Source organism: Lentimicrobiaceae bacterium, from assembly GCA_023227965.1.
In the GTDB taxonomy this organism is placed as follows: domain Bacteria; phylum Bacteroidota; class Bacteroidia; order Bacteroidales; family JALOCA01; genus JALOCA01.
Map to the genome: position 1 here is coordinate 1 of JALOCA010000031.1, position 41,501 is coordinate 41,501.

Annotated in this window: 34 protein-coding genes and 1 pseudogene; 11 read left to right on the forward strand and 24 right to left on the reverse strand. The window is 36.8% G+C overall.

All coding sequences use genetic code 11. The features are described 5' to 3' along the window. Positions 1-296, reverse strand: a pseudogene (locus M0R21_10245) (DUF3267 domain-containing protein). Positions 297-1,222: 926 nt separating this feature from the next. On the opposite strand from M0R21_10245, the gene M0R21_10250 reads away from it, so the two are divergent. Continuing rightward, on the forward strand, positions 1,223-2,311 hold the full coding sequence (locus M0R21_10250; protein ID MCK9618201.1) for a nitronate monooxygenase family protein: 1,089 nt from the start codon (positions 1,223-1,225) through the stop codon (positions 2,309-2,311). Between the two features lie 106 nt (positions 2,312-2,417). On the opposite strand, the gene M0R21_10255 is transcribed toward M0R21_10250, so the two are convergent. The 8 genes from M0R21_10255 to M0R21_10290 form a co-directional block, all read right to left on the reverse strand. Further along, entirely contained in the window at positions 2,418-2,867 is a 450-nt protein-coding gene (locus tag M0R21_10255) for a CoA-binding protein (protein ID MCK9618202.1), read from the reverse strand. Between the two features lie 52 nt (positions 2,868-2,919). Further along, on the reverse strand, positions 2,920-5,448 hold the full coding sequence (locus M0R21_10260) for a TonB-dependent receptor (protein MCK9618203.1): 2,529 nt from the start codon (positions 5,446-5,448) through the stop codon (positions 2,920-2,922). A gap of 3 nt (positions 5,449-5,451) precedes the next feature. Further along, a complete protein-coding gene (locus tag M0R21_10265; GenBank protein ID MCK9618204.1) occupies positions 5,452-6,174 on the reverse strand; it encodes a carboxypeptidase-like regulatory domain-containing protein in 723 nt (240 codons plus the stop codon). An 86-nt stretch (positions 6,175-6,260) separates the two neighbouring features. Further along, positions 6,261-7,556 (reverse strand): methionine adenosyltransferase, encoded by a 1,296-nt coding sequence (metK, locus tag M0R21_10270; GenBank protein ID MCK9618205.1) that lies wholly within the window; start codon positions 7,554-7,556, stop codon positions 6,261-6,263. Between the two features lie 208 nt (positions 7,557-7,764). Then, positions 7,765-9,162: a C1 family peptidase gene (locus M0R21_10275; GenBank protein ID MCK9618206.1), complete on the reverse strand. Its 1,398-nt coding sequence runs from the start codon at positions 9,160-9,162 to the stop codon at positions 7,765-7,767. A 15-nt stretch (positions 9,163-9,177) separates the two neighbouring features. Then, positions 9,178-10,074: a diacylglycerol kinase family lipid kinase gene (locus M0R21_10280; GenBank protein ID MCK9618207.1), complete on the reverse strand. Its 897-nt coding sequence runs from the start codon at positions 10,072-10,074 to the stop codon at positions 9,178-9,180. Continuing rightward, entirely contained in the window at positions 10,071-12,008 is a 1,938-nt protein-coding gene (locus tag M0R21_10285) for a sulfatase-like hydrolase/transferase (GenBank protein MCK9618208.1), read from the reverse strand. The genes M0R21_10280 and M0R21_10285 overlap by 4 nt, the downstream gene beginning before the upstream one ends. A gap of 123 nt (positions 12,009-12,131) precedes the next feature. After that, entirely contained in the window at positions 12,132-12,812 is a 681-nt protein-coding gene (locus M0R21_10290; GenBank protein ID MCK9618209.1) for a DUF5011 domain-containing protein, read from the reverse strand. 142 nt (positions 12,813-12,954) lie between these two features. Here M0R21_10290 and M0R21_10295 point away from each other — a divergent pair, with 142 nt between their 5' ends. Further along, entirely contained in the window at positions 12,955-13,281 is a 327-nt protein-coding gene (locus M0R21_10295; GenBank protein ID MCK9618210.1) for a hypothetical protein, read from the forward strand. A 31-nt stretch (positions 13,282-13,312) separates the two neighbouring features. Here M0R21_10295 and M0R21_10300 read toward each other — a convergent pair whose 3' ends face one another. Beyond that, the gene (locus M0R21_10300) at positions 13,313-14,110 is read right to left on the reverse strand and encodes an RNA methyltransferase (GenBank protein MCK9618211.1); all 798 of its coding nucleotides are present in this window, start codon (positions 14,108-14,110) and stop codon (positions 13,313-13,315) included. Positions 14,111-14,262: 152 nt separating this feature from the next. Here M0R21_10300 and rpmH point away from each other — a divergent pair, with 152 nt between their 5' ends. The 3 genes from rpmH to M0R21_10315 all read left to right on the forward strand — a co-directional run bounded on the left by rpmH (position 14,263) and on the right by M0R21_10315 (position 18,565). Next, on the forward strand, positions 14,263-14,409 hold the full coding sequence (rpmH, locus tag M0R21_10305; protein MCK9618212.1) for a 50S ribosomal protein L34: 147 nt from the start codon (positions 14,263-14,265) through the stop codon (positions 14,407-14,409). Between the two features lie 396 nt (positions 14,410-14,805). Next, complete coding sequence (locus M0R21_10310) at positions 14,806-17,241, forward strand: YfhO family protein (protein MCK9618213.1); 2,436 nt, start codon at positions 14,806-14,808, stop codon at positions 17,239-17,241. Between the two features lie 25 nt (positions 17,242-17,266). Next, positions 17,267-18,565, forward strand: coding sequence for a glycosyltransferase family 4 protein (locus tag M0R21_10315; GenBank protein ID MCK9618214.1), 1,299 nt, complete (start codon positions 17,267-17,269; stop codon positions 18,563-18,565). A gap of 1 nt (position 18,566) precedes the next feature. Here the strand turns inward: M0R21_10315 and M0R21_10320 are convergent, their stop codons facing one another. The 12 genes from M0R21_10320 to purB form a co-directional block, all read right to left on the reverse strand. Beyond that, the gene (locus M0R21_10320) at positions 18,567-19,550 is read right to left on the reverse strand and encodes a hypothetical protein (protein ID MCK9618215.1); all 984 of its coding nucleotides are present in this window, start codon (positions 19,548-19,550) and stop codon (positions 18,567-18,569) included. Continuing rightward, a complete protein-coding gene (locus M0R21_10325; protein ID MCK9618216.1) occupies positions 19,531-20,241 on the reverse strand; it encodes a GDSL-type esterase/lipase family protein in 711 nt (236 codons plus the stop codon). Before M0R21_10325 ends, M0R21_10320 begins: the two co-directional genes overlap by 20 nt. A gap of 9 nt (positions 20,242-20,250) precedes the next feature. Then, on the reverse strand, positions 20,251-21,354 hold the full coding sequence (locus M0R21_10330) for a WbqC family protein (GenBank protein MCK9618217.1): 1,104 nt from the start codon (positions 21,352-21,354) through the stop codon (positions 20,251-20,253). Between the two features lie 2 nt (positions 21,355-21,356). Next, positions 21,357-21,986, reverse strand: coding sequence for a PIG-L family deacetylase (locus tag M0R21_10335; GenBank protein MCK9618218.1), 630 nt, complete (start codon positions 21,984-21,986; stop codon positions 21,357-21,359). 257 nt (positions 21,987-22,243) lie between these two features. After that, entirely contained in the window at positions 22,244-23,428 is a 1,185-nt protein-coding gene (locus M0R21_10340; protein MCK9618219.1) for a glycosyltransferase, read from the reverse strand. A 2-nt stretch (positions 23,429-23,430) separates the two neighbouring features. After that, positions 23,431-24,891, reverse strand: coding sequence for a polysaccharide biosynthesis C-terminal domain-containing protein (locus tag M0R21_10345; GenBank protein ID MCK9618220.1), 1,461 nt, complete (start codon positions 24,889-24,891; stop codon positions 23,431-23,433). A gap of 377 nt (positions 24,892-25,268) precedes the next feature. Beyond that, positions 25,269-25,502 carry a hypothetical protein gene (locus M0R21_10350; protein MCK9618221.1) on the reverse strand — a complete coding sequence of 78 codons (234 nt, stop codon included), beginning with the start codon at positions 25,500-25,502 and terminating at the stop codon, positions 25,269-25,271. Between the two features lies 1 nt (position 25,503). Continuing rightward, complete coding sequence (locus M0R21_10355) at positions 25,504-25,899, reverse strand: hypothetical protein (protein MCK9618222.1); 396 nt, start codon at positions 25,897-25,899, stop codon at positions 25,504-25,506. Positions 25,900-25,956: 57 nt separating this feature from the next. Next, on the reverse strand, positions 25,957-26,913 hold the full coding sequence (locus M0R21_10360) for a YihY/virulence factor BrkB family protein (protein MCK9618223.1): 957 nt from the start codon (positions 26,911-26,913) through the stop codon (positions 25,957-25,959). 575 nt (positions 26,914-27,488) lie between these two features. Then, positions 27,489-28,436 (reverse strand): hypothetical protein, encoded by a 948-nt coding sequence (locus tag M0R21_10365; protein ID MCK9618224.1) that lies wholly within the window; start codon positions 28,434-28,436, stop codon positions 27,489-27,491. Between the two features lie 52 nt (positions 28,437-28,488). Then, complete coding sequence (locus tag M0R21_10370) at positions 28,489-30,309, reverse strand: ABC transporter ATP-binding protein/permease (protein ID MCK9618225.1); 1,821 nt, start codon at positions 30,307-30,309, stop codon at positions 28,489-28,491. 7 nt (positions 30,310-30,316) lie between these two features. Then, positions 30,317-31,669, reverse strand: a complete 1,353-nt coding sequence (purB, locus tag M0R21_10375; protein ID MCK9618226.1) for an adenylosuccinate lyase — start codon at positions 31,667-31,669, stop codon at positions 30,317-30,319. Positions 31,670-32,040: 371 nt separating this feature from the next. Between purB and ftcD the strand changes: the two genes are divergently transcribed. The 5 genes from ftcD to M0R21_10400 all read left to right on the forward strand — a co-directional run bounded on the left by ftcD (position 32,041) and on the right by M0R21_10400 (position 38,085). Further along, positions 32,041-33,726 carry a glutamate formimidoyltransferase gene (gene ftcD, locus M0R21_10380; GenBank protein MCK9618227.1) on the forward strand — a complete coding sequence of 562 codons (1,686 nt, stop codon included), beginning with the start codon at positions 32,041-32,043 and terminating at the stop codon, positions 33,724-33,726. 183 nt (positions 33,727-33,909) lie between these two features. After that, a complete protein-coding gene (locus M0R21_10385) occupies positions 33,910-34,536 on the forward strand; it encodes a TetR/AcrR family transcriptional regulator (GenBank protein MCK9618228.1) in 627 nt (208 codons plus the stop codon). Next, on the forward strand, positions 34,490-35,890 hold the full coding sequence (locus M0R21_10390; protein MCK9618229.1) for a TolC family protein: 1,401 nt from the start codon (positions 34,490-34,492) through the stop codon (positions 35,888-35,890). The genes M0R21_10385 and M0R21_10390 overlap by 47 nt, the downstream gene beginning before the upstream one ends. A gap of 32 nt (positions 35,891-35,922) precedes the next feature. Further along, positions 35,923-36,888 (forward strand): biotin/lipoyl-binding protein, encoded by a 966-nt coding sequence (locus M0R21_10395; protein MCK9618230.1) that lies wholly within the window; start codon positions 35,923-35,925, stop codon positions 36,886-36,888. Positions 36,889-36,912: 24 nt separating this feature from the next. Then, entirely contained in the window at positions 36,913-38,085 is a 1,173-nt protein-coding gene (locus M0R21_10400) for an ABC transporter permease (GenBank protein MCK9618231.1), read from the forward strand. A gap of 39 nt (positions 38,086-38,124) precedes the next feature. On the opposite strand, the gene M0R21_10405 is transcribed toward M0R21_10400, so the two are convergent. Beyond that, positions 38,125-38,826, reverse strand: coding sequence for an SDR family oxidoreductase (locus tag M0R21_10405; GenBank protein ID MCK9618232.1), 702 nt, complete (start codon positions 38,824-38,826; stop codon positions 38,125-38,127). A gap of 28 nt (positions 38,827-38,854) precedes the next feature. Further along, a complete protein-coding gene (gene hydF / locus M0R21_10410; GenBank protein MCK9618233.1) occupies positions 38,855-40,105 on the reverse strand; it encodes a [FeFe] hydrogenase H-cluster maturation GTPase HydF in 1,251 nt (416 codons plus the stop codon). A 226-nt stretch (positions 40,106-40,331) separates the two neighbouring features. On the opposite strand from hydF, the gene M0R21_10415 reads away from it, so the two are divergent. Then, positions 40,332-41,213, forward strand: coding sequence for a 5'-nucleotidase, lipoprotein e(P4) family (locus M0R21_10415; protein MCK9618234.1), 882 nt, complete (start codon positions 40,332-40,334; stop codon positions 41,211-41,213). Positions 41,214-41,501: the final 288 nt, after the last annotated feature.

Genomic DNA, 41,501 nt, shown 5'->3' on the forward strand with positions numbered 1-41,501 from the left:
GTTCTCCAATATGTTTTGATTTTCTTATTTTTTACAATGGCACCTTTTGGCACCTGCCTTAGTATTAAAAAAACTCCTAAACAATCGGTACAGGCTCCAAATACATTAAACACGATAATATGTTCAATCAGATTATTGCCTCCAAAAATTAAAAGATAAATAAATCCCAATATTGATATAAGAACAAATGGCGCTAATTAAACTCTGATAAAAGTATTTCTTTTCATCTCACCAATGTAGGTGGCAAACGGAGCAAGTCCTTTAGATGTAAAACCAAAATATACATTTTCTGACATTAAGTTCTTTGGAAAAAACAAAGCATGAATAAATTCATGTAAAGGTATGAATATTAATAAGGAAACAAACGTAGTCAATACGTCGAACCTGAAACTAACTCCAATTAGCCACATCGGCAATATCACCAATAATACATTCACAATGGCAAACGGTGTTGCCTGAACTTGAACCGCCCACAAATTGGAAGATTCTTTTAATGGAGTCCAGTTTTCATCAGGTTGAAAGTTTGGGTCGTCCGAAAACTCATTCAGTATAAATTTCATTTTTTTAATTATAAATTTAACATTATTGTTTAAAACATTACACAGCAATTAGTTTAGGCGCAAAGTTATGAAACTTAGTATTACACTATCACATATACAGTACCCAGAAAATCTTAATCAAAATAGTCGAAACAATAACTTTTATTAAAATAATAAGTTGTATGCTGCTAAAACTAAGATATAGAAATGCCACTAAAATTGAAATTCCAATATAATCTCAATAGGGTAAATGTTTTACAAAAGGGGTTGAGAAAATTATTTTTCGAGTTTATCAGCCTGCCAACATCAAAAAGGGAAGATTCAACAAGGTTTTCTTTTTTATTTTTAATATATTACGTCGGCGTTCTCAGGTATCCTCCCCTGATTTTTTGCATCATCCCCTTAAATTTTAACTTTTTACCGGCAATTGCTGCAGATTTGCCATATTATCTGTTGCTCAACAGGAAAAGATATCTTTTATCACTGATAAAATAATTAATTCAATTTCAACGCTGTTTAATTACTTTACCTACCTTTGCCGCAATTATTATATTTACTTTCTAAGTAATCGTAATGAAATCCATGTGTATTGCGTATGCAAATACTGATGAAAATAATCTTTGGGCACGTGGAGTTTTTTCGGGTACACGGAACAGTCATCAGGTCATAAAAATTAACTATTAATGAAAAAATTAAATATAGGCGGGTTAACCATTCAGGTGCCTATTATCCAGGGCGGAATGGGAGTAGGTGTTTCATTATCTGGCTTAGCCGTTGCGGTTGCCAACGAAGGGGGAGTAGGAGTAATTTCAGCTGCCGGTCTTGGTCTTGTACATCATAACCCGGCTCTTGATTATCTTGAAGCCAACATTGAGGGTTTAAAGGAAGAAATAAGAAAAGCCAAAGAAAAAACAAAAGGCATTATCGGAGTGAACATTATGGTAGCTATGTCGAACTTTGCCGACATGGTACGTACTGCCATATCGGAAAAAGCTGATATTATATTCTCGGGTGCAGGGCTGCCTATGGAATTACCGAAGTTTTTAAAGCACGACAGCACGACAAAACTTGTGCCCATAGTATCATCAGGTAGGGCAGCAAGGCTGATTTGCGAAAAATGGAAATCAGCGCACAATTACCTTCCCGATGCTATAGTTGTTGAAGGACCCAAAGCCGGAGGACATCTAGGTTTCAGAAAAGAGCAACTGGAAGACGCAAACTATACGCTTGAAAAACTTATTCCTGAAGTTGTTAATGAAGTTAAATATTTTGAAGATAGGTACCATCAGGAAATACCGGTAATAGCAGCAGGAGGCATTTATACAGGCGAAGATATTTTTAACATCATGCAAATGGGTGCAAAAGGAGTACAAATGGGAAGCAGGTTTGTTACCACCGAGGAATGCGATGCCTCAATGGCTTTTAAACAAGCTTACATTAACGCCGACGAAAATGATATGGAAATCATCCAGAGTCCTGTAGGTATGCCCGGAAGAGCTGTCAGTAACAGCTTTATTGATAAAGTAAAACAGGGATTAAAGATGCCTATAAACTGCCCGTTTCATTGTATTAAAACCTGCGATGTGTCGAGCAGTCCGTACTGTATCATTAAAGCTTTATTTAATGCCTATAAAGGCAATATGGAAAGCGGATATGCTTTTGGCGGAAGCAATGCGTATCTGGCAACAAAAATAACTACCGTTAAAGAAGTTTTTAGGGAGTTGGTTATCGATCTGCAAACCGCCATTAACCGGTCGCAGCAAAAAGCCTGATTTGTACTTTCCTTTCTCCACAGTAAGGCAAAACTGGCAGCAATATGCTTTTTTTCTTTTTAACAGTTTGGTTATGGCAAGAAAAGGACAAAGACGGGGTTTCAGGCTATTTTACATATGAGCCTATAATTCCGGCTAACCAGCGATGAAAATTATGAAATCCATCAGGACATGCATACATTAGCATACACTTTCTCGTTATTAAATTGTCTGTATTATTTTTTGCTATTTTTATGGTTTCAGGAGTATCACAGCTTTGTTGTATCCAGATGTTACGAATTCCTTTTGCTATGGCATCGTTAAGCACCTGCAATGTATCGCGCTTGTGAGTAATAATCAAAAGGTTATTAATCCCGATTGGAAGATCCTGTATCCGTGAATAACAAGGCACCCCTTCAATTGTATCGGCATTGGGATTAATCGGGCAAACTGCAAATCCTTTCGATTGCAATATTCTGAAAACATAATTGCCAAATTTCTTAGAATTTCGCGATACTCCTGCAATAGCCAGGTTTTTATCATTGAGAAAAATATCAATTTCTGCTCTTGTATTCACCTTTTAGTTTTTTATGGGTTAAGGAAAAATTCGGATATTTAATTGAAAACATTTAAAATTCAGCTATGAGCTTAACATTCAATTGCCTTGATGTAAGATAATTGGGTACAGCATATTGCCGATTGGTAACATCGGTTACCCAAAAGTAAGAAACCGTATTGCTCACCTGAAGCAGATTGAATATTTCGGCGGTAATCCAGATATTTTTAAAATAGTTGAGAACATTTTTCGGTGGCAATTTAGTGTCTCTGCCCTTGATAAGTTTTGAAAAACCAATATCTACTCTAAAATAGGGAGGAATGCGAAGGGTATGTTTATATTTGGGCGAGTCGGGAGGTCCAAAAGGAAGCCGGCTGCCATACAAAAAGCTAAGATGCATCTTATAGGTAGGATTATTAGGCAGGTAATCCTGGAAAAACAACCCAAAATTGAAGCGTTGATCGGTAGGTCGGGGGATATAGCCAGGATGATGAATAACACTGTCAACAGCTACATTATTCATGGTATATCCTGATATGATTTTTTCTCCCTTGCTGTTAAAATAGTCGTAATAAAAGTCATCTTTAATATCTTCTTCCGTCTGCATCACTGAAAGGCTTGCCCAGGATTCTATTCCGGGAACAAATTCACCGTTTATTTTCATATCAATTCCAGTTGCATAGCCATGTGCGCTGTTGCTAGCATAGTAGCGGATACGTACATTATCCACTTCGTAAGGTACGAGATTATCAAGATATTTATAATAGATTTCGGTAACAAATTTAAACGGGCGTGACCAGACTTGAAAATTCCAGTCGCTACCGGCAACAAAATGCAGTGACGACTGTGCTTTCAAATCGGTATTCAGGTTTCCTTCCAAATCACGCATTTCGCGGTAAAAAGGTGGCTGATAATACAAGCCTGCTGCAAACCGGAACAAAACATCATTTTTCCAATCAGGTTTGAAAGAAATGTTCATACGGGGGCTTACCAAAAATTGCTGGTTCATATCCCAGTATTGTCCGCGTATGCCGGCTGAAAGTGTAAAATGGTTATCGGTATCGAGCGATCGGGAATGTTGTAAAAAACCGATAATCCGGTTGCTGCTGAGGGTATGCTCGCTTCGTAAAGCGCTCTTTAATACAAGGTCGTGGTTAGCCGGAAATACAGCCCCAAGCGAATCGGAAGGAACCGGCAGCGAATAACCGGCTGAATCTATCATCTGCCATTCGCTCAGTTCGTCGGAAATATATTCGTGCTGGTATTTAAGTCCCCATTGCCATGAATTGTCCGATAAAGTAAATATTCCACGATGCTCCGCATTGATGACGTCGGCAGTAAGATAATTCCGGGCATGATTTAAAAAAGAGCCCACCCCCAAAGATTCTACCACCTGATTGTTACTACCTTTCGACTGGTCGGTTTCAAGTTTTCCTATCCAATATTGGCTTAAAATATCATAGGTCTCACTTTCAAGGGAATGAAATGAGGATGCTATAAATTTGAGTTTCAAATTATTGTTAGGTTTATATGTTAAAGTCAGTGCACCTGTACTGGTATTGAAATGGTCCATTTCCTGTCCTTCAAAATAAACCTTAAACCGGAAGGCTTCATCTTGGGTTCCAAAATTAGTTTCACGATCTTTGGGTTTTAATTTATATTGATTACGGGCATAGTATCCCAGGAAAGAAATTTCAAGTTCCTCGTTCAGGTCGTAGGTGATCAACCCCTGCACATCGGTAAACGAGGGCTTGTAGTCGCCTTTGGTCTCGAGGCTGTTTAACAGGTATTGGTTCGATTTTTGCCTGACTCCCAACAGATAGGTTAAGCGATAATTGTGCGAAGCACCTTCGATGTGCATATTTCCTCCTAATAGGCTTCCCTGTACCGAACCGCTTGTTCTTACAGGTTTTTTATATTGAATATCAAGGACAGAAGCCATTTTGTCACCATATTTTGCATCGAAACCCCCGGCAGAAAAAGAAATAGATGAAACTAAATCAGGGTTAAGAAAACTGAGTCCTTCCTGCTGCCCCGAACGGATGAGAAAAGGTCTGTATATTTCTATATCGTTGACATAGACAAGGTTTTCGTCGAAATTTCCACCCCTTACGCTGTATTGCGAACTGAGTTCGTTGTTTGAAGCTACACCCGGAAGGGTTTTAATCAACGATTCAATACCTCCCCCAAGGCTTGGTACTATGGTAGCTGTTTTGGGATCAACCCGGGTTAAATTGGATGTCCGGCTTATAGAGCTTTCCGTTACTACAAAATCGGGTAATCTGATAGACGAGGTGCTTAATACGGGGTTAATGTTGCGGCGTTCGTTGGGTTGCAACATGAGAGGATACACCCGTTTGTCGTAACCTACAAAGGAAATTATCAGGTTTATAGGCTGTTTTGAAGGAATTGAAAGTTCGAAATAACCATTTTTATTGGTGGTGGTTCCTCCGGGCAAACCTTCAATGGAAACATTAACCAGGTCGAGAGGCTTCTTGTTATTGTCGCTTACAATTCCGTAAACGGTAGCTTTTTCCTGGGCAGAACACCAAACAGCAAATAAACTGAAACAAATTATGAAAAGAGTTTTAAATTTTTGCATTAATTATTTTTTCTTTTTAAATTTTCCATCCTTCCATGCTTTGAAAAATTCAGCCCACGCCATGGGATTGAGCAGGTTGTTGGTGGTTACCCCCCCCTGAGAATATAACTTATCATTCTGACTATTCATATAATACAAATAATTTGTGCCTCCATCGGCAAGGTATGGAGTAGTTTCGTTTAAAATACCATGTTCTTTTCGTTCCATCAGTTCAAGGTTGCGGTAGGCTCTTATCATGTCATCTTCAGGAACGTGCAGTTTTACAAAAGCTTGTTTAAACTGTTCGCGGGTTGGCCAGGGATAAATCACGGTTTCGGGAAGAAGCAGCGTGTCGGTACTCATTATCTGGATAAGTGAATAACGATGGGTAGTGATAGTGTCAGGGATAGTAAAATTTACTTTTTTATACCCTACTGCCGAAAAGATTACCGTTTCTTTTTTCCGGGCAACAAAAGAAAAATATCCGTAATAGTCGGATACTGTGCCTCTCCATGTATTTTTTACGGCTATATTGGTAAAAGAAACGGGTTTCAGATTTTCGCCTTCTTCCGTTACCACTATACCCGAAAACTGGATAAGATCGTTATCTTTTGCTGTCTGGGAAAAGCACAAGTTTTTCACAAACAGAAAAAAGAGTAGAAGCCAAAATCCCGGTTTGTATTTTTTCATCAACAGCAAAAGTAAAAAAATTGTGAAACGATTGCTCTGTTCTCTACGTGTATTCAAAGAAAATTCGTTTTTAAAACGAAAGAGGTGTTGTATTATTTCAAAAATCAATAAAAAAGGCTGCTTTTTCAAACAGCCTTTCATGTTTACAGCCCAAATTCCTTTTTAAATGCGTCTACAAAGTCTAATTTCTCCCAGGCAAAAAATTCTACATTTTTAGTATGCCGCTCATTGCCATTGTCTTTTAAACTGCCGTTTACGGGGTTGTAATACACTTCAACTTCTTTTTCATAATGGTCTCTGCCGAAATGCCCGTAAGAAGCAGTAGGCTTAAAAATCGGGTTTTTCAACCCGAAGCGTTTCACAATAGCATAAGGTGTTAAATCGTAAACCTTCATCACTTTTTCGGCTATTTCGCCATCTGTGATTTTTTTATCGTTATTTCTAACATGGGCTGTTTTATTCGTATTAATGTACAAGCCAACGGGTTTTGCAATTCCAATTGCATAAGCAACCTGTACCAATACCTGTTCGGCAACCCCGGCAGCAACAAGGTTTTTGGCAATATGCCGGGCTGCATAGGCTGCAGAGCGGTCAACTTTTGAAGAATCTTTTCCTGAAAAAGCGCCGCCGCCGTGGGCTCCATGTCCGCCATAGGTATCAACAATTATTTTTCTGCCGGTAAGTCCGGTATCGCCGTGAGGTCCGCCGATGACAAACTTGCCCGTTGGGTTTACATACAATTTATAGTCTCCTTTAAACAAGCGTTTTATTCTTTCAGGGATGATTTTTTTCACCCTCGGTATGAGAATTTTCTCAACATCCCGGCGAATTGTTGCCAGCATTTTTTCTTCCGAATCGAAATCGTCATGCTGGGTGGAAATTACGATGGTATCTATACGCTTTGGTTTTCCATTATCGTCGTATTCAACGGTAATCTGCGACTTGCTGTCGGGACGAAGATATTTTATTTTTTTGCCTTCACGGCGAATGGCTGCCAATTCCTGCAGGAAAATATGGGCAAGTTCGCTGGTGAGGGGCATAAAATTATCCATTTCGGTACAAGCATAGCCAAACATCATTCCCTGGTCACCGGCACCCTGCTCTTCGTCTTTTTTTCTGACTACTCCCTGGTTAATATCGGGCGACTGCTCGTGAATGGTGGAAATTATTCCGCACGATTCTGCTTCGAAACGGTATTCGGCTTTGGTGTATCCTATTTCCTTCAAGGTATCGCGAACAACATTCTGTACATCCACCCAGCCTTTGGTTTTCACTTCCCCGCTGCAAACCACAAGACCTGTGGTACATAAAGTTTCGCAAGCAACTTTCGATTCGGGGTCAAAACGCAAAAATTCGTCTAATAAAGCATCTGAAATTTGATCGGCTACTTTGTCCGGGTGTCCTTCCGAAACCGATTCTGATGTAAATAAATATCCCATTGTTATAAAATTTTATGATTAAACGGTATAATGGGAAAAATGTTGATTGGCGGGGAAAAAAGGAATTGGTTTAGCATTTTTTCCAGTGGTTGCAAGCAATCAAATCTTTCCACTTTTGCTGCAAAGGAATAAAAAAAATCGAAACTGGCAAAATTAATACACATAAATTTACCGCAAACGGTAAAGGTTATACGTAATTTACATTCAATCAGTTTTCAGGCGAAAACATCTGGTCGTAAGGAGGAAGCAGCACCGGTTTCTGTTCAAGCAACTTCAGTGCTTCTGCAGAAATATATTTTTTATTTACTACCAAACGGAACATGTATTCGTCGAACCAGCGATCGGTCATAGTAAGATAGCCCTTGTTTCCGGCTTTATCGCCCCAGCTATTTTCGAGCATCCATTTTGTTGGTTTACCATCTTTATCTACTTCAACACCCACCAATGCCATACCATGTGAAGAACCTGAATCGAAAGACAGAATGCGTTGTTTTTTATCCATACCAAAATTAACACCCAAAAGGCTGTTGTAGTCATAATTATTTACATCAAGAATACCGGCTTCGGAGTTGAGCTGCTTGCCTACATCGCAACCAAAATACACAGCATCATTAGCCAAAATGGAGTTTTTGGCAAAATCCTTAATTACCGATGCAGGGAGATTGATGTATTTCCAGTTGAACCCTTCAATCATATTCCTGTCGTATTCAATTTCATACACTTTATTGTATTCACGGGCAGGATTGTCCATAAACATTACATAGTCAGAAAGATTAATTCCAACCATTTCATTGTAAAACGAGAGGGGTGTATATTGTTTTGTTTCCGAAATTTTGTCATCTTTGCTTTTATAACGCCAGTCGAATTCCGAAGGCGGTTCACCAAATCCGGTTACGAGCATACGGTAAATCTCGCTCAACATTTCGATTTTTTTTGATCTTAAATTTTCGACGTTCTTTTTTTGTTGAGCCATATCCCTAATTATCAATCCATTTTCTCTTAGTTTGCGGGCGAGTAGCACAGAAATAACTGAGGTATTATCCGTGTTGTAAGTTTCGGGCATCACCTCGGCAGGTACAAGTCCGTATTTTTGTACTATTCCGGCAAAAGTTGTCCATTGTCCACCATCTCCAATCGGATTTTTAAAAAGCCATTCCACTGTGCGGTCGTCGAGAGGTTTGTCTCTGGTAGTTATAATGGCTTCAAGAAAAAGGTTGCTTTTTTCAAACTGGTCCCAAAAGAAACAATAATTCTGTGAAAATGCAAAATCACTCAGGTTTAATTTATTTAGTGTTATGGGACGCAAGATGTTAAGTCCTGTAAACAACCAGCAACGACCAGAAGATTTTTGATCGGTAATTCCCGAAACTTTTACTTTATTGGAAAAATAATTATCAAATTTCCCAGTATTTTCCCGATTCAAACTCAATTTGTTGATGTTGTTTGTAGTAACAGCATTCCGGATGGCTTTGTCAGAAGTAGTATTCAGATAGGTAGATTTAATTTTTGAAAGCAACTTTGGTGTAATTGCACCGTCATTTTGCGAATAAGCAGATATTGAATAAATATTTAAAAATAGAATAATAAATTTTATAAAATTTTTCATTAAAATATATTTATATTATGGAACAATAACATTCAGTGAAAGATGATTTATCTTTATGCTAATATTTTTTGATAGCTTAACGGCTTCGCCATCAATGTTTATTACCCTGTTTTTTTTACGTATTACTTTTATTTCTTTGGCTTTATAACATTCCACATAATTACTTTTATCAATTTTCCGCTGAAAGAGAAAATGTGCAAGGATAGGAATTTTCAGAAGAGGAATTTTTTTTACTATGCAAACGTCAATCAAACCATCGGTAATTTCGGCATTAGGGGCTATGCGTGTATTGTATCCAAACTGGTTTGAATTGGCAAAACTGATAAATAATGCCCTTCTTTTCAATGGCTTACCATCAATAAGAAGCTTATAGGATTTGGGTTTGTACCTGGCATACTCGCGCGAAACAATAGAAAAATACGAAAGAAATCCTCTTCTTTTCTTTTTTGCAAACTTTTTTGCTACCAAGGCATCAAATCCTACTCCGGCAATACTGATAAAAATTTCATCATTAAGGTGAACGGTATCTATTGAAATTACCCTTCCTTTGTTAATAACCTCAATAGCTTTTTCAAATACAAAGGGAATATGCAAATGATGGGCAAACCCGTTACCGGAGCCCGAAGGTATTACAGCCAGTACGGTTTTGCTTCCGATTAATGCTTTGGCAATTTCATTAATGGAGCCATCGCCGCCGATGGCTACCACAGCAAAATAGTTTTTCCCTACGGCATCCTTTGCCAAGTCCGTTGCATGTCCCGGCAATTGGGTATAAGCAATGGAATAATCATATACAATGTGATCCAAATGCCGGATAATAATTTCTTCAATAGTATGTTTTTTCCCTTGGTTTACACCTGAAATGGGGTTAATGATAAACAAAATTTTCTTTTTTACAGCAACATCTGTCATGGGGTAAATTCTGTTAATTTATTGTTTATCATTCTATAATTATATTGCTGGATGAGGGCTTTGCAAAGTAGTTCCAGTTTGTTTTTTATTACAGGTAGCGAATTTACAAGGTTTTTTTTACAAAATGGGTCGCCTGGGATATAATACAACCCGGAAGATGCTTTTCCGTTGAATTGCAAAAGATAATTATCACAAATAAGCTGGTAACCGCTACCCGAATAGGTAATATCAAAATGTATGGCTGAGTTATCAAAGGCATTGGTGCCAAAAGCAATATAATTGTCGTTGTAATGTAAAACGGAAAGTATGCTGGGAAGAATATCTATTTGTTGGGCTATATGGTTTGCTTTGCCTTTCAGCGGGCTGTTGTGCATATAAAAAAAGATGGGAATTCTGAAATTACCATGGACTGTTTCGTAGTAAGGAAGGGCAGCTTCCGAAGTATGATCGGCTGTGATTACAAAAAGTGTACTGTCAAACCATCGCATTTTTTGTGCAGTTTTGAAAAATTTCATCAAAGAATAGTCGCTGTAGGCAATAGTTTGCTGGATAGGAAGTTCCCCTTTAGGAAATTTGTTTTCATACTTTTGCGGAATTTTATACGGATGATGTGAGGATAAAGTAAAAACTGAGGATAAAAAAGGTTGTGAAAATCCATTCAGTTTTTTGGCAAAAAATTGCAGGAAGGGCTCGTCCCAGATTCCCCATTTCCCATCGAAATCGGTGTCGTTATTGTATTCATTCCTGCCAAAATACGCATCAAAACCTGCAGTTTTTACATAGGAATCAAAATTCATCGTTCCGTTATTACCCCCATGAAAAAACGAAGAATGGTAACCTTCTTTTTTAAGGTAATTTGCCAAACTAAACATTTTATTGGCGGCAAATGCTGACGTAATATAATCCTTATCCATCAGGGTGGGAAGCCCCGAAAGAATGGCAGGAATGCCTTCTATAGAGCGTTTCCCATTAGCAAACCCTTCAAAAACATAGCTTTCATTAATTAAAGAATCTAAAAATGGAGTAAATCCTTTATATCGTCCATTGTCAATATTTTTATTCAATGCATGGATATGTTCCTGCGAAAAACTTTCCAGGATAATAATAACCACGTTCAGTTTTCTGAATGGAGGTAATGAATCAATAGCCTCGTGATGAAAAGGTGAATAAATGGAAGATGCATCCTTAATGTCTTTAAAATAATGCTCTTCTTTCAGCCCTTTTTGCCCCCATGTTTTAACTATTGTGAACGGAGTATTTACAACAATCTGTATTTTAGGGGAAGAAGTATAATTGCCGGCTGTTATAATGCTGATGGGCTTTAACTGAAAGCCGCCCCTGATGCCAACAAGAGAAAACAAAAGAAAGGCAATAAAAATTAATGTTTGCCCCACATAATAATATAAGGTGTGGTACAGGACTTTATTGTTAATTTTAATTTTATGGCAAAGAAAAACAAGCATAAAAATCAACCCTATCCAAATCAAAAACATATACCAGAAATCATAAATAAACTGGGGTATAAGGACATTCATATTATCTTGATAATTAAGATAGTTAAAAATATCTGCCGTTGTTCGCTTCAGCGTAAATCTATAATAAACCACATCAATACAGTTAGCAGTAAAGGCTATGGCATTGGTGAAATAAAAAATAATATTTACAATTAATTGGTATATAGAGTTATACCTGATTTTAATAGGTAAAGAATTGAAAAACAGGAGCGGAAATGCAATAAGCACCAAGGTGAACAGATCAAAGCGCAAACCATAAAAAGCAAGAGTAATTAGTTCTATAAAATCAATATCCTTAAAAAATTGAATATTAAAAAAATACAAAAGAAGCCTGCTGATAATAAGCAGAATAAAGGAAAAAAACAATTTTAATACGGTGGCTTTATGAATTCCCACACTGAAGAAATATTTTTTTTTCATCCGTATATGGTTCGTAATCAAGAATCCGGTTAATTTTTATTCCGGCACGATGCAAAAGGCAAAAATAAAAAAAAGAGACATCTGTTTTTGATGTCTCCTTTTTTATCTACATATGATTAAAAACTACCTTTTTGTGTAGGTTGCAGTACCATTATCTGTACCGCTACCATCATCATAAGTATAGCTATAAGTGATATTTAACACATTACCATTGTCAGCAGTAGTACCAGTACCTTGTAATGTACCTTCAAATCCAGGGGAACCGGTTACATGTTGGCTGGGAATGCTAATGACACCTTCTTTTGTAAAGGTAAAATATGCAATTTGCGTATTTCCATAGCCACCAAAATTGGCGAGAAGGATTTTTCCTGTATCAATGGAAGAAATAGAAGCCGTTACTGTATAATTGTATGTGCCACTTCCGGGACCTGTAATTACATCAACAACAGCATAACTGGCAACATACGTTTGATTATTAACAATAACATTAACCGTACGTTCAACCACAATATAATTGCCCGCCTCATCTTCAACGCGATAAGTAATTACATAAGTACCTAATTTGGTTACATCAACAGTTCCGGTAATTACTACCTTTGAAGTAATATCTCCATCTTTATTGTCGGTAGCCGTAAATCCGGGTTCTACCCAGTTGCCAACACTATTGATAACAATGTCCATATTGGCTTGACCACCAAGAGTGATGTCTGGAACCGTGTTGTCGTTATCTTCCGAACACGATGTAAAAAAAGTAGTTGCAGCAACAGTAGCAACTAAAACGAAGATTGAAAAAAGCTTTTTCATAATTAAATTTTTAGTGAACAAAAAAAATATTTTTCATATAAAAGAATGCTACAAAACTAAATAAAAAAACAATGGTAACATTAAATAGTTCAAAAAAAACAGTTAATTTTGCAGCTAATTAATCCATTAAATTGTATTTCAAATGAAAAAATTATTCTCATTGCTTATTGTTGCCGGAATGATTGCTTTTGTAGCATGTGGCCCTAGCCAGAAAGAGAAAGACGAAGCTGCCCGTCAGGATTCTATTCGTAAAGCCGACAGCATTGCCAAAGTGGACAGTACCGTGAAAGCTGACAGTATTGCTCAGGCAATTGAAAAAGCCAAACAGGACAGTATTGTTAAGGCAGACAGCATTGCCAAAGCCGAAGCTGCTAAACCTAAAGCTACTACTAAGAAGGCACAAATTAAAAAGGAAGAACCCAAGCCTGTGGATAAGAAAAAACGTCCCGGAGCCACAAAAGTGCAGTAAATCTAAAAAGGGAGCTTGCGAGCCCCCTTTTTTATTGATAAAAATTCCTTTGCCGCAAAGCCTCAAATACGAGTATAGCTGTTGAAACTGATACGTTTAATGAATCTATTTTACCCAACATCGGAATTTTAATTTGATAATCCGTATTTTCTATCCATTGTTTGCTTAGCCCATGCGCCTCGGTACCCATCACAATTGCAGTAGCTCTTGAAAAATCCATTTCATGGTATTGTTTATTTCCGGTAAGCGCTGCTGCAAATGTTGTTATTTTATTTTCCACCAGCCAGGAAATAGCTTCTTCAGTTGTACAAACTGCTACCTGTTGTGTAAAAACGCATCCAATTGATGAACGTATGGTATTCGGACTGTAAATATCGCATAACGGATCACAGATGATAACAGCATCAGCACTAGCGGCATCGGCTGTACGAAGAATGGCTCCCAGATTCCCGGGTTTTTCTACCGATTCAAGCACAATAACTAATGGGTTGTTCGACAGGAATACAGAATGAATTGAAATATCTTTGGGTATAGCTATTGCCATTAAGCCGTCAGATTGCTCCCTGTAAGCTATTTTATTAAAGACGGCCGGAGTAACTTCAATTATTTTTTCTTTAAGATCAGGCAAAAACAGCTCGGGTAGCGCTTCACCAGTTATTTTTTTACACACAAATAAATATTCTACCAAAAATCCCGCATCTAATGCAAGGTGTATTTCTCTGTATCCTTCAATGACTATACGGTTTTGCGCCTTCCTTTCCTTGGTTTTTTGCAGTCTGACAATGTTTTTTACCATGGGATTTTGAGGGCTGAAAATTTTTTCAGGCATATTTTATGTATTTAAAACGACAAAAATACCGTTTTTATCGAGCAATATTAACCTACCGATAGAAAGTAGAAATAGGAAGAGTATGAAAAAAATTCGGATTGATTTGTAAAAATAAAAAATAAAACTAATTTTGCAGTCCCAAAAAATGAACTATGAAGAGGACATTCCAACCATCAAACAGAAAGAGAAGAAACAAACATGGTTTCCGTAAAAGGATGTCAACAACTAACGGTCGCAAAGTACTTGCTGCCCGCAGGGCAAAAGGCAGAAAAAAACTCACGGTTTCCGACGAAAAGTAATTTTGAATCATCGTAAAAGATAATTCTTCTCAAAATATTGCAAAGGAGGTTGTTAAGCCTCCTTTTGCTTTTTGTATTTATTGATGTATCTTCGCAGTCTGAATGTATAACTTACAGATGCAGGTGTTTGAGTTTATTCTATATTGTATTTTATTCATTTTCATACTCAGGATAATATTCCGTATTATTTTCCCTTTAGTATTGCGTAAATATTTTCATCATCTGCAAAACAAATTTTCAATTTTTGGTAATACCCAAGAAGAGGATAACTCCAGACACGAAGGGGATGTTAAAATTGATTATATGCCTGAACAAAAGAAGCCAAAACATACTTCGGATAGTGGAGAATATGTAGATTACGAAGAAATTCAAAAATAAATCCAAAATAGTATATCCATGAAAAATATTTCTTTTAAACAATTCAGCCCGTATCTTATTGCTGTTGTTTTATTTGTAATAATAAGTATGGTTTATTTCAGCCCATTAATCGAAGGGAAAAGATTAATGCAAAGTGATATTACCCATTGGCAGGGTATGTCGAAGGAAATCTCTGATTTCAGAGCAAAAACCGGCGAAGAACCTCTTTGGACCAATTCGATGTTTGGTGGAATGCCTGCTTACCAGATTTCGGTAAAATACAAAGCAAACTTGGTGAAGCATGTAGATAACTTTTTGCAACTGGGATTACCCACACCCGCAAACTATGTATTCTTATATTTTATTGGATTCTATTTGTTATTGCTGGTTTTAGGCGTTAGCCCCTGGATAAGTCTTGCGGGTTCAATAGCCTTTGCCTTTTCATCTTACTTTTTTATCATTTTCGAAGCTGGACATAACAGTAAAGCCCATGCAATTGCTTATATGGCTCCTGTTTTAGCAGGAATAATATTATCATATAGAGGGAAATACCTTCTGGGAGGTGTAATAACAGCTTTAGCTTTAGCCCTCGAACTCAATGCCAACCATTTGCAAATAGCCTATTATTTGCTTCTAATAATTCTTGTTTTTGGCATTGTAGAATTTATATATTCAATTAAAGAAAAAAAATTGTTGAATTTTTCAAAATCAACCGGTGTATTGATAATAGCCGCATTGCTTGCAATCGGTACTGGTTTCAGCAATCTTTGGTCAACTTATGAGTATGGTAAATATACCATAAGAGGGAAATCAGAATTAACAACAGAGAAAGAAAACCGTACAAGTGGTTTAGACAAAGATTATACAACTCAATGGAGCTATGGAATTGATGAAACAATGACATTGCTGATTCCTGGTTTTAAAGGCGGAGCTTCTGTTGGAAAATTAAGCACAAATTCTTCAACTTATAAAATATTATTGGAAAACCAAGTAGTTTCAGAAAACCAGGCAAAAGAAATTATTAAAAGCCTTCCTTTGTATTGGGGCAGACAACCCGGCACCTCTGGTCCGGTATATGTGGGAGCCTCTGTTATTTTGTTGTTTTTAATCGGAATATTTATTGTAAAAGGCAGATTCAGATGGTGGCTTCTTTCGATAACTATTTTATCAATATTATTATCATGGGGTAAAAATTTTATGCCATTTACTAATTTCTTTCTCGATTATATTCCTGCTTATGACAAATTCAGGGCTGTTACAATGATTTTAGTAATTGCAGAATTTGCAATACCTTTATTAGCCTTCATTTCACTTCGAAATATTTTTCAACAGGAGCATGATAATAAAAAAATATTCAATGTCGTAAAATATGTTTATGCTGTTTTAGCGATAGTTTGTTTGATTTTTGCTTTGTTTGGATCTGGCTTTTATGATTTTACCAGCCCAGCTGATGCCAATTATGCCAAAATTTACCCCGATTGGCTAATTAATGCAATCCGTGAAGACAGGTCGGGTATGTTACGTGCCGACGCTTTCCGTTCGCTCATTTTTATTACACTGATGGCAGCAGCTCTTTGGGCATTTCTATTTAAAAAGATTAAAAAAGAATACATGATTGCAGGAATAATTGCTTTGATGCTTATTGATTTGTGGACAGTTAACAAAAGATATGTTGACAACGATAAATTTGTAAGTAAATCTTCTTTTCAAAACCCTTTCCTTGCTTCAAAAGCCGATAGTTTGATTTTAAAAGATCCCGACCCGGATTTCAGGGTTTTAAATGTAACTGTTGACCCGTTTAACGATGCAAGTACAAGCTATTTCCATAAATCTATCGGTGGTTATCATGGTGCAAAACTTCGTAGATATCAGGAACTTATAGACCATCAAATCAATATGAATAATATGAGCGTATTGAATATGCTCAATACCAAATATTTCATTGTTCCTGATCAGCAACGTAATCCTGTTGTACAAATCAACATGCAAGCTTTAGGACATGCGTGGTTTGTTGATAGTATAAAATATGTTTCCAATGCTGATGCAGAACTTTTAGCACTTTCAAAATTCAATCCAAAAACAAAAGCAATTGTTGATAAAAGGTTCGAACCCTTACTGAAAAACGTTGTCGCCGGAACAGATTCAAATTCAAAGATTTCATTGGTAAGTTATGCCCCTAATCATTTGCAATATACCTATATTGCAGCGAAAAAGAAACTGGCAGTTTTTTCTGAAATTTACTATGAAAAAGGCTGGAACGCCTACATTGATAACATGCCGGTTTCCCATTTAAGGGCAAACTATGTGCTAAGGGCAATGATGTTACCTTCAGGTAAACATACTATTGATTTTCGTTTTGAACCAAAATGCTACAAAACCGGAGAGAAGGTTTCATTTGCAAGTTCTCTTTTGTTGTTAATGCTTGTTGTTGGAATGCTTGGAAAAGAGTCGTACTATAGATTTTTTAAGAAATAATGTAAGAAAAAAATATATATATTGAATGAAAAAAATTTTAATTCTTACATATTACTGGCCTCCAAGCGGGGGTGCGGGGGTGCAAAGATGGCTTAAGTTTGTAAAATATTTAAGACAATATGGTTTCGAGCCTGTAATATATACTACTGAAAATCCGGAATATCCAGAATACGACGAAACTCTTTATAAAGATATTCCCCCGGATATTACTATATTAAGAACACATATCTGGGAGCCCTATGATATTTATAAAAAATTTACAGGACAGAAAAAACATGTCAAAATAAACGCAGGCTTTTTGTCTGAAAATAAGAAAAAAAGTTTTCTTGAAAATATATCAGTGTGGATAAGAGGGAATTTTTTTATTCCCGATGCAAGGAAATTCTGGATAAAGCCCTCAGTAAAATATCTGAAAAAGTATTTGGAAATGCATCCGGTTGATACAATCGTTTCTACAGGTCCTCCTCATAGTATGCATCTGATTGCAATGCAATTAGCAAAATCATTGTCACTTCCTTGGCTTGCAGATTTCCGCGACCCATGGACGAATATTGATTTTTATAAGGACCTTAAACTTACCTCATTTGCAGATAAAAAACATAAAAATCTTGAAAAACAAGTACTTAAAAATGCCAATGTTGTTACAGTAATCAGTCCTACAATGGCAGAAGAAATGTATACCATTTTTCCAAGAAAATATGATGTGATAACCAATGGCTTTGATTATGAAGATTGTATTTTGCCTGCTGAAACCAAGCCCGATAAAAAATTTTCCATTGCACATATAGGAACGATGGTGAAAACCCGTAACCCCCATACTTTATGGAAAGTTTTGAGTTCATTAATAATGGAAAACCAAGACTTTGCTAATGATTTGGAAATTAAGTTAGTTGGCAAAGCTGATTTTTCAGTGTTGGATGCGATCAACGAAAACGGTTTGAGAAAATACCTGTCAAAGATAGATTACATGCCACACGATGAGGTAATTCGTGTACAACAGCAATCCCAAGTATTGTTGCTTGTAATAAATAATACTCCTAATGCTGTAAGCATACTCACCGGAAAATTTTTTGAATACCTTGCTGCCCGCCGTCCGATAATTTGTATAGGACCTTCAAATGGCGATGCAGCCAAAATTCTTAACGAAACAAAAGCGGGTTATGCGTTGGATTATGAAAACTATGACGGGCTTAAAGCCATTATTGAACAATATTACCAGTTATACAAACGAGGCAACCTGAAGACAAACAATATCGGATATGAAAGGTTTTCACGCAAGATGCTCACCCAAAAATTAGCCGGGATTCTGCAATCTATATCCTGATTTATTTTTTGATAATATTATTCACAAACTCAGGAATACTGTTATTAAAATGAAATATTTTGTTTAATTCATTAATTATATGATAATTGTCGGCATCAAGATGATTTTTGGCTATTTCATTAGTAAAAATATTTACTGCAATTTTCCCTTCAAGAACAACTTTATCTGAGATATTTTCTGTAAAAAATCCTTTACCAATCAGTAATCCCAGCGTTCGGTTTCTACTCATGTCGTTAAGAGCAGTAAGCCCAAAGTCGCCTATGCCACAATATTTAAACAGGGTTTCTTCTTCTCCTCCAAAATGCAGCAAAATATTTTTCATTTCATTAAATGCCTTTGTTAGCACCATAAATCGTAAATTGGGTGAGTTAAAATGAGCATCTACTATCCCAATGACTATTGCATAAATATTCTTCAGGATACTAAGAATTTCCACTCCTTTCACATCCTTGCTAAAGTCAAGATAAACAGGTGTTTTTTTAAAAATATCTGAAAATACGCTAAATAATTCTTCATTTTTACCGGCAAGGGTAAAAGAAGTGGGCATATTATTGATAAGTTCGCGGGCAAATGAAGGTCCTTTCATCGCAAAAGCCGGATTCGGGAAAGCAGTTGTAAGATTTTCGGTGATGGTTTTGTTGCCATTTCCAAATCCTTTGGCAAGATTGACTAAAAAGGCTGAAGGAGGAATAAAATCACTGATACTAAGCAAATAATCCATTGTTACCACCGACGGAACCGCAAGAAAAATTATATCAGCTTTTCTGAGTATAGTAGGGTCTTCCGTAGCTGCCAACCGAGAGTTGAGGGGAATATTTGGGAAATATTTTTGGTTAATATGCCCATTAGTAATAGATACAATAACTTCTTTTTCTATCGAAAGTAAAGTTACATTCAATGATTTTTTACTTGCGAGCACGTTTCCCAGCGCGGTTCCGATAGCACCAGCGCCAAGAATACAAATATTATGAGTAAGTGTTTTCATGAGTTGTAATTGCTTCTAAAATATTCTGAGCCAATTTAATATGCCCTTCAGAATCGAAATGAATTCCATCCGGTACGTTTTTAATGTTAATGATTTTGTAAGTATCAATAAAAACGCAGTTCATTTGTTTGCACAAATTTGCAATAACAGAATTAAATCGAATCACCTGTTTTGTAGTTCCTGGAAGTTGGTGTTCAATTCTTTCTGAAGGTTTATTAATGCCAATACAAATAATTGTACCGGAGGTTTCTTTTTGCAAAAGTTGAATATGTTTTTGATAAATATACCGAAAACTTTTGACAGATGTCCATGAACGGCAACCCCGAATGAAAACCATATTCCTTCTGAATTTTTTTTCCATCCATTGAATAACAAAACGTAGACCCTTAGTAAAAACAAAACTCTTTGGATTATCATTATTCATAAACCGGAATACCCATTGAGGCACTGAACGTGTACTTGCATCCACTATGCCATAGTTAATTATATAATAATCAGCAAATTGCCTTACTAATGTGTCAATGTACGACGATGAATGCCCCATTGTGAAAGCACCCATGCCCAGATTGATCACCTGCGAACCGGGAAATTTTTGCCGGAGAATTTCCGTGTAAGTAAGTTCTTCTGCATGCTGCCGTGTTGGTCGCAATCTTAAAGAAACAGAATCACCGATGATTATTATTTTTTTCAAATTCTAAAATTATTTTAAAAAATCTTTTGAAAATGGACCTTCATTAAATAATAAATCAATTATTGATAAATTAGGAACAAAATTACCCCATAATTGAGTATAAATGGGATGTTTAAAATCTGAATGTATAACAACAATATTATTTTCGTTAAATTGTCCTATATCCTGATAATTATCACCACCAAAACCCGAAAAATAGATATTTCCACCAACAGCTTTTATAATTTTTATTAATCGAGTTGTTGGATTATCCTCAATTATATTTAATGAAGAAGAAATTATAACTTCGGTTTGGATGCCTAACTTGCTAATTACCCATTCGAGTAATATCGTATTTAATTCGGCAATATTATCTACCTGAGTAAAAAAAATATTTTCTAATTCTGGTAAATATAAAGATGAATATTTTGATTTTGAGTAATTTGATATTAATGATTTAATGATTTTTCTCTTGAATATATCGGGAGACATTATTTTTGTTTCATTAATTTTTTGACCAAAATGACCTGAATGAATCACTGGAAGGCTAAACCATTGAATACCACTTGGAGTTTTTATTCTATTTCTATTTATAAAACTGTTTTTTGTATATTGTACCTCGTCTAAAATTACAAATTTATTGCTTTTTAATATTTTATAAAAATATCCTATCCATGGGAAAAAATTTGGTTGATGAATTGAAATTATTTTTAAAATATTTTTTTGATATATTAATAATTCTTCATTTTCTTCATCTTTAATAAAACCTAAATTAACATAAAAATTAACTGCTTTGACATTATCCCTGTAAACCTTTAATGTAATTTTAGTAATATTATTTTTTTTGCATATATTTTCAAAAAATAAAAATAAATTATTCCCTATTTTTTTATTTCTAAATTCTTTTTTAATAATAAATTTATGAATGTGTACGGATAGCTCCTTTTTAGAAGCAATAATATAACCTATTATCTCATTAGATTCAGTAACTACTGTACTAAAGTTCCATTTTCTCGGCAATTCTTTTAAAAAGTGCTCACTTTCCCAATATTCATGAGGAATACCATCTAAAATATTTACAAATTGAGTTATATTATTCTTTAAAAACTCTTTACTTAAAATTTCAATTGTCATAACTATTCAATTACTAATCTTACGACTTCAAATGCTTCAGCCCAATCATTTTCAAATTGAGTTCCTCTTGTTTTTGCTAATCCGTATATAAAATCATTATTTAAATATTTTCTGTGTTTTTGAGTGTTATAGCTATTCAATGCTTCAAGTTTTTTTTGAATATGTCGTTCTTCAAGTTTAACAAAACATCTGGTTTCAAATATTATATTATTCCACGGCATTTCATAGCCCAATATGGATACTTTTTTGAAAACTCTTAATCCTTCATTTGCAATAACTTGATGGTCCTGATGAATATCGTTTTTGGATGGGATAAATACAAGATCAGGATTTATTTTTTGTTGCAATTTTATAATTTTTTCAATAATACCTTGTCTGTATTGAGGAAAATTTCTTACTTTGAATTTAAAAATTATAATATTTTCTTTTTTTAATCCAAGAACTTGCATAGCCTGAGTAAATTCAGTGGAAAGTATATCCCTTGGAAAACCCATGGGAACAGAATCTTCTGCGATTGAAAATGCAGCGCAAAAAACTTCTTTTCCTTCTTCAATAAATTTGGCAATTGTACCACCGCAACCTAATTCACCATCGTCTGTATGTGGTGCTAAGACTAATATTTTTTTAAACATATAATTAATTTAAATGATTATCTGATATCTTACCTGAACAAATTTATTAATAAAAAATTCTTTGCACCCCTTTGCAAAGAGTTAGCGTATTCTTTGCGGTTTAAATCTTTTTTACCCCAGAGTACGGAAAGAATTGCACAGAGAACCGCAAAGCCTAACTTGTTGAAAAAATAACGTATCATACTAAAAATCACTAATATTTTTCATAAATAATTGTTTCATACTTTTGGGGGATAGAAAACGAATAATCATTTAGTTTATAAATTATTATAAGCATCTATAAGTACTTTAACGGATGACTCCCAAAAATAGTTCGCGCTGACTTGCTTGGTATCCAAATATAATGATGATGTTTTATAATTATTATAGTATTCCAATATTTTATTTGCAAGATCATTATGGTCAGATTCTTTTATGGCTACACCTAAACGATTATTAGTTACAAATTCTTTCATCATTTTAGCTTGCCCAACAATAATAAATTTATTCATAGCCGCATACTGATAAATTTTTGTTGCAATAGTCTTATTGACTTCATCATGTGTTGCGGGAGGTACGTGAATACAAATATTACTGGCTGCAATATAAGATGGTAAGATATTTAATGGAATCCATCCTACAAAATCAACATACGGTTCAATTTTCAATTTATGAATTTCGTCAAATAAATCAAAAGGTTTTATAATTTTTCCAGCCATAATAAATTTTATTTCAGGAATTTTATTGTACAATAATTCCAGAGACTTAAGTATTGTACTGATCCCTCTTAAAATATCAATTCCTCCGGCATAAAAAATATTAAAGTTATCTTTATATTTTTCTGTAATGCTATTGTCTATATTATTTTGAGTAAAATATTTTAATAAGGGAGTATTAGGTAATGAAATTATTTTACTTTGGCAAATTTTAACTTCTGAAATGTAACATTCTTTAAGTGGTTCTTCAACTGTAATAACTAAATCTGCTTTAGATAAATTTTCTTTTTCATATTTGCGCCAATTGCTTAGTAACTTGACTACTTTTCCAATTTTAGTATTGTAATGAGCTGTTTTATTTATCCAATTACTATAATACTCATGTTGATCACAAATTAATTTAATATTATTTTGTGTTTTAATTTTTACTGCTATATCTGTTAATGGTAAATCATGAACATGTATAGCTTGAATTGAATGATTTTTAATAATATCGTTAATATGCTTTTTCCAAAACCATCTATAAAAAGGAAAAATCAAATAAGTAGCTGCAATCTTATTTCTTAATTTTTTATTGATGTAAATTCTATATATGTTAATCCCATGATATTCCTCAAATGAATTCTCGTTCCCATAAGTAAGACAAAGTAGAGTTATGAAATGACCATTTTCTATTAATGAAATTGCTTCTTTTTCAACTCTTTCATCTGGGGGGAATTCTTTATCAAGAATCATTAATATTTTCATAATTAAATTGAAATGCTTTTATATTTTTTGTTAATAAAATTTTTAATTTCATTATAGTATAATATGATTTGAAAGATAAATATAATAAAAATTATAATAGATGATGTGATATATGAATTTATATTATATTGTATTTTAATATATTCCAAAATTGATGTTATTAATATTATTATAAGAGGATAATATAATACCTTTTTCAAATTCCATTTTATTTTAATCATTTTTTGTTGAATAATATAAATAGATATTATTTGAATAATATAAGGAATCATAAATGCTATAATAGCCCCGTATGCATGGTATTTGGGTATCAAATAATAATTTAAAATTATATTAAAAAAAAGGACTAAACTGTTAACATAAAAAAAGACTTTTGTTTTCTTTAAATACATTATTGGAATAGCAAATACTGTATATTGAGCCCTAAGTATAAAACGAATAAATATAATAGCAATAAAGCCAGAAGAAAGGCTTAGTTGAGTTTCATAAAAAATAGATATAAATATCATTACTGGAAGAATAGAAATAGCCACAATTATTTGAGCCTGAGATATAACAATGTTTGAAATTTGTTTTATTGTGTTTTCATTTTTGTTAATTCCCTCAGTCATTAATTTGAAAATTTCTGGTTGAAATGCAGCCATGAGCCCTTGTATAACCAGCTGTATGCCAAGTGCAAATTTCATGGCATTATCATAGATACCTAAAGCATTTGGTGTATTTTCTAAAAAGAATCTATCAATAAACATTAAACCCCAACTAAGAATTTCATACTGAAAAAGGGGAAATGAGAATTTATTAAGTGCTTTTAGTAATATAAAATCATATGAGAAACCAGTGGTTCTGTAAATATCGAAAAGAATATAAATACTTACAAGAGAGCTTCCCACAACGCTTCCCCATAAATAACCTATAAAACTCATTTCGAAGTAAAAAACTCCAATTAGTTGAAATGCAGCCCTTGCTAATCCAGAAACTATATTAATTATTATAAACTTTACAACTTTTTCTTCATTTCTGTAAAGTGTTACTGCCGAAAGATTTATAGCTCTGGCAATGCCAATAATAATACACAAATATCCGTACGAGCCAAAATTTTTAAGAGCATTTTGTGAAAATAATTGTCCAATATAATCTTGAAAAATAAATGCAATGAAAAGAAGTATAATGCCTCTCAGTAACATTGAGGAAAAAATACTGGCAATCATTTTGTTACGCTTATTAATGTCACTCAGATAATCATAATAAAACCTTGCCAATGTACTTCCCATAGAAAATAATACTATAACAAATGCTAAGGTTGTAATAGATTCGGAAATAGCCAATTGAGAAAAATCGATTTGATTTAATCGATTTTTCCCTTCCATAATAGGCTGCACAATGACTTGTAAAATGGGAGGAAAAGCTGCACCAATAGTATATATGAAAGAAAGTTTTAAATATCTTTTAAGGTTTAGCTTCATTCAAGACACGTAAAAATTGTAAAGCTGCAAATTTACAATTATTTCCACTAATGCTTAAAGAAATATAAAGTTACCTACCTTAAGAGGGTCGCTGAACCCTCAAGATGATATTTTTTTTGCTATTGTTATTAATTTTGTAAAAAATTATATAGGAATACACTCCTATATGGCTATCCTCTCCTTTAAATTTTCCATTCCAACTTTCAGTTAATGAAGTTGTATAGAAATTTTCTGCCCCCAGCGATTAAAAATGGTCATATCAAAATCATAAATATTATTAGCTGTTGCATAAAAAGATTCAGTATAATAGACAAAAGTAATGGTTTTTTCAACCAACATATCTCCATGTGGACAAAAGTAATGGTATATTTTTTGTGTCAATAATTAGAAAAATGAATTAGACCGACATTTGAAACAACAGGTGAAGTATTTAAACCATCTTGTGTCAATAAAAAAGAATAATAAGTATTATTTTGCCAGCCATGAGTAATTATCCAAATATCTTTTCCGTTTGCGTGTTTTGTAGCTGTCACTTTTTCAGTGGAATTAGCACCAGGAATAAGATTAACATTTTTTGTTGTAACTGCTCCATATCCTCCATTTAAAGTCATATCAACAATTGAATGCAAAAGCCTTGTGTTCCCCTGTAGCCATTTGATCAACAGTGAAAATATAATAGATATTTTTATGTTTAGGTTGTGGAACAATAATCGCTGATTGTGTAGCTGAAAAATGACCAAATAAATTAGTTCCATTTTGCATTATAGCATGATTTCTGTCCCAAATTGTTGCTCCATCTGTATAGAACAATAAATTGCCGTTTTTATCACTAATAGTTGCAACTCCTTCATTTGTTGTTAAACTATCATTAAATAAGGGAATTGGAATGCCACTATTAAAATCTAATCCAGCATATTCGCCAAAATACCAAATATTGGTTTCTTTTTGTGATAATACGGTAAAAGAAGAAAATAAAAATAATATCAGAATAACAAATTTTGATTTCATACTGTAAACATTTTCTTACTAAGCAAAAATAAAAACATTATTTTTAAAAAAATAATATTAATGATTTTTATTTTTCTTAGCATTTAAAATGCTTGCATTCAACTCAAAACCAATAAGTAGAACAATCGCATTAAAATTTATCCATAATAAAACCACAATAAGCGTCCCGATGGAGCCGTACAAGGTATTGTACTTCGAAAAATTACTCACATAATAATTAAACCCCAATGTAGTGGCTAGCGATAACAAAGTTGCCAAAGTGGAACCTGCTGAAAAAAGACGGAATTTGGTTCTTTTTGCGGGAGCAAAAAAGTATAAAAAAGATATTGAAAAGAAAATTAATGCTATAACAACCACCCACCTTCCCAACTCAAGCATGACGAGCGTAAAACTATTGGTTAAAATTTGTTTTTCTTCGAGAAAGTTGAGCAGGAAAGCCCCGGTTGTTATTAAAACGATGGCAATGATAATCAGTGTAGAAATCAAAACGACTAAAAAAATTGAAATTAAACGGGTAATGAACCAATTTCGTGTTTCGATGGTATGGTAGGTGTTGTTAAATTCTGTTATTATTGAGTTTACTCCGCTTGTTGAAAAATACAGCGCAAGAATAAACCCAACGGAAAGTAGCCCCCCTCTTTGCCGTAAGATGATGTCTTCAACGGTAGCTTTTACCGCATCAAAAGCATTACCGGGTATCACCTCCTTTAAAAGATTAAGCAAGGTTTCCTGAAAACTTACTACCGGAATATAGGGTATTATGGTAAAAAAGAATATAATAGCAGGGAAAAGTGCCAGAAAAAAAGTAAAGGATAACGATGCAGCCCTTGTGGTTAATGAGCCTTTTTGCAAACCCCGGATAAAAAATACGGTAACATCATACAGCGGAATTCTATCGAAACCGGGTATTACCATTTTTTTCGATGTATTGATTACAAAAGAAACCACTTTACTTTCTCCAAAAACTATTACGAGTTTTTGCAAAGCAATTACCCACTTTTTGAATATATTCATTCCTGTTTTACTGTATATCGTAGTTGCTAATCCCTGCCAATATATTACTATGTTTTTCTGACGTCTGGTACTGGTTTATTTTAAAATCGAGAGTGGCAAATTGTTTCAGGCATAGCCGTTTGTTTATTTTTCACAAAATTAAATTTTTTCTGCTTGTGTAGGATAAATTTTTCTATGGGCTTTTATAGTCAAATTAATTGTCTATTCCCAAAATAGCTTGACAGGTTTTTCAAGCAAATTCCAAGATGAAAGAAAAAAAAGAGAAGTGAGAGAGAAGAATTTGCCATAGCCCATCGCAGATGGCTGGTTCGGGAGATAGAATCAGGAAAAATAAGCGTACAACAAGCTGTTGAGCGGTTTGATTTTTAAAGTAAGTACTTATATCTTGGCGTAAGCGTTATGCGCCATAAGTTATTGTATCATTGCCAGTAACAACAGGAAAGAACGACTAAAACAGGAAGCTCTTTTCAGGCATGCCAAAAAGATGGAGAAACAATTGGAAGATGTGCAAATAAAGAACATTGCGAGACCGTTGCAAAACCCGCCCGATAGGATGTAAAAGTAGGTTTATTAATTCATTTCGCCCTTATATAGTTCTTAAATGTCCCCCATTCTTTTAAAAAAGGCAACTGTTGTTTCAACCAGCCGAATATACGGTATTTGCATTTCTCATGCTTATGTCTGGGACGCTCAGGATTAGGTTTTCCGCCGTATTGCAGTTGCTCCTTCCAGTTGAACCGGCTTATCCACTCTTTCATCACTGCAGGATGGCTGTCGTTGAATTCGGCAAGATAATTCAGTGGTCCGTAATCGAAATCAAATTTTCCTTCTTTGTCCATGCGTTCTACCTCTTCCCTACCCTTATGTATCGTAGCGAGGGCTTTTGTCTTGCTTTTCATCAATGAAGGCGGACGTACCCATCCGTAATGGTAAACATAAGCATCTATTTCTGCCACTTTCAGTTTAAAGGTATTCTCCTGTCTGCGGTAATTCAAGCCATCGAAGTCAGGAATGCGGCGAAAGCTCTGTGCCGACTCAAAAGAGTGAATTTCGGGTAGATTTCGGATAATTCGTATTTCGCGGGGGTACCATCCATGCGCTTTATGGTAATGCTGATAGTCGCCCCAAAAGTGTAGGTATTTAAAAAGTAAGCCTTCCACACAAGAGTCGTCCAGGTATTTTTCGCATTTATTACGAATTTCGGGAAGATATTTTTCATGGATAACCTCATCGGCTTGCAGGTAGAATAGCCAGTCGCCGGTGCAATGGCTTTTGGCGATGTCGGTCTGGTGTGCATTCTCCATCCCGCGCGGATAACGGGCAATATCCCATACTGTGTCAATAATTTTTATCTTTTCGCTGCCGATATTTTCAACAAGCGCACGGGTATGATCACCAGGGTCGCAGTCGCCAATAGCAATCACAAACTCATCTACGATTGGTAAAACCGATAATATTGCCTCCTTTACGGGGTAATAAAGTTTGTCAGCATTTTTAACCATCGAGAAACCGCTTATCTTCATAGTGTCGTTTTGCCGTTTTGTTTGATGATTTATGATTCTGTCTGTAGAAGTCTTATTCAAATACCTGGAGGCTGTACAGCTTTTTGTAAATACCATTATTTTTCAGAAGTTCGTCGTGAGTTCCTCTTTCAACTATTTCTCCTTCGTGTAAAACGCATATTTCGTCGGCATCATGCACGGTTGAAAGACGGTGAGCTATAACCAGAGAAGTACGATTTTCCATCACTCTGGAAAGAGCATCCTGCACTAGCTTTTCCGATTCGGTATCGAGAGCCGAAGTAGCTTCATCAAGAATCAGAATCGGCGGATTTTTCAGTATTGCTCTTGCAATGGAGATTCTTTGCCTCTGGCCACCAGAGAGTTTTTGCCCGCGTTCGCCTATATTGGTATCATAGCCTTCCTCGGTATTCATTATAAAGTCATGTGCATTTGCTATGCAGGCAGCGGCTTCCACCTCCTGATAAGTTACATTTTCTGCGCCAAAAGCTATGTTATTGTAAATTGTATCGTTAAAAAGTATAGGCTCCTGGTTAACAATTCCCATCAGGCAGCGCAAATCCGCAATTTTATAATCGCGTATAGAAATACCATCCAAATAAATTCCACCCTCATCCACATCGTAAAAACGAGGCAACAAATCTACCAAAGTGGATTTTCCCGAACCCGATTGCCCTACCAAGGCAATGGTTTTGCCTTTTTCCACCTTCAGGTTTATATTTTTCAAAACATATTCCTTTTCGTATTTGAAGGAAACATTGCGGTATTCCACCATCTGACTAAACCCGGAAACGGGCTTGGCATCGGGTTTTTCCACAATTTTATCATCGGAATTCAGCACTTCATTTACCCTGTCGGCCGAAGCAAGTCCTTTTTTGATATTATATCTTGCGGTAGAAAATGATTTGGCAGGATTGATAATCTGGGCAAATACCAGCAGATAACTTATCAGTATTTCTGCATTCAACGATGCTGAATGCGAAAGTACCAGCGAACCTCCATACCACATAGCCAAAACAACTATTGCCGTACCAAGAAACTCAGTCAACGGGGTAGCCAGATAAGTGCGGCGATACACTTTATTCATCAGATTGGTATAGGAAACATTGAGCGAAGTAAAACGTTCCTTCATTTTTTCTTCTGCGGTAAATGCCTTCACTATGCGCATTCCTCCAAGCGTTTCATCAATTATTGACAACAGTCCGCCTACCTTTTCCTGTCCCCATTTGCTTCGTTTACGGAGATTTTTTCCCAATCTGCCTATCACCAAGCTTGTAAAAGGCAACAATATAAACACAAACAACGACAAGGTTGGGCTAAGTACTACCAGAACAACTAAATAAATTGCAATCGTCAAGGGATCGCGGAATAAAACCTCCAGTGAACTAAGTATTGACCATTCAATTTCTTTAACATCATTGGTCATACGGCTCATTATGTCGCCTTTCTTTTCGTCGGTAAAATAAGAAAGTGGCAGATTAAGTACTTTCCTAAAGATTTTTTCTCTTATATCCATCACTATTCCGTTTCGTATCGGAGCAAGGAAATACATGGCAAGATAACGGAACCATGTTTTAAAGAAAGTCATTATTACCACTATTATGCATACTATTCCCAGGGCAGATGCCTTTCCGTTGCTGATTACCATCTGACTCAGGAAGTAATAAAAATGCTGTTTAATAGAAGTCGTTGAGAAACTGAATTCTCCTACATGGGTAACCAAATCCTGCTTATCGAAAAGAATTTGCAGAAACGGGATAGCCATCGTAACGGAAAACAAAGAAAATACTACGGACAGCACATTAAACAAAATATTCAATGATGCGAGCCCCCAGTAGGGATTCACATACTTAAGGATTTTACCTATTTCTTTCATTCAATAATTAATTAATTTTGTATCCCATATAATTAAATGGGGTAATGGCTTTGAGTTCTTCTTTTAATTTTTTAGAAATGGAAATGGAATCAATAAAATTGTCTATTAACGCTTTATCTACTTTTTCGTGGGTACGGGTAAGTGCCTTCAGCGTTTCGTAGCCGTTGGTATAGCCTTCCCTGCGAAGAATGGTTTGAATAGCCTCAGAAACTACCGCCCAGTTGTTTTCCAGGTCATGATTAATGGCTTCCTTGTTCAGAATAAGTTTGTTCCATCCTTTAATAAAGGATTTGATGGCAATAATACTATGTGCCAGAGGTACACCAATATTTCTGATGACTGTAGAATCAGAGAGATCACGTTGTAAACGCGAAACGGGTAATTTAGCTGAAAGGTGTTCAAAAATGGCATTGGCAATACCTATATTCCCTTCAGCGTTTTCAAAGTCAATGGGGTTTATTTTATGGGGCATGGTAGATGAGCCTACTTCATCGGGTTTTATTTCCTGATTAAAGTAATTTATAGAAACATACAACCACAGGTCGCGGTTCAGGTCGAGCAAAATGGTGTTGATACGTTTAAATGTATCGAAAAATGCACCAAAATTATCGTAATGTTCAATTTGTGTGGTAAACTTTTGTCGTTCCAGTCCGAGATCGTTTTTGACAAAATTATCAGCAAAAGTAACCCAGTCAATCTGGGGATAAGCTACAATGTGAGCATTAAATCCGCCTGTTGCCCCGCTAAATTTGGTTGAAAATGGAATTAGTTTTAAAAACCTGACCTGGTTCTTCAGTCGTTCGGCAAACACCATAATTTCTTTGCCCATTGTTGTGGGAGTTGCCGGCTGACCGTGTGTACGACCTATCATTGGTATATTTTTCCAGTCCTTGCCTTTTTGTGTGAGCTTGGTTATCACCTCTTCGTAAAACGGTAAGAGCACATCATTCAGAAATAATTTAAACGAATATGCAACTGCCGAATTTGTTATATCTTGCGAAGTAAGCCCGAAGTGGATAAATTCCTTGTATTTCCCAAGTCCTATTTGGTCGAATTTTTTCCGGAGATAGTATTCTACGGCTTTTACGTCGTGGTTGGTGGTTTTTTCTATTTCTTTTACGTCTTCTGCATCTTTAAAAGTAAAGTCGCGCGACAATTGCCTTAAGGTTTCAAAATACTTAGTATCCACATCTGCCAATTGCGGAAGCGGCAGTCTACAAAGTGCTATAAAATATTCAGTTTCAATAAAAACCCTATAATTAATAAAAGCGGCTTCGGAAAAGTAATAAGCCAGTCCTTCCACATTTTTGCGATATCGTCCGTCCACAGGCGAAATTGCATTGATAGTTGTTAGTTCCATAATTTTTTTTTAATTGTACGCAAAATTAGAAAAATGCTGGTAATTGTGGTTTTTCATGCAAAAAACTTTTTAATCGGTATAGTCAAAAAAAATTCCTAAAAAACAATACCATACGGTATTTACCTTTGTTGTTATCAATATGCATTTTACAAAACAGGCAAACTGCATGATAAAAATACACATTATAGTAGTTTTCTCTACAAATGCAGTAAATTTTATTTTTTTAAAAATATAAAAATCAGTAAAATGATCATACGTTTCGGACTGCTGCTGCTTTTATGAAACCGTAAGTGTACTCTTCCTATACCCAAAAATTATACAAATCGGCTGCAATTGTTATTTTTGCACCAGTTTTATTAAAATCTGAATTTATGCAACAACTCATTGAATGCGTTCCGAATTTTAGCGAAGGACGCGATATGAATATTATCAATCAAATTACTTTACAGGCAAAAACTGTTGAAGGAGTGAGGCTTCTCGATGTTGATCCCGGTGCCGCCACCAACCGTACCGTAGTTACACTGGTAGGTACCCCCGAAGAAATTATAGAAGCCGCTTTCCGTTGTATTAAAAAGGCTATGGAACTTATTGATATGAGCAAACACCATGGCGAACATCCCCGTTTTGGTGCCACGGATGTATGTCCTTTTGTACCAGTTGCAAATATTACCATGGAAGAAACGGTGGTGTATGCCCGGCGTCTTGCCGAAAAAGTGGGAAATGAACTGGGCATACCTGTTTATTGCTACGAAAATGCCGCTTTCACAACCGAACGCCGCAACCTGGCAAACTGCCGCAGCGGAGAATACGAAGGGTTACCCGTAAAATTAAGCAATCCTGCATGGAAACCCGATTTCGGTCCTGCAGAATTTTTACCCAAAACAGGGGCTATTGCCATCGGAGCCCGCAACTTCCTTGTGGCGTACAATGTTAATCTGAACACTACTTCCACCCGCCGTGCCAATGCCGTTGCCTTCGATATTCGCGAAAAAGGACGCCCTATACGCGAAGGCAATCCAGTTACCGGCAAAATAAAAAAAGACGAAAATGGTAAAGAAATCTGGACGCCCGGTTCTCTCAAAGCCTGCAAAGCCATTGGCTGGTTTATCGAAGAATACGGAATTGCACAGGTCTCCATCAACCTTACCAATATCAGCATTACTCCTGTACACATTGCCTTTGAAGAATGTTGCCAAAAAGCGCTGGAGCGGGGTCTGCGGGTTACCGGATCCGAACTTGTAGGACTTATCCCACTGAAAGCCATGATTGAAGCAGGAAAATACTTTCTGCACAAACAACAACGTTCCGTGGGCATTTCGGAGGCGGAAATCATCAAAATAGCCGTTAAATCGCTCGGACTCGACGATTTAAAACCCTTCAACCCCAAGGAAAAAATCATAGAATACGTGCTTGCCGACTCTGAGCAAAAAAAACTCATGGATATGACCTGCAATGCATTTGCCGATGAAACTGCCAGCGAATCGCCTGCTCCGGGCGGAGGTTCCATAGCTGCCTACATGGGCGCTTTGGGTGTATCGCTGGGAACTATGGTTGCCAACCTGAGTTCGCATAAACCTGGTTGGGACGACCGTTGGGAGGAATTTTCCATTTGGGCGGAAAAAGGGCAAAAACTCAAAGAACAACTGCTTTGGCTGGTGGACGAAGATACCCATGCATTCAATAAAATTATGGATGCTTTTGGCTTGCCTAAAGGTTCTGATGCAGAAAAAGCCATTCGCACACAGGCAATTCAGAATGCAACCAAATACGCTATTGAAATACCTTTCAAGGTGATGAAGACCTCTTTCGACACTATGGAAATAATAAAAGCTATGGCTCTTACCGGTAATCCCAATTCGGTAAGCGATGCAGGTGTTGGCGCTTTATGTGCCCGTTCGGCGGTGATGGGTGCCCATCTCAACGTAAAAATCAATGCTTCAGGATTAAAAGATGCTGATTTTCTTTTCACCATTCTTAATGAAGCCCAGCAGTTAGAAGAGAACGCAAAACAACTCGAAAAGGAAATTCTCGGAATTGTTAATCAAAAAATAGTCTGACTTCTTTCATGAAAATATTTTTAAGCCTGTACAAAACAATGTTTTGCAGGCTTTTTTATTGAATTAAACCAGCCTAATAGTTATCATCCTTCGTTTTTTAGCAACAATAATTCATTGGAATTGTTTAAGAACTATTACTTTTGTCTCTCTAAAAACTAATAAAACTAAAACGGTTTCCTAATTATGAAAACAACGCTGACGAAACAACGAATTTTTGCGACAACAAAAGAACTTTTCTTTACTTACGGATACAGCAAGGTAACTATGGATGAGATCACGCATAAACTGGGAATTTCAAAAAAAACAATTTATCAGTACTATACCAGTAAGCGGGTGATTCTTTCTGATATAGTGAAAAATATGCAGACCAAAATGTCGGAAGATATTGAGAATTTGTTGCAAAATCCCCAAATTGACTTTAAGGAAAAACTCCGGCAGTACCTTTCGATAATCACGTTTCATATTTCGAGTATTTCGGCACGTTTTGCCTCCGATCTGCAACTTCATGCCCCCGACATCTGGCGTGAATGGCAAAATCATAAAACCCAGGCTGCCAAGGTACACTTTGTACAATTGCTTCGCGAGGGCACCGAAAGCGGTTATGTAAAAAAAGATATCAATATCTATGTTACAGTGATAACCTTTTTAGCCGCTATTGACCAACTTTTCGATTTGGAATACCAGAAATCGCACCCCGATGATTTTATTCAAAACCTGCCACGGTTACCCCTCGATAAATTTAATTCGGTAATCAAAATTATTTATGAAGGCATACTTGCCGATGAAACAAAACCTGAATTTATTCAATAGCCTAAATTATCTTCTCGATATGCACTGGAAATATTTTATCCCCGGAATTTGCCTGATAAGTTTCTCCGTTGGCTTATATGGACAAAACGGAAACGAAGAACTTAGCCGGAAAATATTAGTTAAGAACGCTGTAGATAACAGTTATACTTTAAAAAACCGGAAAGCCGAACTTGAAAAAGACCGGTTAGACAAAAAAAAGTTGTACCAGACTTACTTACCCAACGTAAGCCTGAACAGTACATATATGCAGTTGGATGATGATATTCAGTTTGGTGTGCCTCCTATCACCCTCGAACTGGCGCCCGGAGTATCCAAAACCATCGTGATTCCTCCCATGATCCTTCAGGAAAGTGAGATATGGAAAGCCGATATTAGTGCATCTATGGTATTGTTCTCGGGTTTAAAAGTCCCTCTTACATTGAAAGCCTTAAAACACCGCGAAAATGCTAACCGTGAACTCATCCGGATTGACGAAGCGCTCGTAATAAAAGAAACTGTTGATTATTACGACCGTTTGGCACTTATTGACCAATCACTAAAAGTACTCGACGACAGTAAAGCCCGTTTGGATGAAGAAAATGCTTTTGCCAACAAAGCCTTCAAACAGGGATTAATCAGTGCCTACGACCTGAGTAAAATTGATATTGCTATACAGGAACTGGAAGCAAAACGTATTGACCTTGCCGCCAAAAGAAGTCTGACTTTGAGCAAACTCAGGCAACTTACCGGTTATGACATCTCCCCTGAGAGTCTGCATCCTGTTCTTTCCATCTGGAAACTGCAATCAGGGGAAACTGAAATGAGCCAGGTACCCGAAGCAAAAGCCCTTGCCGAAGTGGTTGCTGTTCGTTCGGTTTCACAAGATCTGGCATTAACTTCCTATATGCCCGGAATATATGCCTTTTCAAAAAAAGAACTCCGCACAGAAGACTTGTCGGCTCTCGATCCGCAAGGCTATATCGGCATTGGATTAAAATGGAGCCTTTTCGACGGAATGCAGGGTGCCCGCGATTACCAGAAAGCCTGTATCGAACGCCAGATAGCTGAAAATAATTATAATGATGCCATTTCGTTGTTAAACCTGCAGGTTGAAAAATGCAAAAGCGAGCTGGATGTTGCTTACCAACTTATTTCAGTTGCTGAAAAGAAAAAAATTACCGCCGCCAAAGGATTGCAGATTGCTACCAGGCAATATGAACTGGGCTTAGGTAGCATAACCGAACGGCTTATTGCCGAAACAGATTTACAAACTGCACAGTTAGAATATCTTCAGGCTGTTTATAACCAGCGAATGGCTGTACTTGCCCTCCTCAGGGTGCAGGGAAAACTTACCCCTGATGTAATTAATGAATAAAACTTAAATATATCCGATAAAACATGTTGTCTATGAAAAAGTTTGTATTGATTCCCCTAATCGTTCTGCTTGTGCTAACTCAGGCATGCAATACACAAAAAGATAAGTTTAAAGGAAAAATGGAAGGAAAAGTAAAAAGGGAAACCCAGTATATTGCTCCTAAAGTTGCCGGCAGGGTAATTAAAATTATTGTAACCGAAGCTGATGTGGTAAAAGCCCACGATACACTGGCTATCATTGATATTCCCGAAGTGGAAGCAAAATGCATACAGGCACAGGGAGCCTATTTTGCTGCAAAAGCACAATATGAAATGGCAGTACATGGCGCCACATCCTTTGAGAGGGAACAAATTAACGCCAAACTCAACGCTGCCCGCGAACAGTTTGCCTTTGCCGAAAAAAGTTTTCGCAGAATTGAAAATATGATGAAAGACTCGCTGATTGCCATGCAAAAATACGATGAGGTGTTCGAAAAATACCAATCGGCAAAAGCACAGCTTGATGCAGTAAAAGCCCAGAAGGATGATATTGACCATGGCGTGCGCAAGGAAAAAACCGATATGGCATTCGGGGATATGAAAAGAGCCGAAGGAGTATTGAAAGAAGTACAAACAGCGTATAACGAACGCTTTATTTGTGCACCAAAAAACATGACCATAGAAACTATAGCCGTAAAACAGGGCGAACTGGCTTTACCCGGTTACAATATGTTTGTAGGATACGAAACCGAAGGAACCTACTTCCGCTTTACTGTGAATGAAGACAGAGTTGCTAATTTTGAAAAAGGAAAAACTTACCAGGTGGAAGTTCCCGCATTGAAAAAAACTATCCCTGCAAAACTCACAGGCATAAAGCAATTAGCAAGCTACGCCGATAAAACCTCAAGCTATGCCGATTATGAACTTGGCGAAACTGTATATGAGTTAAAACTGATTCCTGTAAACCCGGAGGAAACCGCCCAATTATATTCCAACATGACTGTTTTGATGAATAAGTAATAAACACCATTACAAATGTTTTCTATGAAAAAACTCCTGAACATCATTGTAAGAGAGGGCAAACAGTTTATCAGCAACAAACCTTTGATGTTGATTATATTCGGAGGGTCGCTCTTTTTCCCTGTTATTATCGGGTTAGTGTATATCAATGCGAAGCCTGCAAAATTGCCAATTACCATTCTCGATTATGATAATACGCAATTGAGCCAGAACATTGCGGAAGCCTTTGATGATAATCAATTCCTGAAAGTATACCGGATTACTGCCGACCAGCAACAGGCAGTCCGGGATTTTCAAAAGGTAAAAGTAGAGGCGGTGGTTACTATTCCCGAAAGTTTTGAAGCTGACGTGCAAATGAAACATCATCCCGAAATCCAACTTGATCTGAATTCATCTAATATTCTCACTTCAAATTATATAAACACCGGTGTAAACAAAACTCTTGCCATAATCAATGCCGGGATACAGGCTGCCACACTTCAGAAAGGAGGTATGCCTGAAAGTTCGGCTATGCAGCAGTTTGAGTCGTTCAGGGTAAATTACAACCGCTTTTACAACCGCGAAACCAACTACCTAAAATTTCTCTGGCCTGGTGTAGTCGGAACCGTTCTCCAGCAGATTTTCCTGATGGCAATCGCACTGATGTTTGCTTATGAATTTGAAAAAAATACTTTCCCCGATTTGCTTACCCGTACGCATTCGGCTTCTTTCATGATTTTTGCCAAATCGCTGCCTTATTTTGTGCTGATGATGATTATCTGGATGGCAATCCTGGTATTTCTTTTCCCCGTTTTCAAGGTCGAAATTGTCGGTTCGGTATGGGGTATCGGCGTTTTTTCTGCTCTTTTTCTGTTGTCTATCCTTGCCTTAGGGGTTATGGTAAGTGTATTTACCCGCACCATGATTATGGCTACCGACGTTTTAATGATAATTGCCACCCCCAGTTTTATCGTAAGCGGATTCACCTGGCCTGTATCGGCTATGCCTTCTTATATGCAATTTTTAGCTAATCTCATTCCCATCACTCCTTTTCTCGAAGGATACCGTAAAATGTTACTGATGGGTAACAGCCTTGCTGATCTTATGCCCGAGATACGTTCTCTTACAATTATGACTCTGGTTTTTGGTGTTATCGGGTGGCTCAGTCTGAAAATAAGAATAAAACAATATCTTAAAAAACGAGTTGTTCAGCAATAGCCGGGCTAATAAGTTTTACGGGATGAGGTTGCTCTTTTCTCATGGAGTGCTTATCGTAACCGGCAATATTCTTCCGTTAAAATAGCGATGTCCGTTCAGGGCAAAATCGCTGATAAAAACTCCCATTTCTCCGGCTGTCAGCGGGGCTTTGTACCCGGGAAAAGCTGAAGTAAACATTTCAGTTTGCACAGAACCTAATGCAAGACAATTCACTTTTATATCCCTTGAACCCATTTCCAGGGCAAGGCATTCGGTAAGTATGGCTAAAGCCCCTTTCGATGCGCTGTACAACGCAAGACCCGGAAATTTAACACTGCCCTGAAATCCTCCCATACTGCTGATATTTACTATGTGAGATGCACTTCGTAACAATGGAAGCATGGCGATAGTCATTAAAAATGCCCCTTTCACATTCACTCCAAACGTAACATCAAAATCGGCTCCGGTACATTGTTCCACCGGTTTGTTGATGAGTGTTCCGGAATTGTTGATAAGAATATCAATATGGCTGACTTTCCCGGAAACGTTTTTGAAAAAAGTAGTATAATCGCCTGATGCCACATCAAAAACAAGGGGAATCACCGTAGCATCTGAATTCAGCAGCCTGCATTCTTCTGTAAGCCGGCTGAGGTGTTCGCTGTTGCGCGAAACGGCAATGATGGTATGATTTTGATGGCGAATAAATTCTACTACCGTTTGGTACCCAATTCCTTTCCCCGCTCCAGTGATTAAAATATTCATTTGTAAAAATTTTAGTTAAAAAATAGTTTTACAGGTAATCTGCCGGATTTTCATTAACTTTTACAAAAGGCTCTATTGCCCGGTTGTAAATTCCATGGATGTAAGCAATAGCCATTCCGTAGTTTGTAACCGGGATACCTGCGTCAACTGCTGGCTTCAGCCGGTTTATAATCTGCTTTCGGGTAAGCACACAGCCACCGCACTGGATTACCATTGCATAATCATGAATAGGACGAGGCAACGCACTCAAACCGGCAACCACCTCGAACTCGAGTTTCTTCCCCGAAAAATTACTCAGCCAGCGGGGAATTTTCATCCTGCCGATGTCGTCGCACGAAACATGATGGGTACAGGATTCAAGGATGAGAATACGGTTACCGTCTTTCAATTGCGAAAGGCGGGGTGTTCCTTTCAGGTAATTGGAGAAATCGCCTTTGTGCCTTGCAAGAACTATGCTGAAACTCGTTAGCGGAATGTTGCGCGGAATTGAAGCATCAGCTTTCAGAAACACCTGGCTATCGGTGATCACCAATGCCGGTTGGGGTTGCAGCCTCTTAAGGTAAGTATCTACCTCCCGTTCTTTCACCACCACGGCTATACAGTCATTGTCGAGAATATCGCGTATCACCTGCACCTGTGGCAGTATCAGCCTGCCTTCAGGGGCTTCTATGTCAATAGGCGTGATAAGAAGTACCGTATCTCCATATTGTAATACATCACCGATAAGCGAACGGGAGTGGTAAGCCGATTCAGGCATAAAATCCCGGATACTTTGTACCAGTAATTCCTTATTCACAGGCGAAAGTGCCGAAAATGCAATAACCCGTGTATTGTATCCTTCTTCAATTTGTTTGCAAAAAGCATCGCTGCAGGCTTCCCTGTCCGACTTGCTGTGTACAACGATAAAAGGAACGGCAAACCCGGCAAATTGTTTTACCAACTGCCTTTCTTCTTCACCAAACTGGTTATTATTGACAACAAGGATAGCCAAATCTATTGTTTTCAACGCTTCCAGCGTTTTTGCCACCCGCTTCTTGCCCAGTTCCCCGGAATCGTCAATGCCTGCCGTGTCAACCAGTACAACAGGACCTAAGCCGGTTATTTCCATAGATTTTTTAACCGGATCGGTAGTAGTTCCGGCAACATCCGAAACAATGGCAATTTCCTGACCTGCCAAATTATTGATTAACGAACTTTTGCCAAAGTTCCTTCTTCCGAAAATCCCGATGTGGGGTTTGTTTTCTTTTCCTTTTATCATCGCTTTACAATGTTGAGCCAAAGTTACAATATTTATGAACCGAGCATGTTCATTAAACACAAACACGGATAAAAATCTCATATGCGAGTTCCATCCGACCTTAATCTATAATTAATAACACATGAAATAACAAAGTATCCAGGTGAAAGTTAAGGTTGAGATTAAAAATAAGATGCTATCACTCATTAAAAATTAAGCGTTAAAAAATAATAATTTCAGTATTTTTGCCTTCGCTAAAACTGTTAATATGAAGACGATTGTAAAATTTACATTCCTTTTCTCCGTAGTAATCATTCTGATGGCTTCCTGCAAACCGGGAGCAAAGCAGGACAAATCCTCCCGGGGAATAATCAAAAGTACTGATACCGTTACTATTTCCGATACAACGAAAAAAAATCTGCCCAAAAACGACTATATGACGCTGGCGGTGTTGTACCAGCAAAAATCGGGTGAATGGCGTGCACTATCGTACCAGGCTTTTACCCTTGCCCGTCTCGTACTCGAAAAAGATCTTGCAGATAAAAATATCAACCAGCACCGCTGCGTGGTAGTGGATATTGATGAAACCGTGCTCGACAACAGCCCTTACCAGGCAGAGTGCATACTTACACAAACGGCATACAACACCCAAACATGGAACAACTGGTGCAATCGCCGAAAGGCATTATCTCTTCCCGGAGCCGCCGAATTTTTCCACTACGTAAAAGCCAACGGGGTGGATGTATATTATGTTACCAACCGCAAAGAAGAAGTAAGGGAAGCCACCCTCGACAACCTGAAGAAAGCTGAATTCCCCTTTGCCGATGATGCCCACCTGCTGATGCCCTCCGGCGAATCAAGCAAGGAAGCCCGCAGGTTGCAGATCATGCAACGTAACCATATTTCCCTTTTAATGGGAGACAACCTGAACGACTTTGCACAGGTTTTTGAAAATAAAACCCCTGCAGAACGTATGCAATTAGTAGATAAAATGTATAAGGAATTCGGAAGGAAATTTATTGTGCTGCCCAATGCCATGTACGGAGACTGGGAAGGTGCTATTTACAATTACGACTGGTCGTCAAACGATACAGTTAAAGCCACACAGCGTATGCAGGCGCTGGAAGGAATCAATAAAATTAAGGAGTGAGAAGTAAGAGTGCGGAAGCATAATTCCGTACACTCCTAGTTCGCAGCTTCAGTTGTGCCGTCCGCAAATCTATTCGTGCCGGTATAAAGTCTATTTGGGTAGTACGCAAGTCTATTCGGATAGTACGCAGCTCTACTCGGGCAGTACGCAAGCCTATTCGTGCCGGTATAAAGTCTACTTGGATAGTACGCAGGTCTACTCGGGGTGTACGCAAGTCAATTCATGCCGGTATAAGGTCTACTTGGATAGTACGCAACTTTATTCGTGCCGGTATAAAGTCTACTTGGG

Coding starts and splice junctions, on each gene's coding strand:
- M0R21_10310 (MCK9618213.1), top strand. CDS start 14,806: ATGAAAAATATTTCTTTTAAACAATTCAGCCCGTATCTTATTGCTGTT.
- M0R21_10295 (MCK9618210.1), top strand. CDS start 12,955: ATGAAAAAATTATTCTCATTGCTTATTGTTGCCGGAATGATTGCTTTT.
- M0R21_10400 (MCK9618231.1), top strand. CDS start 36,913: ATGAAAAAACTCCTGAACATCATTGTAAGAGAGGGCAAACAGTTTATC.
- M0R21_10350 (MCK9618221.1), bottom strand. CDS start 25,502: ATGACTTTAAATGGAGGATATGGAGCAGTTACAACAAAAAATGTTAAT.
- purB (MCK9618226.1), bottom strand. CDS start 31,669: ATGGAACTAACAACTATCAATGCAATTTCGCCTGTGGACGGACGATAT.
- M0R21_10315 (MCK9618214.1), top strand. CDS start 17,267: ATGAAAAAAATTTTAATTCTTACATATTACTGGCCTCCAAGCGGGGGT.
- M0R21_10290 (MCK9618209.1), bottom strand. CDS start 12,812: ATGAAAAAGCTTTTTTCAATCTTCGTTTTAGTTGCTACTGTTGCTGCA.
- M0R21_10385 (MCK9618228.1), top strand. CDS start 33,910: ATGAAAACAACGCTGACGAAACAACGAATTTTTGCGACAACAAAAGAA.
- M0R21_10320 (MCK9618215.1), bottom strand. CDS start 19,550: ATGAAAACACTTACTCATAATATTTGTATTCTTGGCGCTGGTGCTATC.
- ftcD (MCK9618227.1), top strand. CDS start 32,041: ATGCAACAACTCATTGAATGCGTTCCGAATTTTAGCGAAGGACGCGAT.
- M0R21_10365 (MCK9618224.1), bottom strand. CDS start 28,436: ATGAAGATAAGCGGTTTCTCGATGGTTAAAAATGCTGACAAACTTTAT.
- M0R21_10300 (MCK9618211.1), bottom strand. CDS start 14,110: ATGCCTGAAAAAATTTTCAGCCCTCAAAATCCCATGGTAAAAAACATT.
- M0R21_10360 (MCK9618223.1), bottom strand. CDS start 26,913: ATGAATATATTCAAAAAGTGGGTAATTGCTTTGCAAAAACTCGTAATA.
- M0R21_10330 (MCK9618217.1), bottom strand. CDS start 21,354: ATGACAATTGAAATTTTAAGTAAAGAGTTTTTAAAGAATAATATAACT.
- M0R21_10405 (MCK9618232.1), bottom strand. CDS start 38,826: ATGAATATTTTAATCACTGGAGCGGGGAAAGGAATTGGGTACCAAACG.
- M0R21_10370 (MCK9618225.1), bottom strand. CDS start 30,309: ATGAAAGAAATAGGTAAAATCCTTAAGTATGTGAATCCCTACTGGGGG.
- M0R21_10355 (MCK9618222.1), bottom strand. CDS start 25,899: ATGAAATCAAAATTTGTTATTCTGATATTATTTTTATTTTCTTCTTTT.
- M0R21_10275 (MCK9618206.1), bottom strand. CDS start 9,162: ATGAAAAATTTTATAAAATTTATTATTCTATTTTTAAATATTTATTCA.
- M0R21_10345 (MCK9618220.1), bottom strand. CDS start 24,891: ATGAAGCTAAACCTTAAAAGATATTTAAAACTTTCTTTCATATATACT.
- metK (MCK9618205.1), bottom strand. CDS start 7,556: ATGGGATATTTATTTACATCAGAATCGGTTTCGGAAGGACACCCGGAC.
- rpmH (MCK9618212.1), top strand. CDS start 14,263: ATGAAGAGGACATTCCAACCATCAAACAGAAAGAGAAGAAACAAACAT.
- M0R21_10395 (MCK9618230.1), top strand. CDS start 35,923: ATGAAAAAGTTTGTATTGATTCCCCTAATCGTTCTGCTTGTGCTAACT.
- M0R21_10280 (MCK9618207.1), bottom strand. CDS start 10,074: ATGACAGATGTTGCTGTAAAAAAGAAAATTTTGTTTATCATTAACCCC.
- M0R21_10390 (MCK9618229.1), top strand. CDS start 34,490: ATGAAGGCATACTTGCCGATGAAACAAAACCTGAATTTATTCAATAGC.
- M0R21_10335 (MCK9618218.1), bottom strand. CDS start 21,986: ATGTTTAAAAAAATATTAGTCTTAGCACCACATACAGACGATGGTGAA.
- M0R21_10415 (MCK9618234.1), top strand. CDS start 40,332: ATGAAGACGATTGTAAAATTTACATTCCTTTTCTCCGTAGTAATCATT.
- M0R21_10340 (MCK9618219.1), bottom strand. CDS start 23,428: ATGAAAATATTAATGATTCTTGATAAAGAATTCCCCCCAGATGAAAGA.
- M0R21_10285 (MCK9618208.1), bottom strand. CDS start 12,008: ATGAAAAAAAAATATTTCTTCAGTGTGGGAATTCATAAAGCCACCGTA.
- M0R21_10260 (MCK9618203.1), bottom strand. CDS start 5,448: ATGCAAAAATTTAAAACTCTTTTCATAATTTGTTTCAGTTTATTTGCT.
- M0R21_10250 (MCK9618201.1), top strand. CDS start 1,223: ATGAAAAAATTAAATATAGGCGGGTTAACCATTCAGGTGCCTATTATC.